This window comes from Enterococcus cecorum DSM 20682 = ATCC 43198, assembly GCF_000407565.1.
GTDB classification, from domain to species: domain Bacteria; phylum Bacillota; class Bacilli; order Lactobacillales; family Enterococcaceae; genus Enterococcus_E; species Enterococcus_E cecorum.
The window spans coordinates 292,672-350,342 of the sequence record NZ_ASWI01000003.1 but is presented as its reverse complement, the minus strand read 5'-3'; the positions used below and the strand labels follow the sequence as shown (position 1 = coordinate 350,342).

Genomic DNA, 57,671 nt, shown 5'->3' with positions numbered 1-57,671 from the left:
AAAAAGCGTGGTAAAAACCGTTGATAGCAAACTGTAAAAACTTGCAAATCCTGATTGTTCAATAATTTGAATATCATTGTTTAAAATCGACAAGTGCTCTCCTTGATCCTTTTGCTTAAAACTTTGAAAAGGTGCCTGCTGCATTTTTTGCAAATAATCATTGCGAATCAAGATACTCATCTTCTGTATTAACCATGTCTGAAAAACGGTACACACATAAATCAGCAACAAATAGCCTAAGTATGTCGCCAAATTACACCCTATCCAGAAGAGAAAGCCATAAAAATCTTTTTTCACCAATGCATCGGTCATCACAGACAGCATGACTGATGCCAATACGAGATTAGCTGACTGCAATGCCAAAAGTAGCATCAATACTAGATTTTCAAATTTATAGGCGAATAGATATTTTTTCATAATCCTTGACCTCCACTAAAATAAACCTATAGAAGTTAATCTTCCATAGGCTTAGTGTAAGGTATGTTTAACAGATTGTTTAAAAATTGTCATATAGTGGAATTGATTAATTCCTCATAAACACGCTCATGAGCTAATCTTAAATTTTCAGCTTCTAATGTTTTGAGGGTAGCTAAAACTGCCATCATTTTTTGCTTTCCTTGTTCTTTTTTACCCGACTTAAATAAGTAGATTCCCAAAACAAATTGATATTCCATGCGATCATAAAGTGCTGTTTCCGGAATCCTCAGTTGTTGTAGAAGTTCTAAGTAATTCTTTGCTAAATCCAATAAATCTCTTTCTAAAAAAATGGCCACAATATTGATTAACAGCTCTATTCTGGCCTTTTGATTTGCTTCATTACTTCCAAAAAGCGTGGTCTTAAAGAGAATTTCACGCGCTAAAGCCTCGATCACTTTATCATTTAACGCAGTCAAACTATTGCCAAAAATAATTAATTCACGCTTGCCCCACTGTTCAATTGAAAAGAGGTAATCAGAAATTGCCATCATTTTTTCATTTGCTATAGGTTGATTGGTGAGATTGACCAAAAAGGACTCAATCATAATTGCATTGTATAGAAAAGTTTTTTGTTTGCTTTCCTCATATTTTTTCATTTCGGCTTGATAAAATTTCTCTAGCGCAAAAGAATTTCCTTGATAAAACGCTGAGCTGACCTTATCTAATAGTTTCTCAGTAGCAGTAGCTCGTTCATTAGCTAAAATACCATAGAATTCCTCAATGCTCACATCCAACCTTTCAAGCAAGAGTAAGAAGCGCGACAAGGAGATTTCTGATTCGCCCCGTTCAAATTTAGAAAGAAAAGAAACCGATAAAAAATCCCCCGCCACATCTTTTAACGTTAATTTTTTGGATAATCTAAACTTTTTAAACAATACCCCCATCTCAGTTGTGTCAAACATATGCAACCCTCTCTTCCAATTATTCTTAGCTAGAGTATAGCATGGAATAATCCAGTTTACGTTTGAATTCCACTATATGACATTTTTTATTTACGGATATTTATTTGTCCCAGATATGCAAAAAACTGGCAGCTGAAAATCAACTACCAGTCAAATGCTAAAATCGTACTTTGAATTGTTTTGTTTGAAATATACGTCCAACATAGATTTCTTTTTTTACCTCACTTATACGATAAAACAATGCATAACTCTTGCCGATAACAATCCGATAAGTAGGTTGGTTAAAATGATAAATATCTGAAACTTCTTCATACATTTGTGGAAAAACAGCAGCTAAGTTTAATGAGCGCTGTATCGAAGTTACAAACTGCTGAATTTTTTCCTGAGAAATTCCTAATTCATTTTCCCATTGAAAGATAATCTGCTCTAAGCTTATTGAAAATCCTTCTGAATAAACTATTTGAAATTCTCCCATCTATTGCCACCCATATTTACCAAATTTCATCTTGAGTGACTCTTCTGAAACTACTAATCCTTTTTTAAAATCTGCAAAACTTTCTTCAATCAGTTCACGATCATGCTCGAGTGCTGCTAAACTCGTATCAATGATTAATAAATGATTCTCTCGACGATAACTTAAAATATCTCCCGGATGTAAACCAAATTCTTTCGGCAAAATGACCCCTACACTATTACCAATCTTTCTAACTTTCATCTCTTCCATCCAATTCACTCCAATCATATAAAATCTGATACTAAAATTATAACTTGTTATAACATTAATATCAAATAAAAACCTAAGATACTTTTCCTATAATGGGACGATTATAAGTATCTATCCCAGATATGCAAAAACTGGCAGTTGAAACTCAACTACCAGTCAAATTTTCTTTTTATTCTGAAACTACCGCCGCATGCTTTTCAGCTAATTTCTTTGCAGCTGCTTCTTTATTATAATGTTCATGAAAGGCTAGAAAATAACGTTCTTCCACATAATCAACCAACCGATACAAATTCGGAAGTGAGATTAACGTTCTCTTTTCATCCCATTCTGTCAAGTCATAGCTTCCAAAACCTAACACCTTTCGCAATTCAGCAACCGGAATATCCAAAAGTTCCATAATCACAGTCACTTCACGAAACATTCTTTTTCTTCTAAGCGTTCCATTAATCATCCACGGAAAAAGAAGAATTGGCCATAAAAAAGAAGTTGAGATGCCCAAATATTTTAATAGCATTAGGCAAAGAAGAAAAATCAGCATAAAAATAACATCGATTAATCCATCTATTTTCTGTTGTCTTGTCCAACGCGCACTTTTTTTCATTGCTTATTCCTCATTTCTTATTTTTTTCATCCGATAGCGAATAAGAAGATACATACTGCCACCAAAGAAAACCACCTCAAATACAAATAGGACCAAACTCTTTAGTGAAAACACCTCAGTGACAAAACCTTGATTGGATTGCAAGCCATTAAAAATTGTCATCAGCACGCCAAAACAAATACCAGATAAAGCATATCTGACAGCATATTTCCTTTGCATTGGTATGCGTTGCTCTTCTGTGACTTCGATTTGTGCCAACTCTAGCTTATGGATTTGATAAAGCACGTAGCCACCAACTCCTCCTGCCGTCACTAAGGCATTAATCACACAAAGACCAAATAATAACGTTTCGGCACCAACTCTGCCCATTAATATGACTGCGAAAACGTTTGACAGCAGGATATAATAGAACAAAAAGATAAAAGCGTTATTTCCGATACGTCTGATTTCCTGCAACCGATATTCGTCCAGTACTCCCGAAATGCCGTAAAATCGTTTAATCATTTTTTCCATCCATGTTTCTTTATGTTTCATCTACTTCACCTTCTTAAAAATTGCCTTCATGATTGTTTTCCATACTTTAGCTAAAGCCTATTAACGGAATCCATTTACCATGAATCGTCTATCTTTATTTGAAAGAATCCTTACTTATTCTTATTCAACAATCCCCGCTAGACCATTTTCCGCCGCTTGCCTCTCCGCTAATTTTTGTTCAGCGACCTCTTTTTGATATCGTTCATGAAATGCAAGAAAATAGCGATCTTCCATATACTCTTCCAATCTAAACAAGTTTTTACGTGAAATAGGGGTATTTTTATAATCCCAATTCATCAAATCAAACCGAGTCCCTTGAATAACCATTCTCATCTCTGTCAGTGGAATATCTAGCAGCTCTTTAATCATCGTGATTTTATTAAAAATAGCCTTTTTGCGATAAATCAAATAAGCATAATCCAACAATCCCAAAATGGCTAAGTAAAAAGTCCAAAAAATGAGGTAAATGGACATTTTCAAAGCAATAAAAATAACGCCAAACAGGGTAAAAAACAAAAATATATTCGTACAAATTAAGACTTCTTTTTGTTGATTTAACGTTAAACTATTCCACTTCTTCATCTACTTCGCCTTCCCAAAACAATGCATTTAAGTCCGTCTGTAATGTTTTTGCTAGACGTATACACAAATCAAGCGACGGATTATATTTATCATTTTCGATTAAATTGATCGTCTGTCTAGCTACACCGACTTGCTCAGCCAATTTTGCTTGAGAGAAGCCGGCTGTTTGACGATATTGTTTGACGCGATTCATCCTAATCCCCTCTATTGTCATTTATATGTGACATTTATAGTATAACGTGTTTCTTAATGAGTGTCAAATATATGTGACAAAAATGATTTTTGGTATTCTTTTGCCAAGCTTATCTATTACCATTGCTAATCTGTAAAAAATTAGGCTAATCTGCGAATATTCTGTAAAAATTCTGATACATATTCATTTCTGAAAAACGCTTTTTGAATGATTCTGCGTAATCAATATATGAGCACAAAAAATTGAACATTTGCGTAATTTTGCGTATGATGAATGAAGGGAAGTATAGTGACAAAAAAGTGAGAGAACTTGTGAAAATACTGAAGAGGACCGGATTTTTTAAAATTGATTAAAATGGCAGTCATATAAAGTTCTACAATCCTTTTACAAATAGAACGGTAATCGAAAAGACATTTCCAATTTGTACAGTAAAAAGTATTTGGAAATAAGCTGGCATTAAGCAATAATCGCATTTTTTATGAGGAGTGATTTTTTATGGAAAAAGCCCAATCATTGTTTATCCTGCAATTTTTAGTCCTGAAAACAACACATATAATGTAACTTTCCCTGATGTAGCAGAAGCGATTACTTTTGGTGAAGACATCCCAGAAGATGTAATCATGGCACAATCAGCATTAGGTTTAGCCTTATATGAACGAACGCAAATACCCCCAGCCAGTTCACCAAAAGACATTCACCTTAAAAGTGATGAGGATTTTGTCGTAATGATCTCGCTTGATTTAAATGAATATCGTCGGAAAAATCATGCAAAAATCGTACGTAAAAATACCTCTATTCCTGAATGGTTAAATATTCTTGCTGAAAAAGAGAATATTAATTTTTCGCAAACCTTAACCGATGCCTTAAAGCAAAAGTTAGGTGTCTAAACGTATTCAAAACATAAACACACGGAATGATTTGCCAACCAATTTCCGTGTATTTTTCTTTTTAACTCAATTTTTTTACTTTTAACTTTCCCAAGGTTAAAAAGCAAATTTTTGAGTTAAAAGTTGATTTATCGGGGTTTATAATCAAAAAAACGTTTCTATGCTAAGAAAATATCTCTCAACATAGAAACGATTTTAGCTACCTCATAGCGAAAGGAAGGAAGCTATAAGGTATTTTGCCAAAAACAGGCTCTTAACTATTTTTGGCAAAGGTTATTTGATTAGTTTTCACTAGAATCAACTTGTTTAATTTCATCTGGAATTGCAGATAATTTGGTTAATGTATAACAAACTACTACGGTTATTACTGATATGATAAAGTAAACTAGAATTTGATAACCTTGATAGATATACATCAAATATGAAGGTAATACCGCTAGTCCATATGAATTAGAACAAATATGGAAGATTGAAAGTAATGCTGCACCTAAGCCGGATGAGAAAAGCATAACATATAGCGGTTTCAAATTATAACGTAAATGCAACCCGAATAAGACTGGTTCACTCACTCCAAACAACTGTGACATAAACGCTCCCATTACCGTTTGACGGACACGATGCTGCTTGGTAGAAGTGTAAAAAGCCAAACATGATCCTAAATTCGCAAAGCCATACATCGCACACAATGTGATTAATTGGTTAAATCCAGTATTTGCCAATAACGAGGTTTCAATCACAACATACATATGATGAAGCCCTGTGATAACTGCCAATGGATAAGTCGCTCCAACAAAGAAACCACCAATCCCAAAAGGTAAGTTCATTAAACCTTTTGTTAAAGCGATTAGCCCTGTTTCTAACCAGTGAACAATAGGCGCAAAACCTAGCAAAGCAACTATAATCATAACTAATACGGTCACAAAAGGTGTCAAAATCAAATCTAAAGAATTAGGCATGACTTTGCGTAATTTACGTTCTAACTTTGCACCTAAGAATCCAGTCAAAATAGCTGTAACAACCGAACCTTGTGCCCCCATCACTGGTAAGACCCCCGCTACCATAATTGGTTTTACATCACCAGAAGCTACTGAATAGGCATTAGGCAAAATAGGTGAAACAAGCATTAAACCTAAAACTAGCCCAATCATCGGCGTGCCACCAAACACTCTAAAAGCAGACATCGTGATTAAAGCTGGTAAAAAGGCAAAAGCAGTATCTGTCAGTACACTCACTAACTGATTTAAATAATCCGGGAAAATAGCCGTCGATAAACCAAATAGTCCCAAAATATTATCATTAAAAATAACCCCTTTTATCCCTAAGAAAAGACCGGTTGCTGCGATAACGGGAACAATTGGTACAAAGATATCACCCAGTGTACGCATCAAAGCTTTCATCCCTTTTTCTTGTGATTTCACATAACTATCTTGAGTTGCCTTATCCACTGATTTGATGCCTAATTTTTCAACTTCTTCAAAAACTTTATTAACAATTCCGGTTCCTAAAATGATTTGATATTGTCCACTATTAAAAAAGGTTCCCTTCACTTCATCTACATTTTCTATCGCTTTGGTATCAATTTTTTCGTGATCTTTTACTACTAAGCGTAACCGTGTCGCACAATGAGTCGCTGATAAGATATTCTCTTTACCCACAATTTTGATGATTTCTTCAGCAATATGTTGATATTTATTTTCTACCATTTTAAATTTCCTCCTGTAATACTAAAGCTGCAAAAGGTGATAATTTCAATTCTTTTCCGATTAATTCAAAACCGACGTCGTTATTAAGAATCAATTCTTTAATCGGCTTATCTAATTGAATAATTTGTTCTTTATTTGTTAAATTACTTACAATTAAAAAAGACTTTTCTTCTGTGTAACGTCGATATAGCAATACTCCTTCATTCATGCGCGGTAAAAAGTCAATTTTTCCAAATGTTAGTGTCGCATATTCAGGCATTTTTTTCACAGCAATTATTTTTTTGTAAAAATACCATAAACTTGTCTCATCCTTCATCTGCGCTTCCACATTACGAATAGCTGATTGTTCTGTAATCGCTAACCACGGACGAACAGATGAAAAACCAACATAAGTTTCATCCGTCCACTGCATCGGTGTTCGCGCATTATCACGGCTACGATAATTAATAACCGCTAATGATTCCGCCGGTGTTAACCCTTCCTGGATACCTCGATGATACTGATCAATGGAAGAAATATCGTCAAATTCTTGTAGATGATGACGTTGAAAATTAATCATCCCAATCTCTTGACCTTGATAAATAAACGATGTTCCATATAAGTAAAAATACATTAACGCCAAAGCTTTTTGAGCAGCAGGGTTGGTTGCGTGCTCTTTTAGATACTTACTTGTTGCCCGATTTTGATCATGATTTTCAATAAACGGTGCTCCCCAACCTACTTTTTGAATCGCTAATTGTGAATTCTCAATTTTTTGGTATAAATCTTTTAATTGCCACTGAACTGGCTTAAACCATTCACTGCCACTCTTCACATCTAAATCAGCTGCCTTAAAGTCAAAAATCATGGAGAAAAAGCCGTCTTTTCCGATAAATTGATCCAATTCATCATAGTTGACTCCCGGCGCTTCAGCTACTGTTACTGCTTTGAATGGTTGAAAGCATTTCTCTTGTAACTCTTTTAAGAAGACCTCGATACCTGGCTGATTACGACTGACCTTTGTACATTTCGCTAATCCATCTACACCATCAGGCTCAATACTTTTGAAGGATAAATCTTTCTTGATAAATGTGATGGCGTCCACGCGAAAACCTGCGATGCCCATTTGCAACCATTGGATAATCATTTGATGAATTTCTGATCGTAATTGCGGATTTTCCCAATTTAAATCAGGTTGCTTTTTATGGAAAGTATGGTAGTAAAACATATCTTCGTTAGGTAATTTTTCCCAAACGCTCCCTCCAAAAATTGAACGCCAATTATTTGGACGTTTTTTCCCCGCTTTAAAGATATAGTAATCACGATATTTACTCTGTGGATTTGCTAAAGCTTGTTGAAACCAAGGATGTTCGTCTGAGGTATGATTGACTACTAAATCAAGCAATATTTTAATTTGTCTTTTTTTAGCTTCTAAAACTAACTCCTTAAAATCCTCCATTGTCCCAAATTCACTAGCAATCCCAAAATAATTCGAAATATCATAACCATTATCTGCCATCGGTGACTCAAATATTGGGCTAATCCAAATTGTAGTAATCCCCAATTCATGTAAATAATCTAGTCGTTGAATAATTCCTTGAATATCCCCAATACCATCTTGATTACTATCTTGAAAACTCCGAGGATAAATCTGATAAATGATTTCTGACTGCCACCATTCTTTCAAATCATTTCGCTCCTTTTAACTACTTCATATATTTCTAAGATTTTCTTTTCCGATATCGTTTTCATCTTATGAACACATTATAATTTGGAAGTTTAACGTTTTCAAAGGATTGAAGGATTTTTCTAAAAACGTTACCAAAAGTAGACGATTTTACGCAAAATGAAAAAATGACACAAAAAAGAACCCTAACAAATTAGGATTCTCCAATTAAGCTAAATGCAATTTTAAATAAAGAATTTCGCAAGCTAAAATATAGGGGGTAATCATCTTAAATTCTTTCCGATACACATTAGGGATAAAAAGCAATTCGTCGAAAACCACATTTACTTTTTGAGCCGGAGCCAGCAAAATTTTATAAATATCTTTATGATTAGTATACAGTGCAAGAGGAAATTGACCATCATCACTCAACTTGATAATCCAAAGAAGCTCATCGGTCAACTGTTTTAGACTTGAAGTAAGGGCGAGTTCATTGGGCAATAAATATATTTGAAAATTACTTTGCTGAAAAATACGCTGAATTTCCTTGGCTACTCTAAGTTCTACTTCTCCATCGGCGTAAATATATATCTTTTTACTACTATTCATCCGAAAAAAGAGTTCTTGCGTGTCATATTCGTAAATATAATCAACGACTTGATGGTAATTCAGCGAAATATCTGCTTGCGTTAAGATGGCTTGTGATTCATTTTTTATGATTGCCTTTAACTCTGAAAAGCCTGATATTTCCAATTTGGAGCAAAAGCGAAAGAGCGTAGTTGTCGAAATGTGCAAATCTTGAGCAATCCGTTCCATTGTCCATTCAGGAAGTTCCTTTTGATTTTTATCCAGATAGTCATAAATCATCCAATCGGTACTTGTCAGTTTTGCTTTATGTTTTTGAATTCTATCTTGTATTCGCATCTCTTTTCCTCAACTTTCTAGACAACCTAAGAATAACTGATCAATTAGAAAATAGAAAGTGGTCGAAATTTCATAAGTTAGTCTGGTTGCGGTATTGATGGATTCAGTAGGCACATAAAGTTGATGATGGGCCACCTGACTCATTAAATTATGAGAAGTTCTAGTAATGGCTAATGTTTGGATATTTGATACTTTTGCTTCATTAATCATCTGTACACACTCTGGCGAATCACCTTTATATGACAACAAAATAAATAAATCCTCTGGTTGAAATAATCCCTTTGCATAGTCAAATTCACCTAAATCAAAAATAACGATTACTTTTTTGCCAATCGAAGTAAATAACTGGCGCATATATTCCACTTCTAATTTTTGCTCGTTGCCAGTACCAAAAAGATAGAGCGTCTGTGACTGTTTCAATAAAGAAATAATCGGCTTTAATTTTAGTTTTGTATATACTTGATCAATGTAATTATGATAACCTGAAATAACATCAAATATTTGTGAATTTTCTTTTACTGGCTGACTATTTTCTTTAGCTAACAAATATTTAAATTCTGCAAAACTATCAATATCGAGTTTCTTTAAAAAACGGAAAATTGTCGTTCTAGATACAAAGCTTTCCTTAGCTAAACTCTGAGCATTCATCTCTTTTATTTGAAAATGACGCGATTTTAAATAATGAATAATTTGCTTTTCAGACTCATTAAATTTATGATAATTCCGATTGATTTTATTCGTCAATTCCATTTTGCCAATTTCCTCTCTCATCACTCTTCTACTTTCTCATTATACACTTTTCACCAAAAAAAGAGCAGACAAAAAAAGACTTCTCCCGTGGAAAAGCCTTTAAGATTTAAGAGAAATGTTGCTGGAAGTGAGTGAGCTGTTGGTTGATAGACAAAATTTGAGGGACCGCCTGTGAAAATAGCTGGTCAAGTTGATTATAAATAGCTGCGCAAGTCTCATCTGGGGTGTAGATGTGCGTAGAATTTGGCAAAGCTGGGAAAGCCGTTAACTTGTCGCAAGCTTTCATCGCCAACATCGCCGCCCCTTTACAGGAACTTTCCGGACAATCCATCACGACAATCTCCTTTTGACAAATGTCCGCAAAAAGCTGAGGAATCACTGTATTATTCGTCATCCCTCCCGTTAGACAAATCTGCTTAGAAGGTCCATATTTATCATCTAAGCGCTGCACAATTTGCCGCAAGTTCAAAATAATGCCTTCCATCGTGGCTTTCAAAATATCTTCTTTGGTATGATTGTGATTTAAACCTAAGATATTTCCACGAAGGTTTGCTTGAAAATAGGGGGCACGTTCTCCAAAGAAATGTGGTAAAACAAGCAAACCATGACTTCCAGCAGGTACTTTCGTCATTTTTTGTAATAAACTCGGATAATCTTTACCAGCAAAAAATTGTTCTTTTAACCATTGAAAAATCACGCCACCATTATTCACCGCGCCTCCTTCGACAAAGAAATCTTGGGCTAACGGATATAAAAAGAGGCCCTGACTTGCTTGAGGTGTTTTGGTTTCAATGATTTTGCGGACAGCGCCACTCGTGCCCACGGTAATGACTAACTGATTGGTCAAAGATTCTTGAATACCAAGATTGGATAACACCCCATCGCTCGCTCCCACGATGATTTGCGGACTTTCTGCTAACTGCCACTCAGCAAGCATCGCCTCACTTAAAGATAGTTGCGTTGTGCTAGGCACAATTTCGGACAATTGTTTGCGGTTAATACTTGCTAAAGATAACAGTTCTTCATCCCAATCATGATTTTGCAGATGATAATAGCCTGTACTTGCTGCCAGCGATTCATCGACCATCCAATGATTGGTCAGCTGACCGAGAACATATTCTTTGATGCCCACAAAATAACGAGTTTGAGCAAAAAGTGTCGGATGCTCCTCGCGTAAATAACACACTTTACTCAGAGGCGTCATCGGATGGTTAGGTACACCTGTTCTAGCACAAATCTCTGAAATATCTGCTCTTTTGCCTAGCGCTTCGACTTGTTTTTGCGCACGTGTATCGGCCCAAGTAATTAGTGGATGGAGCACGTGGCGATTTTCATCTAGACACAACAAACTATGCATTGCAGCAGAAAACCCAACACCTATGATTGTTTGCTTGTTTTCTTTAGCTGAATGGAAGGCCGCACCCATCACTTCCTTCACCGCTTGTAAGATTTCATACGGATTTTGTTCCGCTTTTCCCGTCAAATCGGTTATTAATGGATAACTTTTTTGAAACGTCTTGCCCATCTGACCCCTCTGACCAAAAAGAACCGCCTTGGTCGAAGTAGTCCCAATATCCACCCCTAAATAGTACTTATTTTGCTTGCTCAATTACATTCCTCCATATCTGAATTCTTCTTACTTCTATTGTACAAATTCTACTAAAGGTTACAAGAAAATCCTCAACCTTCTATCTATTTACGGCTATCTAAGAAGATTCTTATAATCAATAAAGCGTACAAAAGCAGGCTGACAATTGTACAACCTGCTTTAGCATACTATTATTATTACAACTTAATTAAGACTTGTTATTTTCCACGCCAAATATACGTATCTTTTAATCCACAGTAAGCATCTACCGGATCAGTTCCTTTAAAAGTTGATTCTCCCATTAATTTCTTTAGTAGTTCTTCTAAAGTGACTAAGTTTCCGTCATAAGCATTGATGTAAGTCCCCACTTGTGGCACATCGGCTAAATGATAAGGGCATTGCAGTGAGATAAAGATAGTTGGGACTTCATGTACATAAAATGGAATGTCTGGTGTTCCCTTGGAGGCCGGCCAAATGATTCGTTGGGTCGTAGCTCCCGTATTAATGTCTGCTACATTCATAATCAAATCATAGTTATCTGTTAAGTCAGCGATTGGACGTTTTTGTGCATAGACATTGCTTAGCGCTTGACGTTGTTCTTCCGGTGGCATATTTTTTATTTTCGTTTCGATATCTTGCCAAATGGTAACCTGAAATCCTTTTTCTTCTAATAGTTCTTTAAATAATTCAATTGCCTTGGGTTTCCCTGCATTAATTAGAGCACCAAATCCGCCTTCAATCCCTTTCACCGGAACCAATAGTACTCGTGGATAGCGTTGAGGGCTAATTGGAAAAATATTTTTTTGTTTATCTTTGACTAATGTAATTGATTTATCTGCTACTTCTCTAAAAATTGCCCTATTATCCGGTAAACCAATTTTGGACATCGCTTCTTGTTTTGGTGGCAAAATTTCTTCCTTTACTTTCTTATGAAGTCCTAATTTTGCCTTCAATCCTAAGGAACGACGAAGAGCATCATGTAAGCGTTCTTCAGACAACAATCCATTCAGATAACCTTCTTTCATATAAGCCATATCTTCATCCGGATCATTAAAGAATAAGAATAAGTCACATCCTGCTTCAATTGCAGTTGGCAATACTTCACGTCGCGACATAATCGAGGACATCCCCAACATATGGGACGCATCTGTTACAACTAGACCGTTAAAACCTAATTTTCCGCGCAATAATTCATCCAACAGAGGCTTTGAAAGAGTTGCTGGAAGCGCGTCTTCATCTGTCAGTTCCGGATGAAAATACTGTTCATAGCTTGGCAATTGAATGTGCCCTGCCATAATTGAAGGAAGGCCTGCATCAATTAAACCTTGGTAAATTTTTCCATACGTATTATCCCATTCTTCAGTAGAATAGCTATTTACAGAAAAAGATAAATGTTGATCACGTTCATCCACTCCATCTCCTGGAAAATGCTTCGCTGCAGGTAATATTCCACTTTCTTGAATGCCTTTCATATAAGCCAAACTCATTTGTAAAACCGTATCTACATCTTTACTCCAAGAACGACTAGAAATAATCGGATTACGCCAGTTACGGTTCAAATCTACAATCGGTGCAAAAGACCAGTTACAACCAATTGCTGAAGCTTCTACCCCAGACACTCGTCCCATTTCATAAGCATAGCGCACATCGTTTGTAGCCCCAATTTTAATCTCTTTGCCAACCTCTGTACCATCGACACAAGCACCATTTCCTCCAGCTTCGGTATTAGCTGCAATTAACAAAGGAATTTTGCTTTTGGTTTGTAAAATATAATTTTGGTCATAGACTTCACTAGCTTTTGCAGGATTATAGCGAACTGCCGCAATATGATAGTTTTGCACCATATCGGTTAAATATTCTTCACTACGACTAGAACCCATATTTACAAAAAGTTGACCAATCTTTTCGTCTAAAGACATTTGACTAATTGTCTTTTCTACCCATTGAACATCCTCTTCACTCAAGTTATAAGGCTTTTTTGTCAAATCAACTAAATGTGTCAAAAATATCCCTCCTAATCCAAATTATGCCAAAATTCATCTGCATAACTTTGATAATCTTCTTTTGATAATGCTTGATTCACAAAATCACTAGCTACTTGTTCGGCTAAACGCGTCCAGGATTGCTTTTCTTTACCAACTAAAATCGGATAAAAGCCTACTTGATTCACTTCAGCAGCTTTTAAATCTCCTGGAGAATCGCCTATCATCAGTATTTCTGAATGTGTGTAGCCTTCAGTCAATAGTTGTGCCAAGGCATCTTCTTTCTTTCCTTTATCTTGACAAAATAAGACATCCACATAATGCATCAAGCCGTGTTCTTGCCATTCTGATTGTACGGCTTCTTTATTTGCTGAACTAACAATCCAAATTTTTCCAAGCTGATGCAATTTTTTTAAACTTTCTGGAACGCTTTCAAAAGTATGAGTATCGCCTTTGTAATCATGAATATGTTGGTTGACTGCATTAGACCAAACTAAGGCTTTTTTTAAATCTTCACTTGGATTTTGCGCAATTTGTGCTTCTAGGCTAGCATTAGACAATTGAGGTGTATGTTCTACCCAAGCTTTTAAATTTTCGATATTCTTTACCCCAGCATATTCTAAACCCATCACTAGTCCTACGAAACGATTCACGCCGCGTGTTCTAGAAAATAGATTCACCCGGTCCCACTCTTGTAAGAAGGCCTCACGATTTTTCACTTCAAAAACATCTACTGCTAAAGGTCCAAAAAACAATTGGTGTTTATAAGTCATGGTATCCATTACACAGCCATCTGAATCAATACAAAATACAAACTTTCCTGTCATCTATTACACCCCTGAATATGCCGCAAATCCACCATCAATTGGCAAAATCACACCATTAACAAAACTTGCCATCGATTCATCAGCTAAGAAGAAAACACCTCCGACTAATTCTTCTGCTTCTCCAAAACGATTCATTGGCGTATTCATCAAAATCTTATGCGCACGTGCCGTTGGTTCGCCAGACTCATCAAATAACAATCCTCGATTTTGATTGGTCACTAAAAAACCCGGCGCAATTGCATTACAACGGATGCCAACTTTTGAAAAATGAACGGCTAACCATTGGGTAAAGTTGCTAATTGCGGCCTTTGCTCCGGAATAAGCTGGAATTTTCGTAAGCGGCGTGAAAGCATTCATACTAGAAATATTGATAATATTCGCACCTTTTCTTCCAACCATTTCTTTGGCAAAAACTTGAGTTGGTAAAAGGGTTCCAAGATAGTTTAAATTAAAAACAAATTCGATCCCTGATTTATCTAAGTCAAAGAATGTCTTGGTTTCAGCTGGTAAATCCAATTCATGAAATTCATTATCAGTTGTAGCCTTTGGATTATTTCCTCCTGCGCCATTAATTAATATATCTATTGCACCAAAGTCAGCTAACACAGCCTCCTTTACAGCTTCTAAATTTGCTTTGTCTAATACATTGGCTTGATAGGCTTTAGCTACTCCATCTTCAGCTGTAATTTCATCCACATATTTTTGGGCAGCGGCTTCATTTAAGTCTAGTAAAGCAACCTTGGCACCAGCTTTAGCGAACTCTTTAGCCAAGTAACCGCAAATGACACCCCCAGCTCCTGTAATGACCACTACCTTATCCTTAAATTCAATTACTTTTCCCATTCTTTTTCCTCCTCGTTTTCTTTTACTATAGCTTCATACAAACCATATAGATAAGTTGCACCTAAAGCACGGTCATATAAACCATATCCTGGACGACCGGTTTCACCCCAAATCATCCGACCGTGGTCTGGACGAATTGGCCCTGTAAAGCGATATTCGTATAAGGCTTTAATCACTTCATACATATCAATGGAGCCATATTTTGATGGATGCGCACACTCTTTGAAAGATTTACCCTGTCCTAGGCGAATATTTCTAGCGTGCATAAAGTTCACCCGATTTCTTGAAAGAGCGTATCGTAAAATTTCAATGGGATTATTTTTAGGATCAGAAGCAAACGAACCCACACATAAAGTCACACCATTTGCTTTGCTATCATATAAATCCAAGAAACGTTTCACTGCATCTAAATCAGTGATTATCCGTGGTAAGCCAAAAATTGAATAAGGAGGATCATCGGGATGAATCGCCATCTCTACCCCAACTTCTTCAGCTACTGGAATGATTTCGTTAATAAAGTATGCCAAGTTTTCCCAAAGCTTTTCTTCGTCCACTTCTTTATAAGCATCAATCACTGCAGCCATTTCTTCTTTGGTATAACTAGCATCCCAACCTGGTAAAGCCAACTCACCATTGACCGGATCCATCTTTTTCGATACTTCTTCATCAAAAATCAAAGCATGTGAACCATCTGGATATTCATAATTCAAATCAGTTCTAGTCCAGTCAAATACGGGCATAAAGTTATAACAAATAATTCGAATATCTTCCGCTGCAAGATTGCGAATCGTTTGCTTATAATTATCAATCAAGCGTTCACGTGTCGGACGGCCTAATTTAATATCTTCATGAACGGGTACACTTTCAATCACTGATAATTTTAGCCCATGAGATTCCACTTCTTCTTTTAAAGTATGGATTCTCTCTTGTGGCCAAACTTCGCCGACTGGAATATCATAAATCGCCGAAACAATTCCTTCCATTCCAGGTATTTGGCGAATATTTTCTAGCGTTACTGGATCATCTTTACCATACCATCTAAATGTCATCTGCATTCTAAACTTCCCCCTTGAAAAAATGTAGCGCATTATCATAACAAATATCGGCTACAAACTGACCTAATTTTTCAAAATCTGCTGGCACTTCCTCTTCTTCAATCCAAGTACCAACAAGTGTACATAAAATTCTTCTAAAATAATCATGACGTTGATAGGACAAGAAACTTCTTGAATCTGTTAACATCCCGACAAAGTTTGCGAGCATCCCTTGTTCTGCAAGTGTCTCCATTTGATTTATCATGCCTAATTTTGTATCCGCAAACCACCAAGCCGCCCCATATTGCAATTGACTTTTTATACCATGATTATTCACTTGGAAATTCGCTAAAGTATTGGCTAGCGGGATATTATAAATCGGATTTAAATTATACCAAATCATCTTAGGTAACTGATTGCTTCGAGCGTAATCATCTAATAATAGATTTAGATTCTGTGTCAAATACATTTGTTCCCCCATCGAATCAACGCCACAATCTGGACCAATCTTAGAATATAATTGCGTATGATTATTGCGAAGGGCACCAAAATGAACTTGAGTGACTAAACCATATTGATGATATAAACGGCATAGCTCTTTAAATATTGCACTTTGCCACTGTCTCACTTCTAATAGCGTTAAATACTGATTGGCCAAACGTTTTTTTAGAATTTCGTCACATTGTACTTGACTGACCTTTTCAAATACCACTTCTCCAAAACTAATATCGCTCGCTTTACACCCATGTTCAACAAAGTATTTCACGCGTTCTTCTAAAGCAGACAAGACATCGCTAAAACTATGAATCTTCTGGTTGGTTACCTCAGCTAGTCGCGAAATAAATTCATTAAAATTGGTATGCTCAACAAAAACTTCATCAGGCCTGAAAGTCGGTGCAACTTCAACATGAAAATCTATATCTTGCATGATTTTTTCATGCCACACTAAATCGTCTAGTGGATGGTCTGTTGTTCCAATAAAATTCACCTTGCTCATTTGGATTAATTTTCTTGGACTCAATTTCTTGTCATGAATAATCTGATTTAACTTGTGATACATCTCTTCAGCATTTTCTTCTGTTAATAAATCAGTGATGCCAAAAACATTTTTTAACTCCAAGTGACTCCAGTGATAAAGTGGATTGCCATAAGCATGACTGACTGTTTTCGCCCAGGCTTTGAATTTGGTTAATTTATCACTAGGGCCGGTAATCTCTTTTTCAGGAACGCCATATGCTCGCATCAAACGCCACTTATAATGATCTCCTCCTAGCCATAAATCAACAATATCTTCAAATACTTGATCTTCATAAATTTCTTTTGGACTCAAATGACAGTGAAAATCAAAAATAGGTTGATCTTTGACTTTTTGATAGAGCCTTTTTGCAGGTTCATTTTTCAACATAAAGTTTTCATCGTTAAAAGTCATGCGGACCGTCCTTTCTCTTTGTTTTATTTTCATTGGAAGCGATTTACAATTTAACTATACAATTCATCAGATGATTTGTCAATGAATTAGGCAAAAAAAGAGCGAATTTTCTCTTTTTCCGCTCTTTTTATAAATATTCATCAGATGAAAATGCATTATTCTTAACCGAAAGCATGTGAAACATCATTTCATCATACGCAGTAACAGGATCTTTTTCTTGGATGGCTTTTAAAATGCGACGATGAGAATGAAGGGTATCACTTTTCATCTTACGTGTTGTGTAATTCGCATTAATCAAATGAATAGACTGATTAATGACCGGCAGCAAATTATCCATTGCAATATTTCCACTCATTCGCGCTAACATTGAGTGAAACTCGACATCTAGTTCTAAATGTTTAGGATCTTCCCGTTCAATTGCCGACTCAATTTCAAAAACAATCTTTTCTAGTTGTGCCACTTCTTCTGCAGTTGCACGTTTCGCCACTAATTCCGCAATTCTAGGTTCTAATAAATAACGTAATTCAAACAAATCAGCGGTCAATTTAGCTACATCTTTGACAAGCGAAAAACCCAACGGATCTTCTGATACACCTTTTTTGGGGCTTATATAGGTACCGGATCCCTGTCTTACTTCTAAAACATTGCGAGTAGCTAAACTACGAACAGCTTCGCGGATGGTACTACGACTGACATCCAATGCTTCAGCTAACTCATACTCATTCATTAGCTTATCGCCTACTTGATAGTCTTTTTCCTTAATTAAATCTAATAGGCGGTCAGTTGTTTGCTCTACTAATGATTTTGACATAATAATCCACCCTCATTTCTAATTATAGGACTATTATATCATGTAACCCTTTTATTGTTTATAGCCATAGTTAGGAATCTCCGTCCAACGTTTTTTAAAACTGCGCACCACTTGCTTAGGTTCTCGATTTCTAGAAAACAATCCTTTATGGTTGCCTTTCACTCGTATTAACATCACATTAGTTTCAAAATCAGCGAAATTCCAAACTTGCTCTCCTACTAGATGAGAAATTTCATCAAAAACTTTATGACTCATTTCATAGTAACCCATCTGATATTCTTCAGTATAGGGAATCTCCCACATCGAATGCAAACCTGGTAAAGTATCCGCACCATATTCAGTCATCACGATTGGCTTTTCTGGATATTTTTTCTGCCACGCTAACAATTCTTCTCGTAAGCCAACTTCAGCTTTTGCTAAATCTCCATGATTTTTATACCATCCATAGTAACGATTCAAACAAAGAACATCTAGTAAGTCTGCTACTTCATCTTCGTGAGGCCCTGCATTCATAATATTCACTAACGTTACTGGACGTTGTTGCGGATCCAAAGTTTTATAAAGTTTTATTAAAGGCTCAAAATAGTCTTTAGCACCTTTTTCATGAGAGGCTGGTTCGTTAGCTACAACCCACATGACCACACAAGCATAGTTTTTATCGCGAGCGACCAATTCGCGAATCACTTGTTCATGTGCTTGATGCGTTTCCATATTATCCCAAGTATTCCCCTTAGCCGTAGTTTGATTCATCAAATCCAATGCTGCATTAAAGTTTTGGAATAAACCAACAGCTGGCACCTCATCAATCACAACAATCCCTAGCCGATCTGCTAAACGCATCATTTCTTCTGAATAAGGATAATGCGAAGTTCTAAATGAATTTGCCCCAATTTCTTTTAATAAATTTAAATCCATTAAATTTGCTGCTTCATTTAGACCTCTTCCGTTAATATAAGTATCCTCATGCTTTCCAAATCCTTTAAAATAAAATGGCTTTTCATTAATCAAAAATTGTCCATTAGCTACTCGAACTTTTCGTATACCAAACTCTTCTTCATAACAATCAATCGTCTTCCCTGATTTGATTATGTGAATTCGTGCAGTATACAAGTATGCATTCAAAACTTCCCAAAGATGCACATCAGAAATGATTGCTTGATTATTTTCCATTTCAGCTACTACTTGTCCCATTTCATCGATAATATCAATCTTCAACTCATCGTAATCTCCCTCAATTTGATACTCAAAATGAACAGTAGCCTCCGATAAATCATCTGATAAATCACTAAAAATCGTAATGTCTTGTAAATGCGTTTTTGGTCTGATGATTAATTTCACTGGTCGATGTATCCCCGCATAGTTAAAGAAGTCAAAATTTTCATAAACCTTGCTTCGAATGGTCCCATCCACTTGTTTCTCCTCTACATAATTTCCCACTGGAAGGGTCGAAAAATCAAGTTTATTATTTGCTTGGATGGTCACACGTAAATGGCTCTTCCCATCGTAAAGTTTAGCAGGAATCACACATTCAAACGGAGTGAAGCCCCCAATATGTTCACCAATTTGGTATCCTTCCACATATACCGTTGCCCGATGCGTCACTGAGCCAAATCGCAAAACGAGCTCTTGATTTTCATCAACATCGGGAACGGCTATTTGACGTTCATACCAAAAATCGCCAATATAATTTCGCTTATCATTATCGACAATCACATCATTAAATGACGAAGGTACAACCATCACTTCTTTACCCTCTAGCCTTTTTTCTGCAAAATGTTCCCCTAATTGAAAATTCCAAACACCATTTAAGTCGATACTTGTTCTAGTTTTTGTATTCTTTGGATATAACATAATATATTCTCCTCTCATTATTGAAAAAGGATGCAACAGAATCAGTCACACCCTCTCATACTAAATTATTATTTATCTTCGTTTTCTTCTTGCACTGGATACTTAGAAATATCTACATAATTCATATCAGAAAGAGGAACGTTCTTTGCGATATCTCGTACACGTTCTACGTCTTTTGCAGCTTTCATCACATGAATTTTTTCTTGAATTTGGACCATTGTTTCTCGGTCTAATTTATAAAAGCGCATTAAGAATAAAGCGAGTAAGGACAAAACGACTGGGATAATCGCAAATAATAGAATTGTCGCAAATTTTAAATCCCCAGATAGAGGTGTTTTAACAGTAGGGTATTCATGGGCAAATCCAATTCCTGCTAAGACCCATCCGACAACCATTGGTACAAATGAAGATGCCACAGAGTCTGTTAAAGAGAAAATCGTCCCAATCATCCCTGAAATATACCGACCAGATACAGAGGTTTCATAGTCAGAAATATCAGCCCCCATTGTTAATACTAAGCTAGATGGTGTAGTACTGAAGTAACGACCAATTGCGTATAAAACTAAAAATAGCACCGCATATAAACTCATTGATTTCAAATTCACACTACCTGGTTGGCCAAAGTAGAGTAAGCCCCCCATCGCAATCATCGCAATCGTACCCACTTGTAATGAAAGAATATAAGCACTACGCAATCCTTTCTTACGAGCATAACTTGCACTAAAAGTCGTTACTAATATGTTAGGAATAACCATCAAAGCGGCAATTGCACCAGATAAAGCATAGTTACCGAACAAAATACCAAATAACATTACGGTAACAACAGAATCGCCCAAAATGGTAGAATTAAACTTAACAAAGGCTGCTGATAAAGACAATACTTGCAATGGACGATTCCCTTTTAGTACTTTCCAGTAATCTTTCATCGTCGTTTTTTGCGTCTTTTCTTCTCCTAAACCAAAATATTTCTTATTATCCTTTTGCCAAATTCCAATAATGGCTAAAATAGCTAAAACTGCTGAAATACTAATTACCAAAGTGATTAATTCTTTGAAGAACCCCTCCGTAAATCCTTGGTGTTTAGGAACTAAATAGCCTGAAATGACAATTTGACTACCTGAAAATATAATTGCACTCATGATACCATCAAAAATATTAAACAATGGACGTTGTTCAGGATCGTTTGTTAAGGCAGCTTGTCCGGCTTTTGTAATGGTTTGTTGTAAAGAATACCCAATCTTATGGATAATTAGGGCAATAACAAATAATGGCATCGTCATCCCTTTACCAAAATGATGAATATTAAATAAGAAAACAAATGATAGCGCAGTGATGACATTCCCTAACACCAAGATAGGACGATATTTTCCGAATTTTGTATCTGTCTTATCGATTAATATCCCAATAGCCGGGTCAATAAAACCATCAAAAATACGGATATAACCCATTAATTGGCTGACAAAGATAGCTGCTAACCCTAAGATACCAGTTGAAAAGTACGTAATAAAACTAAAGGCTACTAAATAAATATTGGTAGACGAATTATTAAAAGCAAACAAAATAATTTGCCATAACTTCGCTCTATTGTAGGTGACATGTTCATTAACAATCGCTTTTTCACTTTTTTCGTTCACAGTATGTTCCTCCTAAATAGTAAGAAAGTCTGTAACCGCTTCCGAAATCATCATACCATTTATAGGTGATTTTGTAAACATTTTCTTTAAAAAAATCCTAAAATGACGGAAATAAGTATTTTCAATTAATTATTCATCTGATGTTTATAAAAAGACAACTATAGTCTTCGTCAATTCCGCATTTCAATCACGGATTTCATCAGCGGTTAATAAGTGATAATTTTTTAACTTAGACATATGAATGATTGATTATAAACTCTTTATCCCAATAATAAGTTTTTTGTGATATTTTTTTATTCCTTTAAATCTTTTTCACCGCAATCAATATAAGTTATTTGAATAACTCGACGAATTCCAATCATCTCACTACACAATGATTTCTTTTTGACCTCAAATAGCTTTGATGATAAAATTTATTTAGAAGTTAAAGGAGGCGACCCACTGCCTGTATCCCAAAGGTGGACGTTAAATAAAGAGTCAAAAACCAGCACGTAGAAAATAAAATCTACGTACTGGTTTTATTTGTTATTCTATTTTATTCGGCATATATGCAACTTTGTCATCCATATCAGATAGGCCAAGAAAATGCGCAATTTCGTCATCAGCGGATAATCATGTTGTAAAAAGCGAATATTATTCCAATGACGGGACAAATCATTTCTTTGCCAATTATCCTTAGTCACAAATTGTCCACGAGTGGCGACATGTTCATAATTTGCAGTGATAAATATTTTTTCCACTAAAGCGACGGTCATTGGCGGCTGGTAGTTTTCGCAATATTCTTTTGTCGGAATATTAATCAATGCTTGTGATAATAAATCAAACCAATTAGTAGGATTTTCAACCTTATATTGCCACATCGCCTTTTGCAAATCATTCGGTAGAGGAAACTGATAACTTCTCCCATTCAAGCAGCGGACACGTACACAAAATTTTTTACGTTTCTTTTTTGCCATGGTCACCTCCGAAATGTTAATTTTTCTCCCTACCCAGAAGATAAACACTTGCCGCTAAAATCATTGCGAGTAAAGTTGCCATCCAACGAGAAAGTGGAATAACCCAAGGCGTACGAATGAAAATAAACAAAAGACAGTTGATAACAAATATCCCACCTATTGTAAATAACATTTTCCAACTATTTTTCTGACCATAGTTTTTTCCCATTAACCACAGAATGACAAAGGCCGAAATACCGGCACATATACTACAAATCACGTACTCGCCAACATCTATTAGCTGTGGCGTACCTGGTTGAAAAAGGGATACAAAATAACTTCCGATAAATACTACCGCAAAATAGGTCAGTACCGCTAATAGACTGATTTTAACCATTTGTTTTGCATCATTTGGAAGCTGTTTGAGCAATTCATCGGCAATCGGTTGGGGATCTTTTCCGAAATAATCTTGAGCGGACACCCCATTTTGTTGCGCTTCTAAAATATCTTGCAAAATACCAAGCAACATTTCTTCCGTCTGACGTTCATTTTTGCCTATACTATTCAGACGCACATATACTAGCAAATCCTCATAGTATTGCTTATTGGCACCTTGGAGTTGTTTTTGTAAGTTTGCATTTTCTTTGATTAGATTACTCATCTTCTGCACCTCTCATCACTTGATTGACATTTTGCTTGAGTAACTGCCACTGGTTTTTGAAATGAAGTAACTCTGCTTGTCCGTCTGGCGTGACCGAATAATATTTGCGTTTGGGACCAGATTCTGATTCACGCATTTGTCCTGTGATCCAACCTTTTTTCTCCATCGAAAGTAATAAGGGATAAATCGTTCCATTGGAAATCTCACTGAAGCCATTGTCCGCCAAACGCTCACTCAAAGTATAGCCATAGAGTTCTTCTTGCGTTAATAATTGCAAAATACAGCCAGTTAGCACACCTTTTAATAGCTGCGAATCAATTTTTCCTGTCATTTTCTCACCCACTATCTTGCATTACAAGCTAATCATACTACACTTTGGCTACCTTGTAAAACATAATAGCAAAAAAATAAACACGGCAGCCTAAATCTATAGACTACCGTGCAAATGTTCATGCATGTTTTAAGACTTTTTTCGCAAAGAATTTCAAAATCAATGGCGACACCAAGGTACTGATTAAAATCGTAATGACCATTGGCGCGAAATATTTTTCAGGAATTAAGCCGCCTGTTTGACCGATTTGTAAGACAATCAGCGCAATCTCTCCACGTGAAATCATCCCTGCTCCGACCATCCAAGCACTATTATTGGAAAATCCGGCCATTTTTGAACCAAGATAGCCACCAAATAATTTAGAAATGACCGCAATTAGGACAAATAATGTAATAAACGGGAATTGCTTGATAATACTTGCTAGTTCTACCTCTAAGCCAATATTGACAAAGAATACTGGGATAAAAATCGCATAGCCAATCGCTTCAACATTAAGAAATACTTTTTCTTTTACCTTTGTTTGGCCAACTGCAATCCCTGCAAAGAATGCCCCAATCACTGAACTTAAACCAACCAAATCAGCCACATAGGACATGCCCAAGCAAATAATCAACGACATGATGATGACTGAAGCGGTGGTGTAAATTCTTTCTGATAATTTCATTAAGTATGGCGCGATCCAACGAACCAAAAGGAAAATCAAGCCAAAGTAGATGAGTTCTTTTAATAAAGTTAATCCTAAAGAACCGCCATTTCCTTGATTCGCCCCAAGGAAAGTCAAACTAATACTCAACACCAAAACAATTAAAATATCGTCTACCACCGAAGCCCCTAAAATTGTGGAACCTTCTTTAGTATTTACCGCGTGAAGTTCTTTTAATACTTCAACTGAAATACTCACCGAAGTCGCCGCGAGCACAACCCCAAAGAAAAAGGCCTCTGTTGCTGTTGATTTGAAGATAAATCCGCCCCCCGCTCCTAGTAACAAGGGGAAAATCACCCCGAAGACAGCTACTAGCATTCCTGGTTTAAAATATTTCTTCAAAAGCTCAATATCACTTTCCAAACCGGCTAAGAACATTAACAAAATAACCCCGATTTCAGAAAAGATATGAATCAACTCTGATGAATGAATGAGATTCAGTCCACCTGCTCCCACAATTAGGCCAACCAATAATTGCCCAACCACTCCAGGAACACCTATCCGACGACAAATGTGTGCTGCCAGCGAAGTCGTCACTAAAATCAAACATAAAATACCAATAAATTCCATTTGTTTACACATCCTCCGAAATTAAGCCAAATTGAGCCGCAAATTGTCGACTCAAACAACAAATTTTCTTATCTTAATTATACCGAAGTTTTGTGCAAAAGAATAGAAAAATGCTCTGAATAGTCGCACTTTTATTTGTGAATAATCTCATTGAAGTGTTGTTTATAGGATTCGATTATGATATTTTATAACGCTGCCATACCGCCTTCAACATTGACCACGTGATAGCCTTGGCTGGCCAAAAACGCACAGGCATTAGCAGAACGTGCACCAGAATGACAGATCACATAATAAGTTTCGCCTTCGTATAGTTCTTCTACAAAATCTAAGAAACGACTCAAAGGCATGTTTTCCGCTTGTGGCAGGTGACCAAACATAAACTCGTCTTCTTCACGCACATCAATTAAATTTATTCTTTCTTTGCCTAATAGTTCTTTAAATTTGTGAATATCAATGGTTTCGTACATCTATTTTATCTCCTTTAGTTCTATGTGAATTTTTTGGTGAATAGCAGTCTTTAGATAGTGACTATTTGTTGACATGTGAATACAAATAATAAGCGCCATCCAAGTTTTTGACCTTAAAGCCGTGTTGTTTCAAGATACGCTCAGCCAAATAACTGCGTTGACCACTATGACAACTTACAATATACGCCTGATTTTTATCTAGTTCAACCAATCGTGCGCGCAATTCATCTAACGGGATAGATAACGCATTGGTAAACTTACCATTTGCTAGTTCAGCAGGATTGCGCACATCTAATATTTTCGCTCCATTTTTTAGCTCATTTGCCAAATCATACCACTGCACATTTTCGCTCAAACCTTCCATTAGATTCAAAGCAGCATAACCAATCATATTCACTGGATCTTTTGCTGAACCAAATGGCGGTGCATAGGTCAATTCGAGTTCTGGTAAATCTTCTACCGTCAGTCCTGCTTTAATCGCTGTGGCTAAAACATCGATTCGCTTATCAACTCCATTTTCTCCAACTGCTTGGGCTCCAAAGATTTCACCTGTCTTAGGATCAAATAGTAATTTCAATAAGATATCGGTTGCGGCCGGATAATAGCTGGCATGATGTTTGCCTAACGTATGCACGACTTGATAGTTTTTTCCTAGACGTTTTAAGGTACGCTCATTTAATCCGGTAAAGGCCGCTGTCATCGTAAACGTACGAACAATTGCGGTACCTAGACTGCCTTTATTTTTCCGTGGAAGCCCAGCAATGATATCCGCCACTTGCCGCCCTTGACGATTCGCAGGAGAAGCTAGTGAAATCAAGGTTTGTTCCTTAGAAGTGTGTTGTGTGACTAAAATCGCATCGCCAATCGCGTAAATATCGGGATCTGAGGTGCGGTAATTTTCATCGACCACGATAGCTTCGCGCAGCCCTAGCGTCAAGCCGGCCTCTTTTGCCAAACGTGACTCTGGTTGGACGCCAATCGCTAAAATCGTCAAATCGCTAGCCAACACTTGACCATCTTCTAACACGACTTCTCGACCCTTTTCGCTAAAACCAGCTACACCTTGATTGGTCAGTACATTCACGCCATTTTTAACTAATTCTTCTTCTACAAAAGTTGACATTTCCGGATCTAAAGCAGGTAATACTTGAGGAGCTTTCTCAATTAATGTCACTTGTAATTGGCGTTTGGCAAGATTTTCAACCATTTCCAAACCGATAAAACCCGCCCCTACCACGGTCACATGTTGGATGGCTTGTTGTTGCAAATGCGCCATAATCCGATCAATATCTGGCACGCTACGGACAGTAAATACATTTTGTGCCTCAGCTAAACCTGGAAAGTTCGGCACCACCGGCTTAGCACCTGGCGACAATACCAACACATCATAATCTTGGGTAAATACTTGCTCCTGATTTTTTACTGTAACGGTCTTAGCCTTACGATCAATGACTAAGACTTCATGATTGGGCCGGACATCGATGGCAAAACGTTTCTTTAAATTATCCGCAGTTTGTACTAAAAGTTGCTCGCGATTTTCGATTTCTCCAGATACATGGTAGGGTAAGCCACAATTAGCAAAAGAGACATACGGCCCCTTTTCAAAAACAGTGATTTCTGCTTCTTCCATTAACCTTCTTAACCGAGTAGCACAAGACATACCCCCTGCGACTCCACCGACAATAATGACTTTTTTCACGTTATTTTCCCCCTATCACGCGATCTGTCCAAGCATTCATGCCGCCTTTGACATTAAAAACTTGAAGCCCTTTTTTCGCTAATATTTTTGCTGCTTGCTTACTGCGCATCCCCGATTGGCAAATGATATAATGCGGTTGCTTGCCTTTTGCCTCATATTGTGAGATGCGATTGAGCGGTACATTTTTGGCGCCTCTGATATGCCCACTGCGGTATTCAGACGGTGTACGCACATCTAATAGGACAATATCTTGATTTAACTGACTTTTTAATTCACTTGTAGAAACATTTGGTACTTGGACAAACCAATGAAACATAGCTTTTTTGCTCCTTTCTTTTTATACCTCATAGGGTATTTATAATCGATAACCAACCTTTTGTCAATCATTTTGAATGAGACTGGACAATTTTTTACTTTTTCAGTATAGTACCTAGTATGGTATATAGATTGAAATGAGGTGAAACCATGCCTGTATCCGATAAAACCAAACTAACCCATCGCCTAAAAAGAGCTGAAGGCCAAATTCGTGGTGTGTTGAAGATGATTGAAGAAGAAAAAGAATGTATCGATATCGTTACTCAACTTAGTGCCGCACGTTCTAGTATTGACCGTGTGATGGGACTTTTAGTGGCTGAGAATTTTCGTAAATGTTTAGAAGAAGAATGCGAAAACCCTGAAGAAAGAGAAGCAAAAATCAACCAAGCCATCCAACTCATCATGAAAAAATAGTTGAGCAAATAATTCGCTTTGTGAAATTAAATTGTGTACAATGTAAATGTGAAAGGAAAAGAATATGATCCAACCAATTGTCAAAGATCAACTGTGTTTTGCTTTATATCAAGCACAAAAAGAATTCAATCGCCTATATAGTAAGATTTTAGCGCCCTTTGAATTAACCTATCCGCAATACTTAACGCTATTAGCTTTGTATGAAAAAGACCATTTAAGCGTTTCAGAATTGGGTGAGATTTTGTCTTTGGATAGTGGGACGCTGACCCCTTTAATCAAACGCCTAGAAGCAAGAGAATATGTGATGCGCACACGAGATTTTCATGATGAACGTCGCGTATTGATTTCTCTAACGCCAAAAGCCAAGGAGGTGAAAGAGGACTTGCTGCAAACGGTCGGGCATTGTTTAAGTGATTTGACGTCGGATGAAACGTATTATTTTTCTTTGATGCAACAACTACAAACACTTACTCAAACCTTAGGAGGGCTCAATCATGAAGAAAATTTACGAAACAAAAGTAACTAGTATCGGTGGACGCGAAGGAGAAGTCTTTTCACCAGATCGCTCTTTTGCCTTTAAAACAACAGCTCCAGGTAAACGTGTCGAAAATGCAACCAACCCAGAACAATTATTCGCAGCAGCATACAGTGCTTGCTTCAACGGTGCATTAGGCTTAGTAATGGAAAACGCCGGCGAAACTTACCCAAGCGAAGTGAGTGCGCGTGTATCCTTAATGTCTGATGAGGTAGAAGGATTCAGCGTAGCCGTGACTTTAGAAGTTCATCTTGAAGGGGCAACAAAAGAAAAAGCAGAAGAATTAGTCGCAGCGGCTCATCAAGTATGTCCTTACTCAAAAGCAACTCGCAACAATATCGATGTACAATTCGAAATTATTTAATGATAAACCAAATCCCACCCAGCTAAGCATCTAAGCCTAGTTGGGTGGGTTTTTTATCTATAGAAATTTAACTCGTGGTCTAAAAATCTAAAGCTAAATTTTATCTTTGTTATACAAGCAAGTAACAACCTACGTACGAGCGAAAATACAACATACTGTCCATTTGTTGCAATTTCTACTCTTTCAGCAGTTTGGACATCTTGATATTCTATGATGACATGATTCACCAAAGCCGGATTTTCGTATAATCTCTGAAAATCTTCATCCGTAGCTAGTTTACCCTGATAATACAAATCAGCACTAAGCGTATTTTCTTTTTCTACATAATAGGCTTTTAGTACGTAATCATTTGCTTGCGATTGTTCATCTGTAGCTTCTACCATCTTCTTCAAAAAGCGGCGGGCGCAAACTTCATCATAATCCACTTCAAAATCATATGCATCATTATCTAGCCATTCGACAAATTTATCTCGCTCTACAGGTGTATACCAATGAGACATAAAATCTTGTACCCGATATGGCTCAGAGATTGGAGAAATCATAAATACATATTTATCTGGGTCCACTTGTGCCTTTTGAAAACGTGACATAAAATGCATGATACCCATCAAGTCATAATGAATATAATAACGCTTAATTACTCTTCTTTCACAAAGACATTCAATCATTCGCAAATCAGTCTTTATGTCTACAAAACGTTCAAATAAAGTAAAGCGACCTTCATACTGTTCATTTTGATCATACACCTTAAACCCTCTATTCGCACAACCCTTTAACGTAACGATACCAAATGTTTCATAAAAAAGTTGCGGCTCCTCACTTTCAATTGTCAAACTCTTTTCCTAAAACGCAAAAAAACAAGCACCCTCTAGTGAAAAAGGATGCCTGTCTAAAAATCTTGAAATTATAAAGCAGCTAATAATTGTTCTGCTTGTTTTTCTAAGCTTGCTTGTGCTTCGTCAGTTAAGACTAATTCACCAGTTCCCCAAGCTTCGTCGTTTACGCGTGTGCCAGTGAAATCACCAACCACTTGTGTACGGATGAATGGTAATAATGCTTGGTAGGCAGCGAATAATTGATCATGTCCGCCGTTTGCTACTGAAGAAACAGTAACCACTTTGTCTTGTAATGCTGAAGGGCCAGTTGGATCAGATAAATCTAATGCACGGCTTGCCCAGTCTAATAAGTTTTTAACTGATCCAGGGATGGCAAAGTTGTAAATTGGTGAGAAAATCCAGATTGCATCAGCTGCTTGGATTGCTTCACGAACTTTGGCAACAGATGGTAGCACAGGTGTTTCTAAGTCTTGGTTGAACACAGGTACTTCTTTATAGTCTAAATATGTAACGTTTGCTTTACCTGCTAATGCTTGTTCTGCTTTAGCGGCTAATTGATGGTTAAATGAACCTTCACGTAATGAACCAACGATAAATAAAATGTTTTTCATAAGTTGTTAATTCCTTTCATTTCTTGATTACGTTCTTAGTTTAGCCAAAAAAATTTAGAAATGCAAACAACAAAACTCGACAAATGTTGTAAAAGTCTGAGATATAGAAAAAATTTATCACCCACTATCGATTTATGTTTATTCTAATATGTATTATGACGTATATATTTTTTTCACATCTAAATATGCCGCACGTTCATTTAATATTATGCTTGTATTTTGTTTTATATGTGCTATAATATAATCAATATGACACATATATGGAAGAAGGGATCTTATGGAACTGAGTCCTCGTCAACAGCAAATCCTAGACATCGTGAAGGCCCAACAACCTTTAAGCGGCGAAAAAATTGCTGAAGAACTAGGCATTTCCCGAGCTACTTTGCGCAGCGACCTCTCGTTTTTAACTTTGGCCGGTATTTTGCAAGCGGCTCCAAAAATTGGTTATACCTACGCTGGCAGTCAAATTGAACCATTTTTATTTGATGAAACTTTTCATACTGCGATTTCTGAATTGATGGTTCCGCCTTTATTGATTGAACAGAGCACACCCATTCGTGAGGCGATTACCAATCTATTTATGTATAATGTGCGCGCAATTTTTGTTGTCGATGAACAAAAACTACTGATTGGCACATTAAATCAAAAAGACCTATTGCGTGGATCGCTCACCACAAGCAATGACCAAACGCCGGTTGCTGTCTGCATGACGCGACTAGCTAATGTAGTTACTGTGACGCCTGAAATGAATATTTTAGAAGTCGCTCAACTCATGATTCAACACGACACTGAAGCACTGGCCGTTGTGGACCAAGAAAACAGTCGTAAAATTATTGGTAAAATAACAAAAAGTCGTATTTTAGCTTATATTGTCGAACAAGCCAAAGCGACAGAACTGAATCGATAAAGGAAAAGAGGAACAAAGCACATGACTAAAAAAGTAACCATCTACACTATTTCAGATTCAATCGGAGAAACCTCACAAAAGCTGATTTCTGCCGTATTAGCACAATATCCAGACCTTGAAGTTGCGAATAATTATCGTTTTCCATTTGTGAACAGTGAAGAACATCTGCTATCTATCTTAAGAGATGCTGTTCATGATAAAGCGATTGTGGTCAGCACTTTAGTAAATGCAGAATTAGCCCAAGCTGCTCGTCATTTCGCACAAAGAACGAGCATTCCTTACATTGATTTGATGCACCCATTTTTTGAAGCCATCCATGCAAAAACGGGCATCGATCCTATCCAAAAACCAGGAACTGTCCACACATTAAATAGCAACTACTTTAACCGTATCAGTGCCATCGAATTTGCAGTGAAATACGATGACGGCAAAGACCCACATGGATTTATCGATGCAGATGTCGTGCTTTTAGGAATTTCTAGAACAAGCAAAACGCCTTTATCGATGTATTTGGCCAACAAAGCCATCAAAGCAGCCAACCTTCCATTAATTCCTGAAGTGCCTGTCCCTGAAATGATTCATACACTGCCAAAAGAAAAAATGTTTGGCTTAACTTGTGCACCCGAAGCTTTGGTTAAAATCCGTCAAAATCGCCTACAAGCACTGGGCTTAAATCAAGATGCCAACTACTGTGATATTGACCGAATTAAAGCGGAAATCAAGTATGCCAATGAATTATTCGAAAAGCTTGGTATTCCAGTCCTTGATGTCACTGAAAAATCGATTGAGGAAACCGCCTTTACGATTATGGATCAACTATAATTGATAAAAAAATAAAATCACAGTTTGCCTTTCACCTCTGCAGACTGTGATTTTATTATTGGAGGAACGTTATGAAAAACCAAGCTATCTTAACTGAGCTAATCAACTTAGAAGCCATCTTAAACTTACCTAAAGGCACCGAATTATACTTAAGTGATATTCACGGTGAATTCGCCGCTTTTGACTATATATTAAGAAGTTGTGCGGGAAATCTCAAACTAAAAATTACCGAATGCTTTAAAGACCAACTCAATGAAAGCGAGATTAACCAACTCACACTACTCATCGCCTATCCCGAAGAAGCTATCCAATATCCCCGACACTATCCATTTTATAACAAAGACTACCAAGAGCGCGTCATCCGTCAGCTCATCACTTTGCTTGGTTTTGTCTCAACGAAGTATACGCGTTCCAAAGTGCGTAAAAAATTCCCTGAAGAATACGCCTATATCTTAGAAGAATTTATCTATACCGATTTACAATACAGTGATCAAGCAGATTATTTTAAGAATATGATTCATTATTTAATTGAATTAGACGAGGCCATTCCTTTTATATTAAAAGTGGCTCCTGTTATCCAAAATTTAATCATCGACCACATTCATATTGTAGGAGATATTTTTGACCGAGGGAAAGAGGCAGATTTGGTTATGGAGCGGATTTGTCACTTACCTTCTGTGGATATTCAATGGGGAAATCATGATTTGTTATGGATGGGGGCTTATGCGGGTAATGCGGCTTGTCTTTGCCATTTATTAAGGATTGCGACGCGTTATCAATACCTTTATGATATCGAAAAAGCTTATGGCATCAATTTGCGACCTCTCTTTTTATTTGCGGAAAAGACTTATCACGCCAATCCTGTTTTTACCCCCAAAGGAAAGCTAGATGCTGATCAACTCATTTTAGAACAAGTCCATCAAGCGTTGAGTATCATGCAGTTTAAACTAGAAGGCCAAATTGTTCACCGCAGACCAGAACTTAAAATGGATATGTATGATGTGTTATCTAAAATTGATTATGAAAATAACACGATAGACATCGACGGACAGACTTACAAAATAGAAAATCCCTGCTTTCAAACAGTCAATCCTAAGCAACCTTTGCAATTAACTGAGGCCGAGCAAGCAGTACTAGAGAGCTTGATGTATTCTTTCCAACACTCCTTAAAAATGAAGAAACATATGGAATTTTTGATGAAGCACGGCAGCATGTATTTGATTTATAATCAGCATCTACTCTATCACGGCTGTATTCCGCTGGCGCAATCAGGCGAACTCATCAATTTTACTGTGGGTAATGATAGCTATCAAGGTGCGGCATTGCTAGACTTTTTTGAAAAAAACTTAAAGGAAAGTTTCCGAAATTTTGACACCCATGAAGATTTTGCGACAGATTTGAGTTGGTATGCTTGGTGCGGACCGTTCTCACCACTTTTTGGCAAACATAAAATGACCACTTTCGAACGTTACTTCATTAAGGATAAAAAGACGCATCTCGAACGCAAAAATGCCTATTATCAATATCGCGATTCTGCAAAAGTTTGTCAGCTTATTTTGGAAGCATTTGGTTTAAATCCCGAGTTTTCCAGAATTATTAATGGACATACGCCTGTTAAAACAACTAAAGGCGAATCTCCAATTAGAGGGGACGGCCATTTATTTGTGATTGATGGTGGATTATCCAAGGCTTATCAAAAGCAAACCGGAATCGCAGGTTATTCGCTATTAAATAACTCCTATGGTTTTCAAATTGTGACACATCAGCCATTTATCAGCACGGATTATCTGTTTAACCAACAAACGGATATGACCGCTATCAAACGTGTGGTAGACAAAGTAGCCAAGCGCACACTGATCAAAGACACCACGATTGGCCAAGAAATTCAGACGAAGAAGCGGAAATTACAATCACAATTACAGTAAAAAACACCGCACCTAGAAAATCTATCTAGGAGCGGTATTTTTCATTCGTCATCATCTTCAAAAACACATTCGACTTTCAGCAAATCTTCGTGAATCAAATCCAAAATCACCTGACTGAATAATTCTGTCGTGAGCATTTCACATAACGTTGTCAGTAAAATTTCATAGTCTTCAGATGATTCCGGCTGATTATCTTTAACAAAACGATTTCTTAGACCACCTTCTTCAATCGCAACGGATATCACGCCACCAATCGCATGATAGAATTCTTGAAAGAAATGAGTAAAATCATCCTTAGTTTGGATATAACGCGAAAATGCAATACACTGATCTAACTCAGCGTATTCACGAATCATTTTTTTATAATCCAAAAGCAGCTGATGTTCTCTAGCTTGTTTTGCTAAATATCTACTCATATAACTGACTAAGCGCTCAATAGCTAAGGGGATGTCCACGTTAAATTCCGGTGGTATATATAACACTTCTTCATTCAAATGATTCAGGATACTGGCCACCACATCAGGATAGTGAATCTGAGGTGCTTTGGATAAAACATTTTCCATATCGTCAACATCCATATCATGTACCACATTTGATGCCATACTTTTTAAATAGTAATTGATTTTATTATCGCGAAATAGCTCATCAAAGTCGGGATGATAAAAAATCGGTCCATGCGCTTCTTTTTCCAGTTGCTGTAACTTTCCTTGTGCAATCAAATCATCTCTAAAATCATCCATTCGATACATCCCAAAATATTCATCTAGCACGAATTGGAACGGAATTTGCTGCGCTTCAAGCAAGGAATCCAACCATACAAAGTACAGCGGATCAGCATCATCAAATATTGAATGTTCAAAAATCAAAGGAATATATATTTTATACAGACTATCCTGCCCAGCCTTCACCATTCTTTTAATGGATTGATCAACAGTCGGATTTTTTAAAGGATTGAGGCCTGCTGCTTTTGAACAAATTTCTTGCATCTGTTTGAATGTTTTTCTGACGGGATCCTTGACTGTTTTGCCATAAACTTTTTCATAGTACTGTGGAAAATGTTCATATAATAAATTCATGTTATCTTTTAGCTGTAGCAATACTTTTTCGAGTTCACTATATTCAGACCAAAAGGCAATCATTTTGGCTTTTTCGTTATTCAAAAGCGAGTGTGCCCATTTAATAAAGGCATCTTGGAAAAATTCATCCCATGATTGATTTGAACGAGCCATGACCCTACCTTCTTTCATCAATATCTTTTCCTTGTATTTTATTATACAATTTATTTAAAACGTTTTCAAACACAAGCTGCGCAAATCCCTGCTTAAATTTGAAAAAGACTAGTCATTATAGCAACTGGGCTGTATCAAATTGGTCAATTAATTACGGCTATTGGATGTTCTGGTCCAACTACACAAAGGCCTCGCACAATTAGAAGAAAACCTCAAAAAGACCGCTGAAACCATTAATCAGTTATTAGAAGTATAAAAAAACACCCCTGCAGCCGGCTATATGCACGAAGCTAGCTGCAAGGGGGGCGTTATTCTATCACCGATTTATTTTTTGAATGATATTACCTCGAAACGAAGAACTTGATAGGAAATGTAAAAGTTCAGATTTTGAGCAATTCAAATTTAATACATAACTATTTTTAGCACTTTTATTAAATTGCACCCGACAATAGTCTGTTTCTTCTTCAATTTCAATTGATTCAATGTTTTGTAGGCTTTCGGAGAGTAAACCTAACTTTACTACTTTATTCTGACTGATTCCTTCTTTTAACATTGAAATTACAACTAACAAACTAGCAATTAGTGTAATCCTAATATCGTTATTTATATCTGTGTTCCAGAAAAAAACAAGTAAAGCAACACTGACAACTACTGCCAATAATATTTTTACCACATTGAACGGTGCATAGATAATGATTGAACGTTGATTATTCAAATGAAGCATACACCAACTTATTAAAGCGATAATAATAATCCACATTTCAAACATATATCATCTCTCCTAAAATTAACTCTACCACTCTGCGATTGTACCATCATAGTTTTTCCATTGAGGGTTCGTCCAAACTAAACCTTCTTGAGCAATCTCTTTAATTTTATCTTCATCCATTTCCAAACCTAATCCTGGCTTACTTGGAAGATCAACATATCCGTCTTTATATTGGAAAATTTCTTTATTTTTAATGAAATCTAACAAGTCAAAACCTTTGTTATAATGGATTCCTAAACTTTGTTCTTGAATAAAGACATTAGGAGTACAAGCATCTACCTGTAAAGTAGCGGCTAATGCAACTGGGCCATACGGTGCATGAGGTGCTACCGCCATATCATAAGCTTCAGCCATTGCCGCAATCTTTCTAGTTTCTAATATTCCTCCGCATAATGCAACGTCTGGCTGTAAAATATCAATACTACCTTGTTTAAAGATATTTTTATATTGCCAACGTGTATATAATCTTTCTCCTGTTGCTAAAGGTGTAGAAACAACACTTGCAACTTCTTTAAAATATTCTTCATTTTCAGGCAACACAACTTCTTCTAAAAACATTGGATGGTATGGTTCCAAAGCTTTTGCTAAAACCTTTGCCATTGGTTTATGCACACGACCATGGAAATCTACACCAATATCCATTTTGTCTCCTAATCTTTCACGAATAGAAGCTACTCGTTCAACCACTTCTTCTACTTTTTCATAAGAATCAATATAATGTAATTCAGAAGTAGCGTTCATTTTTACCGCTGAAAAACCTCTATCAAATCGATCTTGTGCTTGTTCTGCAACTTCATTTGGACGATCTCCACCAATCCAAGAATAAACTTTAATTTTATCTCTAGCGGCACCACCAAGAAGTTCCCAAACTGGCACACCGAATGCCTTTCCTTTTATATCCCATAGTGCCATCTCTAATCCTGAAACAATTGTCCCATTAATTGGACCACCTCTAAAGAATGAACGATGCATTTCCTGGAATAGTCGCTCAATTTCAAAAGGATTACGACCAATTAGGCGATTACCAATCTCATAAGCACCGGCTACTACAGTTTCTGTTTTAGTACCGGAAATCATTTCTCCCCAGCCTTCGATTCCTTCATCAGTTGAAATCTTCACAAAAATCCAACGTGGTTTTACTTTATAAACAGTTATATCTGATATCTTCAAAATATTTCATCCTCTCATTTACGCATTTTCCAATTCACTTTCACCATTAACTTTTTTTACCTTTTCAAAATAGAACCATGCCGCTGCAAATGCAACTAATAAAATAGGGATACTAATCAACGGTTTAAAAGTAAATGCAATGAATACCAAGTAACTTTGAATCATTGAAGTAGAAGCGAATGAAGAAATTAATACTGCACTTGTTCCTAAATTAATACCTACAGACTTAGCAATTGCTGTTAAAACAGGAGAAGTAGCAGATCCACACCATAACAATGATGCTGTAACTACTAAACCAATAACAATATTTTTCAATAAATTACCTCTAGTTAATGCAACTACCATGGCAACTCTGAATGGTACTACAGCTAAATCAGCAAATGGTAATACACGGTTTCCAGGTAATACTAATGCCAGTGCAATTGTAAGTGGAATAATAATCAATGCAGTAGTAATTACATCTGGATTACCAACTACAACTGCTGCATCCAAACCAACGAATAAACGACGGCCTTTAAATTTATTTTGAGACCATTTTTGAGCAGAATCTGAAATAGGCATCAATCCTTCCATGAATAATGAAGTCATTTTAGGAATCAATACCAATACAGCTGACATACTTACACCTAATTGTAGAATTTGTTTGATATCATATCCAGCTAATGCACCAATGGCGATTCCAATAATTAATCCCATAATCATTGAATCTCCAAAGAAGCCTAAATATTTTTGAGCATCTTTAATCGTAAATTTTGATTTTCTAAATAGTGGAATTTTATCCAAAAGCCAATTCATCGGCCATGCAATCACTAATGAAGACAAAGCTGAAACTGTTGGCAAAGAAACTCCTGGTATACCAAAGAAATCTTCTACTAATGGTTGTGACCAATCAGAAAGTTTAAAGGTAATAATAGCCATCACAATAGATGCTCCCACACCAAGTAAAACATTTTTTGTGACAAAATAAACCATTACACCAACTATAGCCATATGATGGTAATTCCAAATATCAACATCTAATGTCTGAGTACGTTTTAGTACAAGCAAAATAATGTTCACAATCAGAATAGCAAAAATTAAAATAGCAATAATTGGTGAAGCCCAAGTAACAGCTGCAATAGATCCCCAACCAACATCCAATGCATCTAAGTGAACTCCTGTACGATCAACCATTGCTTTAGCTGCTGGTCCAACGTTAGTCGGTCATTTTTTGCGGACAGTTCATACATGCTATCCTTTTCTGTTCTCTGCTCCTGCGTTTGCTCTCGTTTGATTTCTCCCTCCGTATCTTCTTGGCACAAGCAGGACAATACCTTGATGCACCAGAGCCCGGGACATATTCAACGCCGCACACCGTACAATTTTTAGCGGGCATTGCTGCCCACCGTTTTGTAGGTATGATATGTAATTCATCGACAAAGCCGATGAATTTATAGTAAATCTTGATTTCCTGCTTCACTGTTCCGTCTGCCATCTTCTCACGCTCCGAAACAAGTATCTTGTCTATGAGTGCGTTTATAACTGTTGCATCCAGTTCTTTTAAGCCTTGATAATTTCGGATAAGGGCGAGGAAGTCACGGATTCCCCGTGATTTCTCGTAGCTTTCATTAAGAGTTTCCGTCACCTCTTTCAGCCTTGCTTCAATTTCAAGCTGCTCTTTCTGGTATTTCCCCGACATCATCTCAAAATTCCGCTCGGTAATACGCTCCATGACCTTATCCTCGTAGAGAGAGGAAAACAGCCTGTCCAGTTCCGCAAGGCGTTTGTTCAGCTTCTTACGTTCTTTCTCTAATGCTTTCGCCCTGCTCTGGTCTGTTTCCGTGAGCCGCTTTTCTATGGCCCTGACCGCCTTTTCATCATTCACTGCCATATCCGCAAAACAGTTGATGTCGGCAAGAACGGCATTGAATAAATCCCTTGCTTCTATATTGTGGGCACTACACTCGCTTCTTCCGTTTCTTGCATAATTATTACATGAATACTGTACACAGTCGATAATCTCTGGGCGTTTCCTCCTGTGTACGTTCATTGCCCGCAGAGCACATCCGCAGTCCACACACTTGATAACGCCTGCAAAAATATTTACAAATCCTCCCTTGTTCTGTGGAAGCCTACGACTTGTAATAAGCTGTTGGACAATATCAAATTCCTCCTGCGTGACTATTCCCTCATGGGTATTGGGTATCACTTCCCATTCTTCGGGCAGCTTAGAGGGGCGTTTCTTGCTTTTCATATTGGCGGCAATCCGTTTGTAGCCTACAAGATTTCCCGCATATATCGGGCTTCTTAAAATGCTCCTCACGCTGTTCCCACTCCAAATATAGCGTTTGTCCTCGTTCCCCTCAAAATGACGTTCAAAGCCTGTTTCGCCACGCTCCGCCGCATAAGCGGCAGGGCGTAGGATATGCTGTTTATTAAGATGTCTGCAAATTTTGGCAACTCCATTCCCTTTTAATGCAAGGTCGAATATCTCTTTTACAACATGTGCCACTTTATCATCTATCAGCAGATGGTTGTGGTCGGCAGGGTCTTTGATATAGCCATAAGGGGCGGTAGTTCCCATGAATTTCCCCTGTTGAAACCTCGCCCGATATGCCGATTTTATCTTAACAGATATGTCAGCGGCATACATTTCGTTTAAAATGTTGCGGAAAGGCGTGATGTCCATAGCAGATTTATTCAAGGTATCTACGCCGTCATTGACCGCTATATACCTCACGTTATGCTCTGGGAAGAAAACTTCCAGATATAACCCACAATCAAGATAGTTTCTCCCCAGACGGGATAAATCTTTCGTAATCACGCAGTTTATCAGACCGCTTTCAATGTCTTTTATCATATTCTGGAAACTTGGTCTTTGGAAATTTGTACCAGAATAACCATCGTCCACATACGTTTTTGCTATGTGCCATCCCTGCTTTTTCACATAATCCGTGAGGATGGATTTCTGTGTCGCAATGCTCGCACTCTCGTTATCCGTACCATCGTCTTTAGATAAGCGGCAATAAATGCCGACTAAATAGATTTTCTTTTCTTCTTTGATTCCTGCCATACTGTAAAACCTCCGTATCTGTCCTATCTGTTTTCATGTCCCATTGCGTACATTCTAAGCGGACAGCCCCTCATTGTCGAAGGTGTCGCCCTCGGCAATCTTCTTCCGAATATCCTCGGAGATAATCGGGACAAACGCTTCTGTAACGGTCTGTGTGCCGACATATTCACGGCTGATTATCATCTGCACTGGTGCTTTTGGCACGATACGCTTTCTCTTTTTATCTGCTTTCTTATCCTCGCCCATACTTAAATCTTCCTTTCCAGACAGGGCAGGGAAGAGTTTGGAAATGTCCCCGCCCTGCCAATCAGATACCATTAATCCTCGCTGTTTAATTCTTTCTGTAATGCTTTAAGGAGTGCCGCCGCTTCATCAGCGTTCAGCGTGATTCCCTTGCCGCACTTTTCACGGTTCGGGGAAAAGCTGCGGATGTCATACTTCGGCTCTTTCCCATTCCATGAAATGAGATTGATTTCCTTTGTGTAGCCACTGTCGCCCGTAGACAATACTGCGATTTCCTTTACGATTTCATACTGGATTTCTCTCATTCTCCATACCTCAACTCTCTGTATTTACTTCCCGAAAAAAGAAGATTAGCGGCTGTCACGGTTGCGTTTCCTCTGCAACTCACGCTCCAAAAGTTTGATGATGGTTTCCTCCATCTGCTTCGGCGTTGTGTTCTTCGGAAAGTATTTTTTCAGCTTGCTTGTGTTGATTTTCAAGGTTTCTTTCTGGTTGCCCTTTTCCTCCGTCATAATCGCAAATATCGTATCCATGTCAAGCCGCCCGCTCTGGCTTAACTGTTTCATCCGCTGTGCCTGTGAGAGTGAGGGCGTTGCTTCTTCGCTCTCCATCGTGGCAAAGAGGTTTTCCTGCTCGTCTTTCTTCAAGAAGGACAGTTCCACCGCAGGCGTGAGGGCGATTTTCCCCTCGTCCACCATCTGCAAAATCGGCGGTATCAGTTCCGTCAGGCGGATAAAACGCTGCACGGTCATCCTGCCCACGCCGAAGCCCTGTGCCACCTTGTCGTCCGTCCGCAACTTCGTCACAACTTGTGACGAGGTTAAGTCTGTGCGGAAACCCTGCCGCTTCATGGCTTCGGATTTCATCTTGTAAGCAAACGCCCGCTCCGATGGCAGGATATTCTCACGCTGCAAATTGCTGTCTACAAGGGTGATGATGGCTCGGTCACGGTCTAAGGGCAGGACAAACGCAGGCACGGTATTTATCCCTGCAAGTTCAGAAGCACGGACACGCCGCTGTCCTGCAATCACTTCATAACCGTCCCCGTCCTCTTTCGGGCGTGTGATTATCGGCGTGACAATGCCAAATTCCTTGATGCTTTCCGCTAACTCTGACAGTGTTTCATCTTCTGCCACATGAAACGGATTGTCGGGGAACGGGTACAAGTCTTTGGTCTTTAACACCTTAAAATCCTGTTTCTTCATTCACATATCTACCTTTCTTTCGCTCTGCTTCTATGATTTTTCTGCAATTCTTCCAACACTTCGGGCGGTATTTTTGACAGCAGCCGCCCCATCTGCTCGTTGGTTCTCTGCAATTCAAATATCTTCTGATTCGCTTTCTGCACCTTTAGTTCCTGCTCGTACTTTTCATCACGCATACGCCCCGCATAGTCTGATTCCTGCCCAATTCTCTCTTTCAAACTGTCGATATACGCCTGCTGTTTCCCGATTTCCTTAGAGAATTTCTCCACGTCTGGCAGCCATGCAGAGAGTAAATCTAACGCTTTATCCCTTTTCTTCCCTGCGTTAAAGGCGTTGATGTCGGATAGGGCAGACACGATTTCTTCATACTGTTTATCAAGCCTGCCGCCTAATTTATAGAGCCATGTGGGGACGTGTTTCCGCTTGGTTTCCATTGAGGACTGCCCCCGTTCAAGCTGATTCCACCGTGAGGACATCCGCTCATGGTAGGCGGTCTGCCACTCGGATAATGATTTCTGGTTGCCTAAGATAGCTTTCGCTGACAGCTTATTGTCTGGCGTAATCGGCACAAAGCAGAGGTGCATATGGGGCGTTCTCTCGTCCATATGGACGACAGCGGAGAGGATATTCTGCTTTCCAACACGCTCCGAAATGAAGTCAAGAGCCGTCTGGAAATACGCTTTTTGTTCTTCGGGCGGTAACTGGTTCATAAATTCTGGTGAAGCTGTGATGAGCGTTTCCACCATCATCACGCTGTCTTTCCTTGTCCTGCACCCCGCTTCGGCTACCATGCGGTTAATCTCTTTCTTGTAGGTGTACTTTGGTGGTGCTATGAGATGGTAATTGTTTTTAGAGCGTTCCATATCTATATCTGGGTTGCTTTTGTAGGCTTCTTTCTTCCGCTCGTTGTGGCGTTCACAAGCCGCAACGCCGCCCGCTTTTCGTTTCTGGAAACGCAGGATTGCATAAGGCATAGGCGGATTCCTCCTTTCTTTCGGCGGGTGACCGTCCTTTGGGGTGACAGCGGTGACGGTGGTGACAGCAGTTTTGGGATACCCCCTGCCGACTGCCGCAACTGTCACCCTCACCCCCTGCATGACGGTCATGTCGATGATGACGGTGTTTTTGGGATACCCCCCTCGCAAGAGCCGTCACCGTCATGCCGCCATTCTTTTATCCGAAGCCGTAAGGCGTAGGATAGCAGGGCACAGCCCTGCCTTAAGGGAGTCCAGAGGGAACGTCTGGCACACGACTTTGCAGGGCAAAGTGTAGTGTGTTACACCCTGTAAACGCAGTCGGAAAAATCGGAATGATTTTTCTGACCGCAGGGGTGGTTTTACACGACCGAAAAGGGCGAGTAAATCTCACGCCTGCATTTTGCGTTTACGGGGTGTTCTCCCGTAGGGATGACAGCGGCAGGGTATCCTAAAATCACTGTCACCACCGTCACTGCTGTCACCCGCAGGGCAGAGCCGCCAGCTTTACATGGCTTTAAGCGTCAATGACAGTAACAGGGGGGTATCCTAATATCGCTGTCACCACCATCACCGCTGTCACCCGCCCTCCTTGCAAGGGCAATCCGCCTGCCGTCTTTCCTGCGGCTGTACTGGTAGCAGATACGGTTCTCGCTTAAAAATGTGGTGCGGTATTCATTCAGCCATTTCGTAATCACCGTGGGTATGGTTTCCGTTTCCCCCATAGCGGCTAACAGTTCCGTTGCCGTGCCTATCCATTCTTCCTTATCCCTCATAAAATCCACCAACCGAAAAAGGACATCTGGTATCGTTTCTTTCGCAAGCTGCTCCTGCGTTTTCCGCTCCACAAGCTCCCAACGGCAATCACGGAAACGCAGCGTGTATTCCTGATAAGGCGTGTCCCTGCCCGTCACATACAGCTTGGCGGTGTCAGACGCACGTTTCTCCTTTTCCAGAACAAAGGTAGCGTCCGCACTCCCCGTTAATCCTGTCGTCCCAGACACCTTGTTGAACACGTCGCTGTCATTCTGCTTTCGGATGTGGTGTACGACAATGACCGCCAGAGAGTGCCTGTCGGCAAAGTCTTTGATGAGGGAGATGTCCCCATAGTCGCTTGCATAGGCATTGTCTTTTGAAGCTGTACGGACTTTCTGCAAGGTATCAATGACAATGAGCCTGCTGTCTGGGTAATCTTTCAGATAATCTTCAAGCTGCACGATAAGACCGTCTGACAGCTTGCAGCTTGCCACGGCAAAGTGGAGCCGCCCGCTTGCTTCGTCCGTCAAACGAAATAACCTGTCCTGTATGCGGCAGAACGTGTCCTCAAGGCAGAGGTAAAGCACATCGCCCTCCATTGTCGGCATATCCCATAAAGGGATTCCCTGCGACACGCATAAGCATAGCTTCAGCATGAGCCAGCTTTTGCCTATCTTCTGTGAGCCGCAGAACAGCGATAAGCCTGTCGGGATAAGGCTGTCCACCACAAAGGATGGTTTCTCAAGCGGTTCATAAAGGAGCGTTTCGGCGTTGACTGTCTGTAACTTCTGCATGGCTTTCCTCCTTTCGGGCGGTGTCTTTGTTTTCGTTGCACATAGGCGTTGACCTCCTTAAAAATAGATTTACTCCCACGGAAAAAAGTGAGAGTATGTAATGCCGCCAATCCCACACAAATAAAAAACAGATTTCTTTTTCGGGCGGTGTCGGTCACGGTTGGAGATATTTCTTCAATTTCCGCCTTTACTTTCTCCTTTGCAATCGCAACAGATTTCTGTATTGCCGAAGCGGTGCAATGCTCCATAGCGGCGATTTGGTAAAAATTGAACTCATACTCGTAGTAGAGCAGGAAACGCCGCCTTTGTATCTCTGGAAGGCTCCCAACCGCCTTATAGAGCGTTTCATTCCGTTCTTCCTCAACCATGCGTTCATCAAGGCTCTTAGGCACACGCAACGCCCGTCTGTAAAGGGTTTCGTCCCATACCTCGTTAAACTCCCTGTGCCGCTCGTCCCATTAGAAAAGATTCCTGTTCCTGCGCTCCATCTGCCGAAACTCCATAAAGAACTGTTCCGACACTTCCAACTCGTGGGATTTGCCCTGCCCGTCCTTAAAGCTGATAAAATACCTTGTGCCGCTTTCCGTGGATTCCTCCCGAAGCGTGTATGCCTTAACCCTGTATGCCATCCTGTTGTCCTCCTGCAAAAAATGAGTGAGGGGATTTCCATCCCTCACCCAGTAGCCCGCAGGATGGCAGGCTGTTTTAGAAGCTATAAAATTTTCCGCAGCTTCTTCCGCAGATGGTCTAACCTCGCATAGATGGCACCAGTCGTCAAATGCACAAGCGGGGCAATCTCCTTTGTGGAATACCCCTGCATTTTCAGCAGGACGATTTTCAAGGTACGCCCGTCCACCGTGACTAATACTTGATAGAGATTTTCGCTCTCAATCTCTTCCAGTAACTCCGCAACCGTACCCACTTCCGCCTGCCGCTCCCTGCCTGCCATGTCCTCAAGATATTCCGCAACGTCATTCGTCCATCGGTAAAACCGCCTGTTGGAATTGAAGTCTGCCCTGTCCGCCATGCGTATCTGCTCAATGGTCGCTTCATCAACGCCGCACTCACGCAGCAGCTTTTCCTCCGCTTCTTTCCAGATACGCCATTTCCTGTCCTCCCGTCCGTGGTTGTATGCCATTCTTACTTCCTCCAATCAGAATTGATTGAGAGGGCAGAGAAAAGCCCCCTCATCTTCCCAAAGGAAAAAACAAGGGGGCTGAACGCCTTAAATTTTAATTTTCTATTATCTTTCTTAGTTTTATTAGGATTCTGGCTTTGCGTTTGTTTACAACGCTCTGGGTTATGCCCAACCTCGCCCCGACTTCACGCTCGGAAAGTCCGTCAAAAAAGATTGCCTGTATCAGCTCCTGTTCACTATCCGACAGCAAAGGCAGGGCGGCTTTCAGCCTGTCCACCATGACCGCATTGACAACGGTTTCTGCAATGTCCACCGCTTCATCAGTGATAAAGTCCAGAGGATTCCCCTCGCTGTCCGTAAATCCGTCGAGAGATAGCAGTCTATTCTTTGTATCTAATTTTTGCAGATAACGCCACCGTTCCTTGTCACGGTAGAAGTCTGTGTATTGCTCCCTCACGACTTCAAGCAGACAGCCTTGAATGGGGATAAACAGCTTGTCCATATAGGTCTGGTCGGATTCCCTGCAACGGCAGAACTCCGTGTAGGATAATTCCACATAGCCGCCACTTTCTCTGATATATACCTTTCTTGGTGCATATTTCACCATAAATACCTCCCATCTGAATTTTTGAAATGTAAAAAATCCAGATGGAGAGGCGGAGAACGACACCGCATATCAGAAACAGCCCTACGGCACTTTCCAACAAAAATCGACAAAAGAAAAACCGCAAAGGCTCTGTGACCTTTACGGTTATAGGAAATAGTAATTCTATTGTATGGAGATTGTACTTCTACTTTCAAGGTGAGAAGTACCGTTGCACTGGCAGAAATTTTTTTAACTGGTTTCCTGCCGTTCTCTGATATGCTATGTATTGATAAATTTTGCTTCGTATGAGCAGATAGATAACTGCCCGAAAAAAGGACATAAAAAAATCCCTCCAAATTTAAAAACAAATTCAGAGGGTAATTTAGGGTATAACAAAATAACCCACCCGAATATCGTTTTTTTTATTTGGTGAGTTTGTTCTTTCAAATACGAAACAAAAAGAGCCGATGATTCGTGAATTGTTCCACAATTTCATCGGCTCTGCGTCTTAAGCGTCTGGCTCTTTGATGACAGTTATCTTCAAGTTGTCAACTTTAATCAATCTTTCTTGTCTGCATTTTGGACAATAAAGGGGATAATTCTCCAAAACAGTGTCCTTCCTAATTTTATTACGGGTTTTGCTCCCACAAACAGGACACAATATCCATTCGCATTTCATCATAATTAGTCTCTAATCCTTTCAAATCTCATTTTATATGACTTTTGCAAGCTGTTAAGCTAACTTGTGGAACATATGCCGAACCTTATCTATACGGCTATTCGGGCGGCGGGGTTGGCAAATAAATTTACCAATAGCTGGCTGGTATCCTTTTAACTCTGTCAAGCAGACTCCCTGCCCATTTGTGAAATAAGTTAAATCGTTCCTGTATTCTTGAATACATCTAGCAGGGATTTCTCCTTTCAGAATGACCTCGTCATTCTTTATCTGAGTACTTACAATATCTGCACAATACCTTGGAGCATCATGATACGCCCGTGAGAGATATTCCTGCGGTGCATAAATTTCAAAGTGGAGATATGGCTCTAATAGTTCTGTCCCTGCTTTTTTTAAAGCCTGCTCCAATACGATAGGGGAAAGCAGCCGAAAGTCTGCGGGGGTACTTACAGGACTATAATACAATCCATATTCAAAACAGATTTTACAGTCTGTCACTTTCCATCCATACAGCCCCTGCTCGCAGCCATAAAGAACCCCCTCCATAACCGCATTTTGGAACGATTGATTTAAATATCCAAGTGAAACTCTGCTTTCATACTGCACTCCGCTTCCAATAGGGAGCGGCTCTATGGACAACCCGACAGAAGCCCAGAAAGGATTTGGCGGGACTTCTATGTGGATGGTATATTCTGCTTTTCTAAGCGGTCTTTCCATATATATAACAGTAGGCTCTTTTATTTCTGCCTCCACATGATATTTTTCCTCAAGGATGGCACAAATGACTTCCATCTGCACATTCCCCAAAAAAGAAAGTATAATCTCATGCGTTGTAGTATCCACATAATATTTTAAAAGAGGGTCGCCATCTGAAATTTCTGTAAGTGCCCCAAGCAATATTTCCCGCTGTTCAGATTTCTTTACTGCAATCGTTGTTTGGAGCATAGGGAGAGGATTTTCAATAAATTTTCTCTGCGGCAACAGTATTTCGTTCCCCAAAATACTGTTTAGCTGCAAAACATCATTTGGTAAAATTACAATATCACCAGAGCAGGCTGTATCGGATGAATATAATTCACCGTTTGTCGGAACACACATCTCTGTGATTTTTATTTTCTCTTTTTCAGATATTCTAATAACATCCCTCAAATGCAATGTTCCGCTATATATACGCACATAAACAAAACGCCGCCTTTTCTCTGAATATTCAATCTTAAAAACCTGCCCGCATAGTTCAGATTGACCTTCAGGCGTTGATGAATAAAATTTACTGGCAATTACTTCTATAAGCTGCCGAATCCCCAGATTGTTTTTAGCGCTTCCGTGATAAACGGGAAATAACGTTCCGTTTTGGAATCTCCTGTTTTCTTCCTGTTCCAGTTCTGACATTTTAAACGGTTTCCCTGACATATATTTCTCTAATAGTTCATCGTTTCCCATAATTACCGCATCCCACTGTTCCATATCGTCATTGTCCGTTACATTTATATGGGGATGCTGCCCAACCTTTTGCTTCACTATAATTTCCGAAGAAAGCTTTGCTTTCATTTCCCGATATACCATTGGCAAATCAATCCCCTCTTGGTCAATTTTATTGATGAAAAAAATTGTCGGAATCTTCATTATCTGTAGTGCATGAAACAGTATACGGGTCTGTGCCTGTATGCCATCCTTTGCAGAAACTAATAATACTGCTCCGTCTAATACGGATAAAGAACGGTATACTTCCGCCAAAAAATCCATATGGCCTGGCGTATCTATAATGTTGACTTTTACATCCTCCCACTGAAAAGATGTCACTGCTGTCTGGATAGTGATTCCCCTTTGACGCTCCAAATTCATTGTATCTGTCCTTGTTGTGCCTTCATCTACGCTCCCTAGTTCTGCAATTGCACCACTGGTATACAATAAACTTTCCGTTAATGTTGTCTTTCCTGCGTCAACGTGAGCCAGAATGCCTAAGTTAATTATTTTCATGTGATTTTCCTCCTATCAACACCCAAAAAAGGGCATAAAAATACCCAGTGATAAATACTCCTATCACTGGGTAAATAACTCCAATAGCCCCAAAACACTTATATGTTTTCGGGCATATAAAATTACATGATAAAAGTATTCTTAAACTGGGTACAAAAAACTAAGCCCCATATTAAAAGTGAAACGGGACTGCTACTTTTTGTTCCCACTATCAAATTGACAGTTTATTTAAGAATACCTTGCCGCATATTTATTAACTCCTTGTATAATACTGAATCTAATTATATTCCTTAACCCTTTATTTGTCAAGCTGACAAACTAAAGCAGAAAAAGCGGCAGGATTTCCCCCTGCCACTAATCATCTGTTTATGCAAAAATAATTTCCTTTTCCACAATCTCCCTCGCACAAGCCCTTATGTTATTGAGGCATCCTGTCCATTCTAAGGCGTTTTCTGCCTTTAGCTGTTCCGTTATGCCCTGTGCCTGTTTCATACCCTCTATGAGCCTTTCAAAGCGTTCCTGTGCCTGTCTGTTGATGTCGGCAAGGTAGGCGTTTAGCCTGCCGCTTGTAAGAAGATTGGTGTATGTAACTTTACGGTACTGTTTTAGATAATCTAAATGCCGTTGCCCCCAGATGCCTATTGCCTGTTCTTCTTCGGCGGGTACAGTTAAGCACGGTATCAAATAATCCCGGGAGTTTTACAGTTGAATTGAAATATTTTCGCTCTATGCCTTGGTATAAAGCTATTTTTTTGTCAAATTTTTTCAATTTTACACTCGTACTTTTTCGTACTTTATGGTATAATAGAGTTGGGTGATTACTATGGGAATGCGTTTAAAATCAACAAAATCTAAATATTCAGAGTCGTTTTCAATTATTGATGATTATACTCATCCTGAAACCAATAAACGCTCTACATTTGTTGTGGAGGCTCTAGGTTCTTTAAATTCATTGATGGAAAAATATCAAACTACAGACAGAGAAGTAGTTGTCAATCATTTGAAAGATTATATCGAAGAGCGAAAACAACAACTGAAGGCAGAAAATGGTAAAATGCTTATTGAAGTTGCTCAAAAGGATTTAATAGAAAAAGATGAAACCAGAATTTACAATGTTGGATATTTGTATATCAAGGATATTCTTTGTTCTCTAGGGCTAAAGCGTATATGTCAAGAAATTCAAACTCGATACAAAATACAATTTAATCTTTTTGATATCTTATGTGATTTAGTTTGTACACGTATTATTGAACCTTGTTCAAAACGCGCAACCTTTGAATACAAAAAACGTTTTTTACATCAATCTACTTATCAATTGGAAGATGTGTATCGGGCACTTCATATTTTGTATCAAGAACGATATACGATTGAAAATGCATTATATCAAGGATCTACAAAATTATATCCGCGCAATACTAATGTTTTATACTACGATTGTACAAATTTTTACTTTGAAACAGAAGAACCAGATGAATTTAGATTATATGGTTTTAGCAAAGAACATCGTCCCAATCCAATTGTTCAATATGGGTTGTTTATGGATGGTAATGGGATACCTTTAGCGGACTATGCTTTCGCAGGGAATATGAATGAGCAGCCTACGTTACGCAAATTAGAACAAAAAATTGAAGAAGATTTTCAGTTGAAAAAGTTCATTGTCGTTGCGGATGCTGGATTAAATGGTTGGGAAAATAAAGTGTATAATAACATGAAAAACAATCATGCCTATATTGTGACACAACCTATCAAGAAATTAAAAAAATCACTACAGGAATGGGCTATTGATCCTTCAGGTTGGAGAATTAGCGGCTCTAGAGAGAAATTCAATTTACAGGATATCATGAACGCCGCAGAAAATGCCGAAACTGATTTGAAACATTATAAAATAAATATTGACGGTACGGAACGAAATGTTTATGATTTGATTTTTTACAAAGAAAGATGGGAAAAGACAACAAAAAAATCTGACGTAGCCAAAGATAAATATTCTCTTGAAGAACGTTATATTGTATCGTTCAGCTTTCGTCAGAAAGCTTATCACGAACATATTCGTCAGAAAAAAATTGATCGTGCTCTTAAATTTATTGAAAATCCAAGCAAGTTAGATCGTAAAAATCAAAGACAGCCTAGCTATTATATAAAAACGACCACAACTACTGAGGATGGAGAAATCGCCTCTAACAAGGTCATTCAATTAGATACAGAAAAAATTAAAAATGAAGCAAAGTTAGATGGATTCTACGTAGTGACGACTGATTTAGAAGATAAAAATATCGGTATCATCATTCAAGCTAACCGTCAAAGATGGGAAATCGAAGAAAGTTTTCGAATTATGAAAAGTGAATTTCGAACCAGACCTATGTATGTTAGAAAAGAAGAATCAATCAACGGGCATCTATTAACCTGCTTTATCGCTCTTCTTGTTTATAGAATTCTTGAAAAACATTATTTGTCAGAAAAATATAGTCCAGAGCAAATCATTACAACCTTACGTCAAATGAATATCGTTTATCTTGAAGGTTCAAACTATACTCCTGCTTTTGACCGAACTGATTTAGTTGATGAATTGATGGATATTTTTGGATTCCAAGTGGCTAGAAAGATATTATCGCAAAAATATATAAAAAAATTTTCTAGAGTGGTTAACTCAGAAAAAAGTACGAAAATAGAATAAAGTAAGAAACGCCCCTAAAAGCTTATGTATCAAGCATTAGGGGCGTTTTATAATTAAATAACTGTAAAACTCAGGATTATATTCCTTAACCCTTTATTTGTCAAGCTGACAAACTAAAGCAGAAAAAGCGGCAGGATTTCCCCCTGCCACTAATCATCTGTTTATGCAAAAATAATTTCCTTTTCCACAATCTCCCTCGCACAAGCCCTTATGTTATTGAGGCATCCTGTCCATTCTAAGGCGTTTTCTGCCTTTAGCTGTTCCGTTATGCCCTGTGCCTGTTTCATACCCTCTATGAGCCTTTCAAAGCGTTCCTGTGCCTGTCTGTTGATGTCGGCAAGGTAGGCGTTTAGCCTGCCGCTTGTAAGAAGATTGGTGTATGTAACTTTACGGTACTGTTTTAGATAATCTAAATGCCGTTGCCCCCAGATGCCTATTGCCTGTTCTTCTTCGGCGGGTACAGTTAAGCACGGTATCAAATAATCCCCTTGCCTTTCGTATTTGCCGCCCAGTTCCTCAAATAATGATTTTGCCATTGTCTGTTACCTCCACATTCTTTTTTATTTTGAATGTCCGCAAAATCCGTCCTACATTAGTAGTCATAAAGTCAAGAATTAATTTGATACCAGCAAAGCCAATTCCTAGAGTCAACCCGGATTTAAACGCTTTCGAAATTTTCAAACCAAAAATCAAGCCAATAATTGTAATGATTACAGGAAGCATTACAGTAGGACCTGCAGCAATAAAGAAATTGAATATATCCATTATAAACTTCATATTATTGATACTCCTTTATTATTTTAAATAACTTAATATTTCTTGTAAGGTTTGATCTGCACCAATTCCCGTTAAAATAGGCATTCCTTTAACCACTGGAACATCCCCAGTTTGCCCCTCAAATTGACCAGTTGTAACTAGCAAATCATAACCTTGAACCTTACCTGGCACCTCCATCAATTTCGTTTGTGTTGTTTCCGCCTGAATTCCTTGTTCTTCTAAAAATTGTCTTACTTTTGTTGCTACAACTGTTGAAGTAGCGATTCCATTTCCGCATGCAACTAAAATTCTTTTCATTATTAAACATCCTTTCTTTTAGGCAATAGCTTGTTCTAATAAATCTAATAGTTCTTTATCATTAGAAGCTGTTATCATTTTTTTCGTAAATCTTGATTTTGGATAATACCTACTATTTTTTGTAACATTTCAATCTGTCCGTGCGGTTCACCAATAGCCATCATAATGACAATTCGAACCGGTAATTTTTCTTGATGATTTTCCATATTTTCAAACAATATTGGTTCCTTTAAAGTTGCTATTGCTAATGTTGTTTTATCTACCATCTCATAATTAGCATGAGGTATAGCAACTACAGGCTCTGTTGACGGCAAACCTGTTGGGTATTCTTTTTCTCTTTGTTTTATTGCTTCAACATATTCATCTTTCACAAATCCTAGCTCGAGCAACTTTTTAGATAAACAATCTAACACTTCCTCTTGAGTTTTTACTTTTAAATCTCTAAAGACTAATTGCTCATTCAAAACTAAGTCCATAAACTATTCCATCTCCTCTACCGTATTTAAAAATGTTTTCAATGAGTTAGATAATTGATTAATATCACAATTTTCAATATCTGATTTGTCAAATAACCCCGATCCCATTCCTAAATAACTAGCTCCATAATCTAAAAATTGTTTCGCGTTTTTTACCGAAATCCCTCCAACAGCCATTAAAGGTATTTTTCCTAAAGGTGCTTGCACATCTTTAAAAAATCTTGGTGTCACAACTGCTGCAGGAAATATTTTTACAATGTCTGCACCGCTTGCAAGCATCTGATTTATTTCTGTTGGTGTCATCGCTGAAGGGACAGTCATAACTTTGCATTTCTTAGCATAATCAAAAATATCTTGAGTAAATTGATGTGGACCTAACAAGAACTTAGCACCTGCCTCAACTGCTTCTTTTGCATCTTTTAAAGTGCGAACTGTTCCTGCGCCAATTATTCTTCTATTACCGTACTTTTTACTTAATTGTTTAATATTTTCTACACAATTTGGTGTATTCATTGTCATTTCCACAGCAAATTTATCTTCTAAGCCTTCCATAGCTTGAATGATTGCATCAGATTGTTCTAATGTGTACCCTCTCATAATAATGGTATATTTTGGATAGTTATTCATTCTACACACCTCAAGTATTTTTTCTGATTAGTTGATAAATTTCTTTTTCGCTTAAGCTTTCAGATATATCCTGTAATAACTTACTGTCTCTACACAAATCGGCTAATTGATTAATTGCTTTTAAATGTTTTGTTAAATCACTAAATGAAAGTGGAAAAATATACTTTATTCTCTTACCATCAGGAAGAATAATCGGTTGCTTCAACACCAATAAACTTATGCCATCTTTCAATATGCCATTCTCTTTTGAAGTATGCGGGATACAAGAATCATTCCCAAGATAACTAGAGTAATTTGGATTGGAAGCTTGTTTAATGCAATCCTTTACGAACTCCTCGGTCACTACACGATTTTCTAATAGTGGAATACAAGCAATCCTAAATGCATCTTCCCACGTTGAACATTTATCTTTCACTTGAATATAACTTGGCTTCAAATAATAGGTTAAGGATGGTAAAGAATCGATTTCGTTAATAGAATGTTGGTCATCTTGTTGGATTAAAAACATTTTTATTTCATCTTTCAACTGGGATAAATCATCAATGTTAGCATATTTCCTAATTGTATTGATTAATTTATCTACATCACTATCTACTTTATTCAACCCTAATTTATTCAATACATTATAGCGTAGTTGTATTTGTTGATTATAGGTCATTATCGGATCAACAATATACTGGTTCATATCTGTATTTAAAGGAGTCGTTGAAAAAACTAAATCATAATCTTCTTCATATTTGTAGAAATCTCTCTTAGATAAAGATGCAATAAAATGTAATTCTGGAAATAATTTCTTCAAATTTTCCATCATTAATTTTGAAACAACTACACCATTCTGACAGACTATTACTGCTCTAGGTTGCTGATTGTTACTCATTTGGTTATTAGAAATTAATTGATATCCAAAATAGTAAGATAACAAATCTAATTCATCATTTGGAAAAGCTTTGCCTAACCAATCTTCTATCGGAATAATCAAATCCTTCATTAATTCAACTAATATTCCATGATTTGAATCTTTTACTAAGTTTTCAAATGAGTATGTTCCCAAACTTAAATCATATTTGATCCGGAAACAAGCTGGGCGTAAATGGTTCAATAGTCTTTGTTCGAAACTTTTCCGATCATCTACAATTATTAAGGTCTGCTCTTCAAAGCTATTTACCATTTCATGTATATACCCTTTTAACTCAGCATCTGAATCATATTCTTGAGTAGTCTTTTTTTCGAAAATATTTGAAGTTAAAAATGCTAAAGCCATCCACTCTTTATAGCCATTGGATATTTCAAGATTGTCTTCCATCAATAATATTGATAGCATTCGATACTCCGGCGTAGTTTTTAAATCACCTTTAAAAAAATCATCCTGTTTACCACTCTTATTTGCTCTAATCATCAATATCATTAAGAAAATCTTTAAGTACTCTATTGACTCATCCGAATAGCTAAGATGTAGCATTTGTTCCATACTATGAATAATATGCATAATATTTTCAAAAGTAACTTCCTTGCCAAAAATTGATTCATAGATTTCTTGATTCATCAGATGATATTGTTTTACCAAGTCGCTAATTAAATGTAATAAATAATGTTCAGAGCCTTCTATATGATATCCATTGGTACGGTCATATATAATCTCCAAGCGATATTTTTCTACTAACCATTGAGCACGTTTTATATCTTCTGTAAATGTACTACGACTTACTTCTAAATAATCCAGAAAATGTTGAACACTTGTATACTCATTATTTAATGTCAAAATATAAAGAATAATGACAACTCTTTCTTGGTCAGAATAAAGTTCATTTGAAATTAAATTTTCTGTTATTGTTTGAACAACTTCTAATGGAACAAAAAAAGTACCATCATTTTTTCTTACAATTCCAGATAACTTATTTAAAGCCATTTCCTGATTAAATTGAGTAATGGCATAGTTCACTTGTCTCTTGGTTAAAGAAAGTTTATCAGCCAACTCACTAGATTTAATAGTAGGATTTTTTAGTAAAATAGAAATTATTTCTCGGATCCGTTCATTCATTTTATTTTATCCCTCCTACATATTTCATTATATGCTTATCCTTAGCTATTAAAAACCTTAAGTCAAACTAGATTTTGTCATGCTATTTTTCTATTTTTGTAACGCATAAAAATCAAAATAAAAAAAGAGAGAATTTACCATTTTTATTAAGGTAATTCTCTCTATATTCATAATTGGATAATTGTAGCTATTACATTTTTACTCATTCAATATTATTTCAAGCGATGTAATACTTTAACCCACTTTTTCTATATAGCTTTCTTTTAATAATTCATTCAATACTTTATTAGCAGCATATGACATTACAGATAAATTTTTTACAAATTTTGTTTTTGATAACTTTGTTTTTTTCTTTCAGTAATATCTTTAAAATGTGATTTGTATGTCTCGAATAACTACTGACACTATTTTACCAGAATCTTCCCTCATCAAATTATTGTCTAGCATAAATTCACTTTGTTTACTTAATAAAAGATACAATATAGCTTCTTCAAAAAAATAATAGACATTTAAATTGTCGCAAAAAGTGGAAATTCTATATTTCTATCTACTATCTAATCTATAATCAAATAATTTTATTTGAAAATATATCAATTTGTAAATTATTGGAGCTTTTTTCCAAATTATTTTATATCAAAAAAAATCGAAGAAACTCCTATTATCAATTTCTCCGATTTTTTGTATAAAAAGGACTAATGAGTCAGTTGAGGTGACCCCCAAAAGTTAGACTTTTTTACGAGACGACTCCGGTCGTCTCGTTTTCATTATGCAGCTAAAAGATGGAGCCTATATTGAACAGGACTCATCCATCCTAACTTTTCTTTTATTCGTTGTTCATTATAATACTTTATAAATCGTTCTATTTCCATTTTTAATTCCTCATAGCTATAGTAAATAACGCCATAGTATATCTCTTGCTTAAGCAGACCGAAGAAATTCTCCATTACGGAATTATCTAGACAGTTGCCCTTTCGAGACATGCTTTGAAATATTCGTTCTTCTTTTAGCCTGTGAGAGTATGCCTTCATCTGGTATGCCCAACCCTGGTCAGAATGGAATGTTCGTCTATAAGGGCAGTCTGAAGTGATTTCAATGGCTTTATCCAAGGCATTCATTACATTCTTTGCTGAAGGTTTCTTATCGATGCCGTAACTTAGTATTTCTCCATTACACATATCCATAAATGGATCTAAATACAGCTTATGCATTGTCATATGTCCTTTGACATCAACTTCATAATACTTAAATTCAGTCGTATCCGTTGTGATTTTTTGATGGGGTATGTGCGTATTAAAGCGTCTGCGAATTCTGTTGGGTGCAATGGTACCAGTCCTGCCCCTATAGGAACTATATTTCCTACTTTTGCGTGTGTAGGATGTCACCTGCAAGCCAAGTTTTTGAACTATTCGCTGAACCTTCTTTTTGTTGATGAGATATCCCTGATTATGAAGCTCTCCATGTATTCTACGATATCCGTAATCCTTATTATTCTTACGGATTTCTTGGATTTTTTCTTCAAGTTCTTTGTCAGGATTTTCTCTATCAAATCGTTTTTGCCAATACATATATGTTGCTTTAGGCATGCCTGTATAAGAGAGAAGGTCTTTTAGTTTGAATTCTCGTCGGAGACTGTTGATGACGAGTGCCTTTCTCTCATTTTTTCCTCGTCCTCTAAACGCAGCCTCCTCAGTTCTTTTAAAAAGGCATTCTCAATTCTCAATTTAAGAAGTTCCTCTTCTAGCTCTTTTACATGTTCTGCACTTGTATCAACAGAAGATTCTTCAACTGGTTTGTTTTGTGTATTGCCATTAGTTGTATTCAATGTTTTCTTTCGTCCCTTCTTGCGTGGTCTTAGGGCATCAGGACCAGCTGCACGAAAGCGACTCACCCAATTTGTGATCATACTTGGATTAGTAATTCCTTCTTGCAGAGCTAAATCTTGATATGAGATTTCACTTGATAAATATAACTCTACTATAGAAAGCTTCTTTTCAAAAGAATAAAAATCTTTTTTTCTAGAACGTTTTAATCCTTCATCGCCAAATGCATTGTAATTATCCACCCATAGTTTAACTTTATTATCAGATGGAATGCCGAACTTATTTGCAAGATAAGTATAACCACCTTCGCCATTAAGATAAGCATTTACAACTTGCTTTTTAAACTCAAAAGAATATTTGGACATAAAAATACCGAC

The 57,671-nt window shown here is 37.7% G+C and carries 57 protein-coding genes and 4 pseudogenes (1 of these 61 running past the window's edge); 8 read left to right on the top strand and 53 right to left on the bottom strand.

Annotated features, from left to right (window positions below):
- From I567_RS02470 to I567_RS02435, 8 genes are all read right to left on the bottom strand, one after another.
- Positions 1-417, bottom strand: the 5' portion of a protein-coding gene (locus I567_RS02470) for an ATP-binding cassette domain-containing protein (RefSeq protein ID WP_016250657.1). Its footprint begins 846 nt before the window's first position; 417 of the gene's 1,263 nt are visible here — the first part of the coding sequence; the start codon lies at positions 415-417; its stop codon lies off the left edge, out of view.
- 89 nt (positions 418-506) lie between these two features.
- Positions 507-1,379, bottom strand: coding sequence for a helix-turn-helix domain-containing protein (locus tag I567_RS02465; protein ID WP_016250656.1), 873 nt, complete (start codon positions 1,377-1,379; stop codon positions 507-509).
- A 157-nt stretch (positions 1,380-1,536) separates the two neighbouring features.
- The gene (locus I567_RS02460; RefSeq protein WP_016250655.1) at positions 1,537-1,854 is read right to left on the bottom strand and encodes a type II toxin-antitoxin system RelE/ParE family toxin; all 318 of its coding nucleotides are present in this window, start codon (positions 1,852-1,854) and stop codon (positions 1,537-1,539) included.
- On the bottom strand, positions 1,855-2,103 hold the full coding sequence (locus tag I567_RS02455; RefSeq protein WP_016250654.1) for an AbrB/MazE/SpoVT family DNA-binding domain-containing protein: 249 nt from the start codon (positions 2,101-2,103) through the stop codon (positions 1,855-1,857).
- 169 nt (positions 2,104-2,272) lie between these two features.
- Positions 2,273-2,704, bottom strand: coding sequence for a hypothetical protein (locus I567_RS02450; RefSeq protein WP_016250653.1), 432 nt, complete (start codon positions 2,702-2,704; stop codon positions 2,273-2,275).
- Between the two features lie 3 nt (positions 2,705-2,707).
- Entirely contained in the window at positions 2,708-3,238 is a 531-nt protein-coding gene (locus tag I567_RS02445) for a DUF6773 family protein (RefSeq protein ID WP_016250652.1), read from the bottom strand.
- Positions 3,239-3,358: 120 nt separating this feature from the next.
- Entirely contained in the window at positions 3,359-3,820 is a 462-nt protein-coding gene (locus I567_RS02440; protein ID WP_016250651.1) for a hypothetical protein, read from the bottom strand.
- Complete coding sequence (locus tag I567_RS02435) at positions 3,804-4,013, bottom strand: helix-turn-helix transcriptional regulator (protein ID WP_016250650.1); 210 nt, start codon at positions 4,011-4,013, stop codon at positions 3,804-3,806. Before I567_RS02435 ends, I567_RS02440 begins: the two co-directional genes overlap by 17 nt.
- 485 nt (positions 4,014-4,498) lie before the next feature.
- Here I567_RS02435 and I567_RS02430 point away from each other — a divergent pair, with 485 nt between their 5' ends.
- Positions 4,499-4,900, top strand: a complete 402-nt coding sequence (locus I567_RS02430; protein WP_016250649.1) for a type II toxin-antitoxin system HicB family antitoxin — start codon at positions 4,499-4,501, stop codon at positions 4,898-4,900.
- A 281-nt stretch (positions 4,901-5,181) separates the two neighbouring features.
- On the opposite strand, the gene I567_RS02425 is transcribed toward I567_RS02430, so the two are convergent.
- From I567_RS02425 to I567_RS02330, 20 genes are all read right to left on the bottom strand, one after another.
- Positions 5,182-6,603 carry a PTS transporter subunit EIIC gene (locus tag I567_RS02425; RefSeq protein WP_016250648.1) on the bottom strand — a complete coding sequence of 474 codons (1,422 nt, stop codon included), beginning with the start codon at positions 6,601-6,603 and terminating at the stop codon, positions 5,182-5,184.
- Position 6,604: 1 nt separating this feature from the next.
- On the bottom strand, positions 6,605-8,269 hold the full coding sequence (locus I567_RS02420) for an alpha-glucosidase (protein WP_016250647.1): 1,665 nt from the start codon (positions 8,267-8,269) through the stop codon (positions 6,605-6,607).
- Between the two features lie 207 nt (positions 8,270-8,476).
- Positions 8,477-9,172, bottom strand: coding sequence for a MurR/RpiR family transcriptional regulator (locus I567_RS02415; RefSeq protein ID WP_016250646.1), 696 nt, complete (start codon positions 9,170-9,172; stop codon positions 8,477-8,479).
- A gap of 9 nt (positions 9,173-9,181) precedes the next feature.
- Positions 9,182-9,943, bottom strand: coding sequence for a MurR/RpiR family transcriptional regulator (locus I567_RS02410; protein WP_226994598.1), 762 nt, complete (start codon positions 9,941-9,943; stop codon positions 9,182-9,184).
- 85 nt (positions 9,944-10,028) lie between these two features.
- Positions 10,029-11,531 (bottom strand): gluconokinase, encoded by a 1,503-nt coding sequence (locus I567_RS02405; RefSeq protein ID WP_016250644.1) that lies wholly within the window; start codon positions 11,529-11,531, stop codon positions 10,029-10,031.
- A gap of 197 nt (positions 11,532-11,728) precedes the next feature.
- Entirely contained in the window at positions 11,729-13,513 is a 1,785-nt protein-coding gene (locus I567_RS02400; RefSeq protein WP_016250643.1) for a glycoside hydrolase family 3 protein, read from the bottom strand.
- An 11-nt stretch (positions 13,514-13,524) separates the two neighbouring features.
- Positions 13,525-14,319, bottom strand: a complete 795-nt coding sequence (locus tag I567_RS02395; RefSeq protein ID WP_016250642.1) for an HAD family hydrolase — start codon at positions 14,317-14,319, stop codon at positions 13,525-13,527.
- Positions 14,320-14,322: 3 nt separating this feature from the next.
- Positions 14,323-15,162: an SDR family oxidoreductase gene (locus I567_RS02390; protein WP_016250641.1), complete on the bottom strand. Its 840-nt coding sequence runs from the start codon at positions 15,160-15,162 to the stop codon at positions 14,323-14,325.
- Positions 15,150-16,217, bottom strand: coding sequence for a mannonate dehydratase (gene uxuA, locus I567_RS02385; RefSeq protein WP_016250640.1), 1,068 nt, complete (start codon positions 16,215-16,217; stop codon positions 15,150-15,152). Before uxuA ends, I567_RS02390 begins: the two co-directional genes overlap by 13 nt.
- 1 nt (position 16,218) lies before the next feature.
- Complete coding sequence (gene uxaC, locus I567_RS02380) at positions 16,219-17,625, bottom strand: glucuronate isomerase (protein ID WP_016250639.1); 1,407 nt, start codon at positions 17,623-17,625, stop codon at positions 16,219-16,221.
- Positions 17,626-17,752: 127 nt separating this feature from the next.
- Positions 17,753-18,436: a FadR/GntR family transcriptional regulator gene (locus I567_RS02375; protein WP_016250638.1), complete on the bottom strand. Its 684-nt coding sequence runs from the start codon at positions 18,434-18,436 to the stop codon at positions 17,753-17,755.
- Positions 18,437-18,487: 51 nt separating this feature from the next.
- The gene (uidA, locus tag I567_RS02370; RefSeq protein WP_016250637.1) at positions 18,488-20,287 is read right to left on the bottom strand and encodes a beta-glucuronidase; all 1,800 of its coding nucleotides are present in this window, start codon (positions 20,285-20,287) and stop codon (positions 18,488-18,490) included.
- 68 nt (positions 20,288-20,355) lie between these two features.
- Entirely contained in the window at positions 20,356-21,921 is a 1,566-nt protein-coding gene (locus I567_RS02365) for an MFS transporter (protein WP_016250636.1), read from the bottom strand.
- Between the two features lie 530 nt (positions 21,922-22,451).
- On the bottom strand, positions 22,452-22,877 hold the full coding sequence (locus I567_RS02360) for a DUF7679 family protein (protein WP_016250635.1): 426 nt from the start codon (positions 22,875-22,877) through the stop codon (positions 22,452-22,454).
- 16 nt (positions 22,878-22,893) lie between these two features.
- The gene (locus I567_RS02355; RefSeq protein ID WP_016250634.1) at positions 22,894-23,517 is read right to left on the bottom strand and encodes a DUF1129 family protein; all 624 of its coding nucleotides are present in this window, start codon (positions 23,515-23,517) and stop codon (positions 22,894-22,896) included.
- Positions 23,510-23,848 carry a PadR family transcriptional regulator gene (locus I567_RS02350; RefSeq protein ID WP_016250633.1) on the bottom strand — a complete coding sequence of 113 codons (339 nt, stop codon included), beginning with the start codon at positions 23,846-23,848 and terminating at the stop codon, positions 23,510-23,512. Before I567_RS02350 ends, I567_RS02355 begins: the two co-directional genes overlap by 8 nt.
- Before the next feature lie 118 nt (positions 23,849-23,966).
- Positions 23,967-25,121, bottom strand: a complete 1,155-nt coding sequence (locus I567_RS02345) for a cation:proton antiporter (protein ID WP_016250632.1) — start codon at positions 25,119-25,121, stop codon at positions 23,967-23,969.
- A gap of 185 nt (positions 25,122-25,306) precedes the next feature.
- Positions 25,307-25,588, bottom strand: coding sequence for a rhodanese-like domain-containing protein (locus tag I567_RS02340; RefSeq protein WP_016250631.1), 282 nt, complete (start codon positions 25,586-25,588; stop codon positions 25,307-25,309).
- A 61-nt stretch (positions 25,589-25,649) separates the two neighbouring features.
- Positions 25,650-27,287, bottom strand: coding sequence for an FAD-dependent oxidoreductase (locus I567_RS02335; protein ID WP_016250630.1), 1,638 nt, complete (start codon positions 27,285-27,287; stop codon positions 25,650-25,652).
- A gap of 1 nt (position 27,288) precedes the next feature.
- A complete protein-coding gene (locus I567_RS02330) occupies positions 27,289-27,603 on the bottom strand; it encodes a rhodanese-like domain-containing protein (RefSeq protein ID WP_016250629.1) in 315 nt (104 codons plus the stop codon).
- Between the two features lie 149 nt (positions 27,604-27,752).
- Between I567_RS02330 and I567_RS02325 the strand changes: the two genes are divergently transcribed.
- The 3 genes from I567_RS02325 (at position 27,753) to I567_RS02315 (ending at position 28,915) form a co-directional block, all read left to right on the top strand.
- On the top strand, positions 27,753-28,016 hold the full coding sequence (locus I567_RS02325; protein WP_016250628.1) for a metal-sensitive transcriptional regulator: 264 nt from the start codon (positions 27,753-27,755) through the stop codon (positions 28,014-28,016).
- Between the two features lie 64 nt (positions 28,017-28,080).
- A complete protein-coding gene (locus tag I567_RS02320) occupies positions 28,081-28,542 on the top strand; it encodes a MarR family winged helix-turn-helix transcriptional regulator (RefSeq protein ID WP_016250627.1) in 462 nt (153 codons plus the stop codon).
- Positions 28,511-28,915, top strand: a complete 405-nt coding sequence (locus I567_RS02315; protein WP_016250626.1) for an organic hydroperoxide resistance protein — start codon at positions 28,511-28,513, stop codon at positions 28,913-28,915. Before I567_RS02320 ends, I567_RS02315 begins: the two co-directional genes overlap by 32 nt.
- A 53-nt stretch (positions 28,916-28,968) precedes the next feature.
- Here the strand turns inward: I567_RS02315 and I567_RS02310 are convergent, their stop codons facing one another.
- Positions 28,969-29,661: a hypothetical protein gene (locus tag I567_RS02310; RefSeq protein ID WP_231940214.1), complete on the bottom strand. Its 693-nt coding sequence runs from the start codon at positions 29,659-29,661 to the stop codon at positions 28,969-28,971.
- 158 nt (positions 29,662-29,819) lie between these two features.
- A complete protein-coding gene (locus I567_RS02305) occupies positions 29,820-30,362 on the bottom strand; it encodes an NADPH-dependent FMN reductase (protein WP_016250624.1) in 543 nt (180 codons plus the stop codon).
- A 277-nt stretch (positions 30,363-30,639) separates the two neighbouring features.
- Between I567_RS02305 and I567_RS02300 the strand changes: the two genes are divergently transcribed.
- The 3 genes from I567_RS02300 to I567_RS02290 all read left to right on the top strand — a co-directional run bounded on the left by I567_RS02300 (position 30,640) and on the right by I567_RS02290 (position 34,016).
- Positions 30,640-31,269, top strand: a complete 630-nt coding sequence (locus I567_RS02300) for a CBS domain-containing protein (RefSeq protein ID WP_016250623.1) — start codon at positions 30,640-30,642, stop codon at positions 31,267-31,269.
- A 21-nt stretch (positions 31,270-31,290) separates the two neighbouring features.
- Complete coding sequence (locus tag I567_RS02295; protein ID WP_016250622.1) at positions 31,291-32,091, top strand: pyruvate, water dikinase regulatory protein; 801 nt, start codon at positions 31,291-31,293, stop codon at positions 32,089-32,091.
- Positions 32,092-32,162: 71 nt separating this feature from the next.
- Positions 32,163-34,016 (top strand): fructose-bisphosphatase class III, encoded by a 1,854-nt coding sequence (locus I567_RS02290; RefSeq protein WP_016250621.1) that lies wholly within the window; start codon positions 32,163-32,165, stop codon positions 34,014-34,016.
- 41 nt (positions 34,017-34,057) lie between these two features.
- On the opposite strand, the gene I567_RS02285 is transcribed toward I567_RS02290, so the two are convergent.
- The 16 genes and pseudogenes from I567_RS02285 to I567_RS02215 form a co-directional block, all read right to left on the bottom strand.
- A complete protein-coding gene (locus I567_RS02285; protein ID WP_231940215.1) occupies positions 34,058-35,245 on the bottom strand; it encodes a hypothetical protein in 1,188 nt (395 codons plus the stop codon).
- 316 nt (positions 35,246-35,561) lie between these two features.
- Positions 35,562-36,014 carry a hypothetical protein gene (locus I567_RS02280; RefSeq protein WP_016250619.1) on the bottom strand — a complete coding sequence of 151 codons (453 nt, stop codon included), beginning with the start codon at positions 36,012-36,014 and terminating at the stop codon, positions 35,562-35,564.
- Positions 36,015-36,038: 24 nt separating this feature from the next.
- Entirely contained in the window at positions 36,039-37,184 is a 1,146-nt protein-coding gene (gene dgoD, locus I567_RS02275; protein WP_016250618.1) for a galactonate dehydratase, read from the bottom strand.
- 18 nt (positions 37,185-37,202) lie between these two features.
- Positions 37,203-38,384 (bottom strand): annotated as a pseudogene (locus I567_RS02270) (PTS galactitol transporter subunit IIC); the annotation flags it as partial.
- On the bottom strand, positions 38,380-40,236 hold the full coding sequence (locus I567_RS02265; protein ID WP_001820670.1) for a recombinase family protein: 1,857 nt from the start codon (positions 40,234-40,236) through the stop codon (positions 38,380-38,382). The gene I567_RS02265 and the pseudogene I567_RS02270, both read right to left, overlap by 5 nt.
- A 54-nt stretch (positions 40,237-40,290) precedes the next feature.
- Positions 40,291-40,482, bottom strand: coding sequence for a hypothetical protein (locus I567_RS02260; protein ID WP_001820669.1), 192 nt, complete (start codon positions 40,480-40,482; stop codon positions 40,291-40,293).
- Between the two features lie 71 nt (positions 40,483-40,553).
- Positions 40,554-40,784: a YdbC family protein gene (locus I567_RS02255; RefSeq protein WP_001206986.1), complete on the bottom strand. Its 231-nt coding sequence runs from the start codon at positions 40,782-40,784 to the stop codon at positions 40,554-40,556.
- Positions 40,785-40,829: 45 nt separating this feature from the next.
- Positions 40,830-41,684 carry a ParB/RepB/Spo0J family partition protein gene (locus I567_RS02250; RefSeq protein ID WP_000743700.1) on the bottom strand — a complete coding sequence of 285 codons (855 nt, stop codon included), beginning with the start codon at positions 41,682-41,684 and terminating at the stop codon, positions 40,830-40,832.
- A gap of 8 nt (positions 41,685-41,692) precedes the next feature.
- The gene (gene mobV / locus I567_RS02245; protein ID WP_001820668.1) at positions 41,693-42,658 is read right to left on the bottom strand and encodes a MobV family relaxase; all 966 of its coding nucleotides are present in this window, start codon (positions 42,656-42,658) and stop codon (positions 41,693-41,695) included.
- Positions 42,659-43,182: 524 nt separating this feature from the next.
- Complete coding sequence (locus I567_RS02240) at positions 43,183-44,208, bottom strand: AAA family ATPase (protein WP_001170964.1); 1,026 nt, start codon at positions 44,206-44,208, stop codon at positions 43,183-43,185.
- 154 nt (positions 44,209-44,362) lie between these two features.
- A pseudogene (locus I567_RS13065) lies at positions 44,363-44,837 on the bottom strand (RNA polymerase sigma factor).
- 83 nt (positions 44,838-44,920) lie between these two features.
- Positions 44,921-45,346 (bottom strand): RNA polymerase sigma factor, encoded by a 426-nt coding sequence (locus I567_RS02230; RefSeq protein WP_000323895.1) that lies wholly within the window; start codon positions 45,344-45,346, stop codon positions 44,921-44,923.
- A gap of 94 nt (positions 45,347-45,440) precedes the next feature.
- The gene (locus I567_RS02225) at positions 45,441-45,953 is read right to left on the bottom strand and encodes a sigma-70 family RNA polymerase sigma factor (RefSeq protein WP_000241709.1); all 513 of its coding nucleotides are present in this window, start codon (positions 45,951-45,953) and stop codon (positions 45,441-45,443) included.
- 487 nt (positions 45,954-46,440) lie between these two features.
- Complete coding sequence (locus I567_RS12315; protein ID WP_004614788.1) at positions 46,441-46,611, bottom strand: cysteine-rich KTR domain-containing protein; 171 nt, start codon at positions 46,609-46,611, stop codon at positions 46,441-46,443.
- A 54-nt stretch (positions 46,612-46,665) separates the two neighbouring features.
- Positions 46,666-48,585, bottom strand: coding sequence for a tetracycline resistance ribosomal protection protein Tet(O) (gene tet(O) / locus I567_RS02220; protein WP_000691758.1), 1,920 nt, complete (start codon positions 48,583-48,585; stop codon positions 46,666-46,668).
- Between the two features lie 366 nt (positions 48,586-48,951).
- Positions 48,952-49,269 carry a TnpV protein gene (locus I567_RS02215; RefSeq protein WP_008976816.1) on the bottom strand — a complete coding sequence of 106 codons (318 nt, stop codon included), beginning with the start codon at positions 49,267-49,269 and terminating at the stop codon, positions 48,952-48,954.
- Between the two features lie 139 nt (positions 49,270-49,408).
- On the opposite strand from I567_RS02215, the gene I567_RS02210 reads away from it, so the two are divergent.
- Positions 49,409-51,259, top strand: a complete 1,851-nt coding sequence (locus tag I567_RS02210; protein ID WP_016250616.1) for an IS1634 family transposase — start codon at positions 49,409-49,411, stop codon at positions 51,257-51,259.
- A gap of 161 nt (positions 51,260-51,420) precedes the next feature.
- Here the strand turns inward: I567_RS02210 and I567_RS02205 are convergent, their stop codons facing one another.
- From I567_RS02205 to I567_RS12310, 7 genes and pseudogenes are all read right to left on the bottom strand, one after another.
- Positions 51,421-51,795 (bottom strand): TnpV protein, encoded by a 375-nt coding sequence (locus I567_RS02205; RefSeq protein WP_001129922.1) that lies wholly within the window; start codon positions 51,793-51,795, stop codon positions 51,421-51,423.
- Positions 51,796-51,844: 49 nt separating this feature from the next.
- Positions 51,845-52,036 (bottom strand): annotated as a pseudogene (locus tag I567_RS02200) (PTS transporter subunit IIC); the annotation flags it as partial.
- An 18-nt stretch (positions 52,037-52,054) separates the two neighbouring features.
- Positions 52,055-52,333 carry a PTS sugar transporter subunit IIB gene (locus tag I567_RS02195; RefSeq protein ID WP_016250614.1) on the bottom strand — a complete coding sequence of 93 codons (279 nt, stop codon included), beginning with the start codon at positions 52,331-52,333 and terminating at the stop codon, positions 52,055-52,057.
- Between the two features lie 18 nt (positions 52,334-52,351).
- Positions 52,352-52,809, bottom strand: a pseudogene (locus I567_RS02190) (PTS sugar transporter subunit IIA).
- A gap of 3 nt (positions 52,810-52,812) precedes the next feature.
- Entirely contained in the window at positions 52,813-53,436 is a 624-nt protein-coding gene (locus I567_RS02185; RefSeq protein ID WP_016250612.1) for a bifunctional 4-hydroxy-2-oxoglutarate aldolase/2-dehydro-3-deoxy-phosphogluconate aldolase, read from the bottom strand.
- Between the two features lie 10 nt (positions 53,437-53,446).
- Positions 53,447-55,474, bottom strand: coding sequence for a BglG family transcription antiterminator (locus I567_RS02180; RefSeq protein WP_016250611.1), 2,028 nt, complete (start codon positions 55,472-55,474; stop codon positions 53,447-53,449).
- A 764-nt stretch (positions 55,475-56,238) separates the two neighbouring features.
- Positions 56,239-57,659 (bottom strand): IS3 family transposase gene (locus I567_RS12310; RefSeq protein WP_111736151.1). Its coding sequence is split into 2 segments (ribosomal slippage): positions 56,239-57,092 and positions 57,092-57,659, totalling 1,422 coding nucleotides; the frame shifts between segments, so codons are not numbered across the junction.
- Between the last annotated feature and the right edge of the window lie 12 nt (positions 57,660-57,671).

Bases quoted from the DNA above. Each gene is read 5' to 3' on its own strand.
- I567_RS02185 (WP_016250612.1), bottom strand. From the start codon at position 53,436: ATGAATAACTATCCAAAATATACCATTATTATGAGAGGGTACACATTA.
- I567_RS02315 (WP_016250626.1), top strand. From the start codon at position 28,511: ATGAAGAAAATTTACGAAACAAAAGTAACTAGTATCGGTGGACGCGAA.
- I567_RS02435 (WP_016250650.1), bottom strand. From the start codon at position 4,013: ATGAATCGCGTCAAACAATATCGTCAAACAGCCGGCTTCTCTCAAGCA.
- I567_RS02255 (WP_001206986.1), bottom strand. From the start codon at position 40,784: ATGAGAGAAATCCAGTATGAAATCGTAAAGGAAATCGCAGTATTGTCT.
- I567_RS02320 (WP_016250627.1), top strand. From the start codon at position 28,081: ATGATCCAACCAATTGTCAAAGATCAACTGTGTTTTGCTTTATATCAA.
- I567_RS02265 (WP_001820670.1), bottom strand. From the start codon at position 40,236: ATGGCAGGAATCAAAGAAGAAAAGAAAATCTATTTAGTCGGCATTTAT.
- I567_RS02285 (WP_231940215.1), bottom strand. From the start codon at position 35,245: ATGGCTCGTTCAAATCAATCATGGGATGAATTTTTCCAAGATGCCTTT.
- I567_RS02240 (WP_001170964.1), bottom strand. From the start codon at position 44,208: ATGCAGAAGTTACAGACAGTCAACGCCGAAACGCTCCTTTATGAACCG.
- I567_RS02280 (WP_016250619.1), bottom strand. From the start codon at position 36,014: ATGTTTGAAATGTGGATTATTATTATCGCTTTAATAAGTTGGTGTATG.
- I567_RS02325 (WP_016250628.1), top strand. From the start codon at position 27,753: ATGCCTGTATCCGATAAAACCAAACTAACCCATCGCCTAAAAAGAGCT.
- I567_RS02415 (WP_016250646.1), bottom strand. From the start codon at position 9,172: ATGCGAATACAAGATAGAATTCAAAAACATAAAGCAAAACTGACAAGT.
- I567_RS02300 (WP_016250623.1), top strand. From the start codon at position 30,640: ATGGAACTGAGTCCTCGTCAACAGCAAATCCTAGACATCGTGAAGGCC.
- I567_RS02205 (WP_001129922.1), bottom strand. From the start codon at position 51,795: ATGGCAAAATCATTATTTGAGGAACTGGGCGGCAAATACGAAAGGCAA.
- I567_RS02305 (WP_016250624.1), bottom strand. From the start codon at position 30,362: ATGAAAAACATTTTATTTATCGTTGGTTCATTACGTGAAGGTTCATTT.
- I567_RS02410 (WP_226994598.1), bottom strand. From the start codon at position 9,943: ATGAGAGAGGAAATTGGCAAAATGGAATTGACGAATAAAATCAATCGG.
- uidA (WP_016250637.1), bottom strand. From the start codon at position 20,287: ATGTTATATCCAAAGAATACAAAAACTAGAACAAGTATCGACTTAAAT.
- I567_RS02210 (WP_016250616.1), top strand. From the start codon at position 49,409: ATGGGAATGCGTTTAAAATCAACAAAATCTAAATATTCAGAGTCGTTT.
- I567_RS02440 (WP_016250651.1), bottom strand. From the start codon at position 3,820: ATGAAGAAGTGGAATAGTTTAACGTTAAATCAACAAAAAGAAGTCTTA.
- I567_RS02425 (WP_016250648.1), bottom strand. From the start codon at position 6,603: ATGGTAGAAAATAAATATCAACATATTGCTGAAGAAATCATCAAAATT.
- I567_RS02395 (WP_016250642.1), bottom strand. From the start codon at position 14,319: ATGACAGGAAAGTTTGTATTTTGTATTGATTCAGATGGCTGTGTAATG.
- I567_RS02345 (WP_016250632.1), bottom strand. From the start codon at position 25,121: ATGGAATTTATTGGTATTTTATGTTTGATTTTAGTGACGACTTCGCTG.
- I567_RS02260 (WP_001820669.1), bottom strand. From the start codon at position 40,482: ATGGGCGAGGATAAGAAAGCAGATAAAAAGAGAAAGCGTATCGTGCCA.
- I567_RS02445 (WP_016250652.1), bottom strand. From the start codon at position 3,238: ATGAAACATAAAGAAACATGGATGGAAAAAATGATTAAACGATTTTAC.
- I567_RS02250 (WP_000743700.1), bottom strand. From the start codon at position 41,684: ATGAAGAAACAGGATTTTAAGGTGTTAAAGACCAAAGACTTGTACCCG.
- I567_RS02450 (WP_016250653.1), bottom strand. From the start codon at position 2,704: ATGAAAAAAAGTGCGCGTTGGACAAGACAACAGAAAATAGATGGATTA.
- I567_RS02195 (WP_016250614.1), bottom strand. From the start codon at position 52,333: ATGAAAAGAATTTTAGTTGCATGCGGAAATGGAATCGCTACTTCAACA.
- I567_RS02375 (WP_016250638.1), bottom strand. From the start codon at position 18,436: ATGTCAAAATCATTAGTAGAGCAAACAACTGACCGCCTATTAGATTTA.
- I567_RS12315 (WP_004614788.1), bottom strand. From the start codon at position 46,611: ATGAAATGCGAATGGATATTGTGTCCTGTTTGTGGGAGCAAAACCCGT.
- I567_RS02465 (WP_016250656.1), bottom strand. From the start codon at position 1,379: ATGTTTGACACAACTGAGATGGGGGTATTGTTTAAAAAGTTTAGATTA.
- I567_RS02230 (WP_000323895.1), bottom strand. From the start codon at position 45,346: ATGGCATACAACCACGGACGGGAGGACAGGAAATGGCGTATCTGGAAA.
- I567_RS02455 (WP_016250654.1), bottom strand. From the start codon at position 2,103: ATGGAAGAGATGAAAGTTAGAAAGATTGGTAATAGTGTAGGGGTCATT.
- I567_RS02390 (WP_016250641.1), bottom strand. From the start codon at position 15,162: ATGGGAAAAGTAATTGAATTTAAGGATAAGGTAGTGGTCATTACAGGA.
- uxaC (WP_016250639.1), bottom strand. From the start codon at position 17,625: ATGACTTTTAACGATGAAAACTTTATGTTGAAAAATGAACCTGCAAAA.
- I567_RS02355 (WP_016250634.1), bottom strand. From the start codon at position 23,517: ATGAGTAATCTAATCAAAGAAAATGCAAACTTACAAAAACAACTCCAA.
- I567_RS02350 (WP_016250633.1), bottom strand. From the start codon at position 23,848: ATGACAGGAAAAATTGATTCGCAGCTATTAAAAGGTGTGCTAACTGGC.
- I567_RS02295 (WP_016250622.1), top strand. From the start codon at position 31,291: ATGACTAAAAAAGTAACCATCTACACTATTTCAGATTCAATCGGAGAA.
- I567_RS02330 (WP_016250629.1), bottom strand. From the start codon at position 27,603: ATGTTTCATTGGTTTGTCCAAGTACCAAATGTTTCTACAAGTGAATTA.
- I567_RS02290 (WP_016250621.1), top strand. From the start codon at position 32,163: ATGAAAAACCAAGCTATCTTAACTGAGCTAATCAACTTAGAAGCCATC.
- I567_RS02180 (WP_016250611.1), bottom strand. From the start codon at position 55,474: ATGAATGAACGGATCCGAGAAATAATTTCTATTTTACTAAAAAATCCT.
- I567_RS02360 (WP_016250635.1), bottom strand. From the start codon at position 22,877: ATGGCAAAAAAGAAACGTAAAAAATTTTGTGTACGTGTCCGCTGCTTG.
- I567_RS02340 (WP_016250631.1), bottom strand. From the start codon at position 25,588: ATGTACGAAACCATTGATATTCACAAATTTAAAGAACTATTAGGCAAA.
- mobV (WP_001820668.1), bottom strand. From the start codon at position 42,658: ATGCCTTATGCAATCCTGCGTTTCCAGAAACGAAAAGCGGGCGGCGTT.
- uxuA (WP_016250640.1), bottom strand. From the start codon at position 16,217: ATGCAGATGACATTTAGATGGTATGGTAAAGATGATCCAGTAACGCTA.
- I567_RS02460 (WP_016250655.1), bottom strand. From the start codon at position 1,854: ATGGGAGAATTTCAAATAGTTTATTCAGAAGGATTTTCAATAAGCTTA.
- I567_RS02225 (WP_000241709.1), bottom strand. From the start codon at position 45,953: ATGGTGAAATATGCACCAAGAAAGGTATATATCAGAGAAAGTGGCGGC.